Below are 54,614 nucleotides of genomic sequence, written 5' to 3' on the forward strand. Positions count from 1 at the left end.
TGAAGGCGGCCGAGGTCGCGGCACCCGCGAGCGCGAGCTTGAGCGGCGTCGCTCCGCCACGGCCGAGGGAGCCGACCGTGTAGACGAACACGGCGGCGCCGCCGGCGCCGATGATCGAGGCGGCGATGAAGGCGTAGGGGTCCGACATGCCGAAGAACGCGATGCCGATGACGACCGCGAGTGCGGCGCCGCCGGAGATCCCGAGGATGCCGGGGTCTGCCAGCGGGTTGCGGGTCACCGCCTGCATGGCCGCGCCCGACATCGCCAGCGCCGCGCCGACGAGGATCGCGAGCAGGGTGCGGGGAACCCGGGCCACCACGGCGGCCTGTGCGACCCCGCTGGTGTCGCCGCCGAGGCCGGCGAGGATGTCGCTCAGCGCGACGTCGCGGACGCCGAATGCCACGCTCGCGACGCAGAGCATCGCGAGCACCGCGAACGACACCGCGAGCCACGCCAGTCGCACCGCTGCCGGGCGCCGCAGGGTTGCGGCATCCGGCAGCGGCGTACGCGTCTCGGTGACAGTCACCCGATCGAGCTCCTGGCCTGTCAGTCGGCCGTGAGGGCGTCGTTGAGCAGCGCGAAGTACTCGTCGACGCCCCAGCCGATCGACAGCGGAGACGGGTTGGCCGAGGCGGCGAGCGGGGTCGCCTCCTCGAGGATCGCGATGCGGCCCTCGGCGATCGCCGGGATCTGCGACAGCAGCGGGTCCGCCTGCAGCTGCGCGATGATCGAGCCGCTCGCGTCGCCGTAGGTGACGAACACGTCGACGTCGGCGAAGCGGTCGGCCTGCTCGGCGCTCACGGCGGTGTAGAACTGCACGCCGTCCGACTCCTCCTCGACGACGGCCGGCAGCGGGAAGCCGAGGCCCTCGAGGAAGCCGGGGCGCGTGTCGAGGCTCGTGTAGAAGCCGATCTGGCTGAAGTCCGACGGGTCGATGTACGAGAAGAGCACGCGCGAGTCGGCGAGCTCGGGGTAGTTCGCGAGCGCCGCGTCGACCTCGCCGTGCAGCTCCTCGATGAGGGCGTCCCCCTCCGCCGCGAGGCCGAGCGCCTGCGAGTTGAGACGGATCATGTCCTCGTACGACGTGCCCCACGCGACTTCGGGGTACGCGACCACGGGCGCGATCTTCGAGAGGGTGTCGTACTCCTCCTGCGTGAGGCCGGAGTACGCGGCGAGGATGACGTCGGGCTGCGTGTCGGCGACCGCCTCGAAGTCGATGCCGTCGGTCTCGTCGAAGAGGACCGGCGTGTCGGCGCCGAGCTCTTCCAGCTTGTCCTCGACCCAGGGCAGCACGCCGTCGCCGTCATCGTCGCCCCACGTGACCTCGGCCATGCCGACGGGCACGACACCCAGCGCGATCGGCACCTCCTGGTTCGACCACGCGACGGTGGCGACGCGCTCGGGCTGGGACTCGATGACCGTCTCGCCGTACGCGTGCTCGATCGTGACCGGGAAGCCGGCTCCGGAAGCGGCGTCGGCGGTGTCGCCGGTGCTGTCGGCGGTCGCGCTCGCGCACCCGGCGAGGGCGATCGCGGCGGCGGCGAGCATCGCGGTGGCGGCTGCGGGGCGGTTGAGGCGCACGGAATCCTCCGATGAGTTGTTAGGTAAGGGTGCCCTTAGCGAGGGCTGGGTAAGGCCAACCTTACCCAGCCGTTTCCCAGATTGCGAATCCGTCGCGTCACGCTCCCGTGAACGCGAAAGCCCCCGGCCGTGCAGCCGGGGGCTTTCGAGAGACGGATGCCTCGGGTCGAGGCATCCGTCTCAGTTCTTGCTCTGGTCCGCCTTGCGGACGAGCGCCCACGCGCCGGGGATGATCGCGGCAGCGAGGGCCGCCTTGATGAGGCCGCCCAGGATGAACGGGAGGAGGCCGACGGCGAGCAGCTCGCCGAACGAGTAGTCCAGGCCCATCACGACGTTGAGGATGAAGGCCATGTACGGGATGCCGAACAGGAACGGCACGACGCTCGCGGCGGCGAAGCCGAGGAACGCGAGCCCGGGGCGGCGGTCCCACGCGCGCTCGGCGAACCAGCCGGCGACGAACGCCGAGAAGATGAAGCCGATCACGAACCCGAAGCTGGGCTTGCCGATCGCGGCGACGGTGCCGGTGAAGCCGGCGAAGACGGGGAGTCCCGCGAGGCCGACGAGCATGTAGGTCGTGAGGGCGGCCGCACCGCGCCACGCGCCGAGCGCGGCGCCGACGACGATGACACCCAGCGTCTGACCCGTGATCGGCACGGGCCACAGCGGGATCTCGACCTGGGCGAGGAGGGCGACGATGGTCGCGCCGGCGATGACGAGTCCGGCATCGAGGGCGAACGCGCGAGCGCGCGAGGACGGTCGGGCGATGACGTCGGCGAGGACGCGACGCGTACCGGCGGAGGCGGTCGGAGCGGCGGCGATGGATGACATGGGACTCAGCCTAGGGGGAGGTCGGAGCGGGTTCTTGGACGGGATCCACGAATGATCGGCCGATCCGCTGTCCGCCGGTGTTCCGGCGACGACCGAGCCGGGCCCGTATACTGGGAGGCTGGCCGTTCGGCCACCTCCCCATCTCCATCGACGGATCGGACTTCCGCTGTGCTCGCCGTGCACGACCTCGAGATCCGCGTGGGCGCCCGCGTGCTCATGTCGGACGTCTCCTTCCGCGTCTCGGACGGCGACAAGATCGGTCTCGTCGGCCGCAACGGCGCCGGCAAGACGACGCTGACCAAGGTCCTCGCGGGCGATCTCATCCCCGCGGACGGCAAGGTCGAGCGCTCCGGCGAACTGGGCTACCTGCCCCAGGACCCGCGCTCAGGCGACCCCGAGATGCTGGCGCGCACGCGCATCCTCGACGCACGCGGCCTCGGCTCGCTCGCGATCGGCATGCACGAGGCATCCCTTGCGATGGGTGACGACGACGAGGCGGTCGCCGCGAAGGCGATGCGCAGGTACGCGAATCTCACCGAGCGCTTCGAGGCGCTCGGCGGCTACGCGGCAGAGGCCGAGGCGGCGTCCATCGCCCACAACCTCTCGCTGCCCGACCGCATCCTCGATCAGCCGCTGAAGACCCTGTCGGGTGGCCAGCGTCGCCGCATCGAGCTTGCGCGCATCCTGTTCTCGGACGCGCAGACGATGATCCTCGACGAGCCGACGAACCACCTCGACGCCGACAGCGTCGTGTGGCTGCGCGAGTTCCTCAAGGGCTACAAGGGCGGGCTCATCGTGATCTCGCACGACGTGGAGCTCGTCGGCGAGACGGTCAACCGCGTCTTCTACCTCGACGCGAACCGCCAGGTCATCGACGTCTACAACATGAACTGGAAGAACTACCTGCGCCAGCGGGTGGCCGACGAGGAGCGCCGCAAGAAGGAGCGCGCCAACGTCGAGAAGAAGGCCACCGTCCTGCAGCAGCAGGCGGCCCGGTTCGGCGCCAAGGCGTCGAAGGCCGCCGCGGCCCACCAGATGGTGGCGCGCGCCGAGAAGATGCTCGCGGGCCTCGACGAGGTGCGCCAGGAGGAGCGGGTGGCGAAGCTGCGCTTCCCGAAGCCCGCTCCCTGCGGCAAGACGCCGCTCATGGCCTCGGGCCTGTCGAAGTCCTACGGCTCGCTCGAGATCTTCACGGATGTGGACCTCGCGATCGACCGCGGCTCGAAGGTCGTGATCCTCGGCCTCAACGGTGCCGGAAAGACGACGCTGCTGCGCATCCTCGCGGGCGTCGACCAGCCCGACACCGGACAGCTCGAGCCCGGTCACGGTCTCAAGATCGGCTACTACGCGCAGGAGCACGAGAACCTCGACGTGTCGCGCTCGGTGCTCGAGAACATGATGTCGGCGGCGCCCGACATCACCGCCACCGACGCGCGCAAGGTGCTGGGGTCCTTCCTGTTCACCGGGGATGACGTGCTGAAGCCCGCCGGCGTGCTCTCCGGCGGCGAGAAGACGCGGCTGTCGCTTGCGACCCTCGTCGTGTCGTCGGCGAACATGCTGCTGCTCGACGAGCCCACGAACAACCTCGACCCCGCGTCGCGCGAGGAGATCCTCGGTGCGCTCGCCCACTACGAGGGCGCGGTGGTGCTCGTGTCGCACGACGAAGGTGCCGTCGAGGCGCTCAACCCCGAGCGCGTTCTCATCCTCCCCGACGGCGTCGAAGACATCTGGGGTCGCGACTACGCGGACCTCGTGTCGCTCGCGTAGCGCGTCGGCAACGCGCACAGCGGCGGAGGCCTTGCGCGACACGCGGCAAACGGATGCCTCGACCCGGCGTGTCGCCGAAGAACTCCGATCCTGTGCTCGGGGTCAGCGGCCGGCGGCGTCGAGCAGCGCGTCCTCGTCCTCCGCGTCGCGGTCGCGGCGACGGCGCGGTGCCGGCGGCGCGGTGGCCGGGGCATCCGTTCCGCCTGCCTCCGACGGGGCGTCCTCCGCATCCTCGCGACGGTGGCGGCGCTCGGTGCGGATGACATAGCCGATGAAGACGAATCCCATCACCGCGAACAGGATCCACTGGATCGCGTACGAGAGATGGGGCCCGGGGTCCTCGGACGGGGGCTCGAGGGCGCTCGGCGCGGTCGCCGGGGCCGGGTCCTCCGACACCATGACGCCGTAGGCGCTCCGCTCGAAGGCCTCGCGCGCGGTGGGCGAGATCGTATCGGCGATGAGGCCGAGATTGATCGTGGGGACCTGTCCCTCGGGCGCCGAGCGACCCGACGAGGGCAGGGGCTCGCCCGGGCGCAGGCGCACGACCACGGTCGCCTCGCCGGACGGGGGAGCCGGGATCGCGTCGGGGACGGGCTGGTCCTGGCCCGGCGGCACCCAGCCGCGGTCGACCAGCAGCACGCGGCCGTCGTCGAGGCGGAAGGGCACGAGCACCTCGAAGGCCGAGGTTCCGCCGTGCGGGCGGTTGCGCACCAGGAGCTGTTCGTCGGTCAGGTACGTCCCGGTGAGGGTCACCGGGTGCCATTCGTCACCGGGCGAGAAATCGCCGCCGGCAGGGAGGAGCTCGGCCAACGGCACCGGGACGGCGTCGTAGTTCTCGGCGACGAGCGCGAGCTGTCCGGAGCGCTCCTGGTTGCGCGTGAACTGCCAGTTCGACAGGAAAGCGCACGCGATCGCGAACACGACCGCGAGGGCGATGTAGATCGCCCAGCGGCCCGCGCGGGGCAGGCTCTGCATGCTCACGGAGCGGGGGCTCATCGGGCGGCCTCCGTCGGGGTGAGCGGGGCGACCCCCACCGGGAAGTCGCGTGCGGCGAGGAACTCGCGGAGGTACCCTACGTGCTCGTCGCACGCCACCCAGGTCTTGTGGCGGTCCTCCCCGTGGATGCGGGGATTGCGCCAGTCGATGCGCCAGCGAGCGGCGGCGCGGCAACCTGCGCGCGAGCAGACCGCGTCGGCGACCTGGTCGGGTCCGGCGTCGCTCATGCGGTCGGGTCCGCCTCGTCGGTGGGCTTGTCGTCCGTGCGCTCGTCGTCCGCCGGGATCGCCCGGGTCTCCTCGATGCGGATCACCGGGGTTCCGGTCGCAGCCGTCGTGGGTGCGGCGGGCAGCGCGGGCTCGGGATCCTCGCGGCGGTTGCGCCGCGCCTCCTGACCGACGTTCGCGGAGACGACCGCGATGTACGGCAGGAAGATCGCCGCGGCGCCGAAGAGCCACGTGTACCAGCCGTACGGCGTGATGACCACCATGAGGATGAAGCACGCGACGCGGATGCCCATCGTGATCAGGTAGCGGGTCGAGCGCGCGTCGACGTCGTCGCGCGGGGAACGCGGCAGGGATGTCGCCGACGGGGCGTGGCTCGAACTCTTCACGGTACTTCCAGGGTACGCCGGTTGCACCGCGTGATCGCCCCGGGAACGGGTCCCGGGGCGAGCGGTTTCAGGAGTACGTGCCGTACTGCCCGTACATCCCCACGAGGAAGGAGAAGAACAGGATCGCCGCGATGGTCCCGAGGATCGCGAGCCCCAGTCCCACCCAGCCGACGATGGTGCCGGCCAAGGCCATTCCGCGCCCCTGCTCGCCGTTCGTCTTGAGCTGGTTGAGCGACATGTGGCCGGTGATCACGCCCACGACCGAGCCGATGAACGGCAGGATGACGAAGGCCGAGATCGACGCGATGAGCGACACGATCGCCAGCGTGTTCGTCTTCGCGGGCGCGCCGTAGCCGTACGCGGGGGCTGCGCCGTACGCGGGAGCGGAGCCGTATGCCGGAGTGGCGCCGTAGGCGGGCGCGCTGCCCGCGGGCGAGCCGTAGGCGGGCGGGGGATAGGCCCCCTGTGCGGGCGGAACCGGCGGGTACGAGCCCGGCTCCGGTGCGGGGTTCTGCGGGGTGTTGTCGCTCACGGGGCGGCCTTTCTTCGATGTCTGGGACCAGAGTCCCAGCGCCGCGGCGGGGGTGTCAAACACGCCGGCCGATCGGGGCGCCGCCGGTAGGCTGGTGCGGATCCGCCACAACCCCCGGGAGTGCCACCATGTCCACCGATCGCGTCGTCCTCGTCACCGGCGGAAACCGCGGCATCGGCCGCGCCATCGCGGAGCGCTTCGTCGCCGAGGGCTACAAGGTCGCCGTCACCGCGCGCTCCGGCGAGGGACCCGAGGGCACCCTCACCGTGCGGGCGGATGTGACGGATGCCGCCGCCGTCGACGCCGCCTTCACCGAGGTGGAGAACACGCTGGGCCCGGTCGAGATCGTCGTCGCGAACGCCGGCATCACGAAGGACACCCTCCTGCTGCGCATGACCGAGGACGACTTCGACAGCGTCGTCTCGACCAACCTCGGCGGCGCATTCCGCGTCGTCAAGCGCGCCTCCAAGGGGATGCTGCGCGCCCGCTGGGGCCGCGTCGTGCTGATCTCGAGCGTCGTCGGGCTGTACGGCTCGGCCGGTCAGATCAACTACGCCGCCTCGAAGAGCGCCCTCGTCGGGTTCGCGCGCTCGCTCACCCGTGAGCTCGGAGCCCGCGGCATCACGGCGAACGTCGTGGCCCCCGGCTTCATCGAGACCGACATGACGGCCGAGCTCTCGGACGACACGCAGGCCGAGTACAAGAAGAACATCCCCGCCGGGCGCTTCGCGTCCCCCGACGAGGTGGCCGGCGTCGTGACGTGGATCGCCTCGGACGACGCGGCCTACATCTCCGGCGCCGTGATCCCGGTCGACGGCGGCCTCGGCATGGGGCACTGACCGCAGCACTCCGCGCGACGTCGGCGTTCTCAGGCGATCGCCTGCAGGATCGCCTCGGCGACGGCGCCGGGCCGTGAGAACTGCGGCCAGTGGCCGGTCGCGTCTCCGGGGGAACCGAGCTCGATGATGTCGAGGTGCTCGAGGGCGGCGAGTTCGGCCGCCCAGGGCGGTGCTGCCGCGATGATCTCGCGGATCTGCGCCTCCGCCACCGTGCCGGTGATCATCGTCGCCGGAACGGCGCGCCGCCGCTCGTCGGTGAGCCGGATCGGATCGGTCGGCACCCGCTCAGGCACTGACTTCGCGCGTGCCGCGGCCTCCGCCCGCGCCTGCGGGTCGAGGTCGGCGATGTCGGGCTCGTCGAAGAAGTCCCAGCCGGGAAAAGGGATGACACCGTCGACGACGGGGAACTCGGAGATGGAGCCGCCGTCGCCGGGAGGGAACGTGTCGAGGAAGACGACCCGGGCGACCCGGTCGGGCCGCGCATCGACGGCGCCGTAGGCGACGTTGCCCCCGCCCGAATGACCGACGAGCACGACAGGGCCGTCGAGCCGATCGATCTGCGCGACCGTCGTGGCGATCCAGTCGGCGATGCCGATGCCCGCGGACTCCGTGGCGGAGGCGCCGACCCCCGGCATGGTGAGCGCGTGCGTGCGGTGGCCGGCGGCTTCGAGGGCGGGGTCGACGTCGCCCCACGACGACGCGTCGAGCCACAGCCCGGGAACGAGGATGATGTGCATGCTCCGACGCTACCGACGGCGCCCGACATCGGAACAGCCCCGCCTGGGGCGACGAGCGCGACTACGGCAGCAGCGGGATGACCTCGGCGAGGTCGACCGGACCGACGACCAGGTCGGCGCGTTCGCGTACCGCGGGCTTCGCATTGAAGGCGACGCCGAGCCCGGCGACGGCCATCATCTCGAGGTCGTTCGCGCCGTCGCCGATCGCCAGCGTGCGGCTGAGGGGCACGCCGCGCTCGTCGGCCCATTCGCGGAGGGCGGCGGCCTTGCCCGCAGCATCCACGATCCGGCCGTCCACAGCGCCGCTCAGCACGCCGTCCCGTGTGGCGAGCCGGTTGGCGCGCCACACGTCCACCCCGAGGTCGGGGGCGACCGTGTCGAGGATCTCGTGGAACCCGCCCGACACCACACCCACGGCGCCGCCGCGCTCGTGCACCGCCGCGATCAGCTCGCGGACGCCCGGCGTGGGCTCGATGCGCGCGAGCACGCGCGCGAACGCCGCGACGGGCACGCCCTCGAGGGCCTCGACGCGGGAGCGCAGGCTGGTCGCGAAATCGACCTCGCCGCGCATCGCGGCCTCGGTCGCCGCCGCGACCTCCGCGCCGCGTCCTGCCTCATCGGCGATCAGCTCGATGACCTCGTTGCGGATGAGCGTGGAGTCGGCGTCGAGCACGACGAGGAAGCGGGCGGGCGCGGCAGGCATGCTCCCACGCTAGCCGGACCGGATGCCGCCGCTCGCCGTGTGTCAGCGCTCGACGCGGAACCCCTTGCCGACGACGGTGATGCCGCTGTCGGTGATCGTGAAGCCGCGCGCGAGGTCCTTGTCGCGGTCGACGCCGACCGTGGCGCCGTCCTCGAGCACCACGTTCTTGTCGAGGATCGCGCGGTGCACCCGGGCGCCCGCACCGACGTGCACGTGATCGAAGAGCACCGAGTCGGTGATCGTCGACCCGCCGCCGGCGAGCGTCCACGGACCCACCACGCTGCGCTCGAGGTGCGTGCCCGACAGCACCGACCCGAGCGACACGATCGAGTCGATCGCGTTGCCGATGCGGCCGACCGAATCGCGCACGAACTTCGCGGGCGGGGAGTTGACCGCCTGCGAGTGGATCGGCCAGTCCATGTTGTACAGGTTGAACACCGGCAGCGTCGAGATGAGATCGCGGTGCGCGTCGAAGAACGAGTCGATGGTTCCCACGTCACGCCAGTAGTACCGGTCGCGATCGGTCGAACCCGGCACGTCGTTGCGGTTCATGTCGTACACGCCGGCCTCGCCGCGGTCCACGAAGTAAGGGATGATGTCGCCGCCCATGTCGTGGTTCGACGTGGGCAGCTCCCCGTCGGACTCGACGGCCTCGATGAGCGCGTCGGTGTCGAAGATGTAGTTGCCCATCGAGGCGAGCACCTGGTTGGGCGCGTCGGCCAGGCCCACGGCGTTCTGCGGCTTCTCGAGGAACTCGCGGATGCGCATCGGATCCTCGGGGTCGACGTCGATCACGCCGAACTGGTTCGCCAGCGAGATCGGCTGACGGATGCCGGCGACCGTTGCCCGCGCGCCCGATTCGATGTGGGCGGCGAGCATCTGCCGGAAGTCCATGCGGTAGACGTGGTCCGCGCCGATGACGACCACGATGTCGGGCTGCTCGTCGTTGATGAGGTTGAGGCTCTGCAGGATGGCGTCCGCCGATCCCGAGAACCAGCGCTTGCCCAGGCGCTGCTGCGCGGGCACCGACGTGACGTAGGAGTCCAGGAGCGCCGACATGCGCCACGTCTGCGAGATGTGGCGGTCGAGGCTGTGGGACTTGTACTGCGTCAGCACCACGATCTGCCTCAGGCCCGAGTTGATCAGGTTCGAGATCGCGAAGTCGATGAGCCGGTACTGGCCTCCGAACGGGACGGCGGGCTTGGCGCGATCCGCGGTCAACGGCATCAGCCGCTTCCCTTCGCCGCCGGCGAGGATGATTCCGAAGACCTTGGGTGCAGCTGGCATGCGACCCACACTATGACGCGTTCCGGCCCGTGTACTAGCGTTCGACACATGCGAGTCGACATCGTCACCAAGGAGTACCCGCCGGAGATCTACGGCGGCGCCGGTGTGCACGTGACGGAGCTCGTCAAGGCGCTCCGCTCGAGCATCGATGTCCGGGTGCGCGCGTTCGGCGCCGCCCGCGACGAGGAGGGCACCACGTCGTACGGCGTTCCGGCGGAGCTGGGCGCCGCCAACGCCGCGGTGCAGACGCTCGGCACGGATCTCGAGATCGTGACGGATGTCGCGGGCGCCGACGTCGTGCACAGCCATACCTGGTACGCGAACTTCGCCGGGCACCTCGCGTCGCTGCTGCACGGCATCCCGCACATCGTGACCGCCCACAGCCTCGAGCCGCTGCGCCCGTGGAAGGCCGAGCAGCTCGGCGGCGGCTACGCCGTCTCGAGCTGGATCGAGAAGTCGGCGTACGAGGGCGCCGCGGCCATCGTCGCGGTGAGCAACGGCATGCGCGAAGACATCCTGCGCAGCTACCCGGCGCTCGACCCCGGGCGCGTCCGCGTGATCTACAACGGCATCGACGTCGAGGCGTGGCACCCCGTCGAGGACCCCGCGCTGCTGGCCGAGCTGGGGATCGACCCGGCGAAGCCGTCGGTGGTCTTCGTCGGCCGCATCACGCGCCAGAAGGGCCTGCCGTACTTCCTCCGCGCCGCCGAGCGCCTGCCCGCCGACGTGCAGGTGATCCTCGCCGCCGGCGCGCCCGACACCCCGCAGATCATGGCGGAGGTCGAAGAGCTCGTCCGCGGGCTCCAGGAGACCCGCGAGGGCGTGGTGTGGCTCGATCGGATGCTCTCGCGCCACGAGCTGTGCACGATCCTGAGCGCGGCGACCACCTTCGTCTGCCCGTCGGTCTACGAGCCGCTCGGCATCGTGAACCTCGAGGCGATGGCCTGCGGCGCCGCCGTCGTCGGGACGGCGACCGGCGGCATCCCCGAGGTCGTCGTCGACGGTGTCACAGGGCGCCTCGTGCCCATCGAGCAGGTGCAGGACGGCACGGGCACCCCGACAGACCCCGAGCAGTACGTGTCGGATCTCGCGCGCGTGCTCACCGAGGTCGTGAGCGATCCGGAGCGCGCGCGCGAGTACGGCGCCGCCGGACGGAAGCGCGCGACCGATGATTTCAGCTGGCAGCGCATCGCCGACCAGACGGCCGCGCTGTACGCAGAGGTGGTCTCCGGCGGCCGATAGGCTGTCAGCATGCCCCAGGTGCTCGAGTTCTCCGACGTCGTCGTCCGCCGAAACGCCCGGAACATCGTCGACCACCTGAACTGGACGATCAACGACGACGAGCGCTGGGTGGTCCTCGGACCCAACGGCGCCGGCAAGACCACCGTGCTCCAGATGGCCGACACGCTGCTGCACCCCACGTCAGGCGTCGTGACCATCCTCGGCGAGCGTCTCGGCCGCACCGACGTCTTCGAACTGCGGCCCCGGATCGGGTTCGCGTCCTCCGCGATGGCGCGTCGCGTGCCGCCGGAGGAGACCGTGCTCAACGTCGTCCTGACGGCGGCGTATTCCGTGCTCGGCCGCTGGCGCGAGGACTACGAGGACATCGACGAGCGCCGCGCGCTGCGCGTGCTCGCGGAGTGGAAGCTCGACCACCTCGCCGACCGCACCTTCGGCACCCTCAGCGACGGCGAGCAGAAGCGCGTGCAGATCGCCCGTGCCGTCATGACCGACCCCGAGCTGCTGCTCCTCGACGAGCCGACCGCCAGCCTCGACCTGGGCGCGCGCGAAGAGCTGCTGATCCTGCTCGGCGGCTACGCCCAGGCGCCGACGACGCCGGCGATGATCATGGTCACGCACCACGTCGAGGAGATCCCCATCGGATTCACCCACGTGCTGTTGCTGCGCGACGGCCAGGCCGTGGCATCCGGTCCGATCCGCGAGACCCTCACCGCCGAGGCGCTCACCGACACGTTCGGCGTGCCGATCCGCCTCAGCGAGGAGGGCGGCCGCTTCGCGGCACGCGCCGCGCACTGAGCCCCGAGAGACTGCCGGTTCGGCGTCCGCGCGGGAGACTGGTAGAATCTTTCTTTGGTGCATTCGCACCCCAGACTTTGACCGCCCTGGCAAAATCCAGGGCACCATCCTCAAAGGACCATCATGAAGACTGACCTCCACCCGGACTACCAGGCCGTCGTGTTCCGTGACCTCGGCTCGGGCGAGACCTTCCTCACCCGCTCGACGGTGACCAGCGACAAGACGATCGAGCTCGACGGTGTCGAGTACCCCGTCATCGACGTCGAGATCTCGTCGGCCTCGCACCCGTTCTACACGGGCAAGCAGCGCATCATGGACTCGGCCGGTCGTGTCGAGAAGTTCAACCAGCGCTTCAAGAACTTCGGCGGCTCCAAGTAAGCCTCAGCTCTTCCGGAAGACCCCGCTTCGGCGGGGTCTTCTGCGTTTCCGGGGCGACGCCGGTCAGCGGATCGGCCAGCGACCGTCGAGACGGTCGTCGGGATCGATCCTCCCGATGCGGATGAAGTACTCGGTGAGGCTCTCCGCCTGGGCACGGGCCCAGCCGATCTGGCGGGTGTGCAGCTCATGCACCGTGTCGGGCAGCCACGGCGCGAATCGCTCCGCGAGCGCCTGCGCGACGCGGCCGGCAGCGACCGCGTCGGCCGATGCCTCGTGCGCGGCGTCCAGTCGCACGGCGTAGTGTGCGGCGACGACCTCCAGCGTGCGCTTGCCTTTGCGCCACCGGTCGTAGGCCTTGTCGACGACGAGGGGATCGATCACGGGCGACGGATCCTCGATCGGCGCGATGTCGTGGCGCAGCGACTCGTACTTCAGTAGTGAGAAGTCGAACGGCGCGTTGTAGGCGACGACGGGGATTCCGGTATCGAGCAGGGCGCGAACGGCCGTGACCACTTCGTCGACCACCTCGGCGGCCGGTCGGCCGTTCGCGCGGGCGTGCTCCGTGGAGATGCCGTGGATCGCGCTCGCGCCGTCGGGGATCTCGACGCCGGGATCGGCCAGCCAGTCGCGGGCGCGGATGACGCAGCCCGATGCATCCAGCAGACCCACGTGGGCCGTGACGATGCGATCGGCGGCGACAACGATGCCGGTGGTCTCGAGATCGAACACCCCGACCATGCTCACCCAGTCCGGCGCATCCCACAGCGGCAGCTGTTCGGGATGCGGGCGGCTCATGCCGTTCACGGTATGCGTCGCCTCCGACATCCGGCGGCAGGCACTCCGCGCACAGCCGGGACCCGGGGGAGTCCTCGTAGACTCGACGGGTGACAGCGCCCAACCCGTACGCCCCGCTCCTCGACGTGATCCCGGTCGAGCGGCGCGAGGCCGCCGTTCTCGGCGGCACGACGGCGTATTGGGTCTACGGTCCCGCCGACGCCGAAGCGACCATCGTCGCGGTGCACGGATTCCGCGGCGAGCACCACGGTCTCGAGCCGGTCGTCGCGCACCTCCCGAGCGTCCGCGTGATCTCACCCGACCTTCCCGGCTTCGGCGAGACGGCGCCCGTCCCCGGCCGCACCCACGACCTCGACCTCTACGCCGAGTGGCTCCGTGAGTTCGCCGCGGCGGTCGCACCGGGATCCGTGATCCTCGGGCACTCGTTCGGCTCGATCGTCGTCGCGGCGGCCGTCGCCGGCGGCCTCGGGACGCCGCGGGTGATCCTCGTGAACCCGATCGGCGCTCCGGCGCTGGAGGGCCCGAGAGGCATCCTCACGAGGCTGGCGGTCTTCTACTACTGGGCAGGCGCGAAGCTGCCGAAGCGGCTCGGCGAGGCCCTGCTGCGCAACGGGCTCATCGTGCGGGTGATGAGCGTGTCGATGGCGAAGACCAAGGACTCCGGCATCCGTCGATTCGTGCACGATCAGCACGACACCTACTTCTCACGATTCGCCGACCGCGACGTGCTGCACGACGCCTTCGTGGCGTCGGTGTCGAACGACGTGCGCGCGTTCGCACCGCGCATCGCCCAGCCGACGCTGCTGGTCGCCGCCGTGAGGGACGACATCACGCCCATCGAAGCCGAACGCAAGCTCGCGAGGATGTTCCCGGACGCGGAGCTGGTGGAGATCCCCGACGTCGGGCACCTCATCCACTACGAGACGCCGGCGGCAGCCGCCGACGCGATCACGCAGTTTCTCGCGCCTTCCGACGCCGGTACGCGTTGACGTTCATGCGGTTGCCGCAGTTGCCGGTGTCGCAGTAGCGCTTGGAGCCGTTCTTCGAGTAGTCGATGTAGACGGAGTCGCAGTCGTCCGCGGAGCAGATGCGCACGCGGTCGTACTCGTCGGAGCGGATGACGTCCACGAAGGCCATCGCCGCCTCGACGAGGATGCGGGTCGCGAGCGGTGCATCGTCGCTCGTGGCGTGCACGTGCCAGTCGAAGCCGTCATGGCGGACGAGTCGGGGCAGTGCGCTGCCGTCTGCGAGCATCTCGTTGACCAGCGGGACGGCGCCGTCGCGGTCGACCTCCCACAGCTGCCGCAGACGCGGGCGGATCGCACGGATCGCCGCGAGCTCCTGCTCCTCGCGCCGGATGAGCCCCGTGTACGGGTTCACCACCAGGTACTCGTCGAACTCTTCGAGGGTGGTGAGCGTGTCCTCGTCGTCGTAGCCGGGCAGCGTGTTGACCAGGTAGGCGGCCGCGCGGAGGCTCAGCTCCGTGTCACGAATGAAAACCACGTTGACTCCTGACATACAGTTCCACTACTGTCACCAGTGTAAGCAGTGTTCACCCCTGACAGCCGGATGCCGCCCATGACCGTCTCGACCGCGTCCCTTCCCGTCATCGCCCCGAGCGCGGCCTTTCGCGCGCACGCGCGAATGCGCACCAGCGGGCTCGTGATGGGCGTCGCCTCGGCGCTGGCGTTCTCGTCGAGCGGTCCCTTCGTGAAGCCCCTGCTCGAGGCCGGCTGGTCGCTCGGGGCGGCGCTGCTGGTTCGCATGGGAGTCGCCGGCCTCGTGCTCTCGCCGGCGCTGTTCCTCGCGATCATGCGGCAGCGCGGCTTCCTCAAGCGGCACTGGCGGCTCATCGTCGGCTTCGGCCTGATGCCGGTGCTGGGCTGTCAGCTCTTCTTCTTCTCGGCGATGCAGCGGATGCCGGTGGCCGTGGCGCTGCTGATCCAGTACCTCGCGCCGGTCATGCTCGTCGTCGCGATCTGGGTGCGCACGCGCACAGCGCCGTCGGCGCTCGTGCTGTGGGGCTCCGCGGTCGCGATGGTCGGTCTGGTGCTCGTCGTCGACATCTCGGGCGCCTCGTTCGACCTGATCGGAACGCTGCTCGCCCTCGCCGCCGCGGTGTGCGTGTGCGCGTACTTCGTGATCTCGGAGCGGGCCGGCGACGACCTGCCGCCGCTCGCGCTGGCCGCCAGCGGCCTGCTGACGGGTGCGATCGTGATGGGCGTGCTGTGCCTCACCGGCATCATGCCCTTCCAGGCGCCGGCGGTCGACGTGGTCCTCGCGGGTGTGGCGGTGCCGTGGTGGATGCCGCTCTTCTGGGTGGCTGCGATCGCGACGACGCTCGGCTACGCGCTGGGCGTGATGGCCGTCCCGCGCATCGGCTCGCGGGTCGCCTCGTTCGTCGGGCTCTCGGAGGTGCTGTTCGCCCTCATGTTCGCGTGGGTCTTCCTCGCCGAGGTGCCGGCGCCCATCCAGTTCGTCGGTGGGGCGCTGATCCTCGCCGGAGTGGTTCTCGTGCGCGCCGACGCGTCGTCGACCGGAAACCCCAAGGGCGCCGCGGCTACGACTCCCGTCGTGCCAGCTCCATGAGCGGCGTCACGCGGTGGGCGATGACCTCGCCCATCACGAGCGACGTCTCGGTGCGCTCGACCCCCTCGATCGCGAGGATCCGGGCATCGGTGTCGAAGAGGTGCTGGGTGTCGCGGCACGCGACCCGCACCAGCAGATCCACCTGACCCGACAACCCGTGCGCCTGCACGACCTCCGGGACGCGGGCGAGTTCGACGGCGATGCGGGGCAGGTCGGCCTGACGCACGATGACGCTGATGAACGCCTCGATCGGGAACCCGAGCGAAGCGGACGAGATGGCTCGCTCGTACGACAGGAAGACCCCCGCCTTCTCCAGGCGCGACATGCGCGCCTGGACGGTGTTGCGCGAGAGGCCGAGTCGTTCGGCGAGTGCGACGACGGTCGCGCGCGGGTCGGCGGAGAGCGCTGCCAGCAGCTCCAGGTCGACGTGATCGAGGGCACTCATAGTGCGAAACGTTAGCACGCCTGTGGTGGGCTTGAGTTGTCAACATGCTCAAGAAGTCTTCGAATGCTTGAGCGAGGTGCGATGCGGACGTACCGTTGAAGCAGCCGGCGACGTGGCCGGCGCACGCGAAGCGGCTCCTCACGAGGGGGCCCGCAACGAGGAGTGATGACGATGACGCACACCCTGACACCCACAGCGGATCTCGCCACCGATATCGAGGATGTCGCGCGACTGCTGACCCCTGACGGCGAGCGCATCGCCGACCCCGAGCTCGATCGCTGGGTGGCCGACGTCGACGCCGCGACACTGCGCGGCCTCTACCGCGACATGGTTCTCCTGCGGCGCATCGACACCGAGGGCGTCGCTCTGCAGCGGCAGGGCCAGCTGGGCCTGTGGCCGCCTTGTCAGGGCCAGGAGGCCACCCAGATCGGCACCGCACGCGCCCTCCGCGCCGATGACTTCGCCTTCCCGAGCTACCGCGAGACCGGCGTCGTCTACGCCCGTGGCGGCAAGCCCGCGGACTTCGTGCTCGCCTGGCGTGGCGAGGAGCACTCCACCTACAACCCCTACGACATCAACACCGCCACGCAGCAGATCATCATCGGCGCGCAGGCGCTGCACGCTGTCGGCTACGCGATGGGCGTGCAGCGCGACGGCACCGACCAGGTGTCGGTCGCCTACTTCGGCGACGGCGCGTCGAGCCAGGGCGACGTCAACGAGGCGATGGTGTTCGCCTCCTCCTTCCGTGCGCCCGTGGTGTTCGTGTGCACCAACAACCAGTGGGCGATCTCGGAGCCCGTCACGGTGCAGGCGAAGTTCCCGATCGCCGGGCGTGCCCCGGGCTTCGGCATCCCCAGCATGCGCGTCGACGGCAACGACGTGCTGGCGTGCTTCGCGGCGATGCGCTGGGCGCTCGACAACGCGCGCCGCGGCAACGGCCCCGCCTTCATCGAGGCGGTCACCTACCGCATGGGCCCGCACACCACGTCGGACGACCCGACCCGGTACCGCGACAAGGAAGAGGTCGACAAGTGGCGCCGCCGCGACCCGATCGCGCGCGTCGAGGCACTCCTGCGGTCGCGCGGCGAGTTCGACGAGGCGTTCGTGACGAGCGTCGAGCACGATGCCGATGCCCTCGCCGCGGCCGTGCGCGAGGCGGCGACGACCGCGAAGACCCGCGACCCGCTGACCGTGCTCGACAACGTCTACGCGGATCCCCACTCGGGCCTCGCGGAGCAGCGCGAATGGTTCGGCGCGTACCTCGACGGGTTCGCCCCGGCAGCCGAGGGGGTGCGACGATGACGCAGCTGACGATGGCGAAGGCCATCAACGAAGGACTCCGCCGCGCGATGGCGGAGGACGACAAGGTCCTCGTCATGGGCGAGGACATCGGAAAGCTCGGCGGCGTCTTCCGCATCACCGACGGCCTCCTCGACCAGTTCGGGGCGCAGCGCGTGGTCGACACGCCGCTCGCCGAGGCCGGCATCATGGGCACCGCCGTGGGGCTCGCGTTCCGCGGCTACCGGCCCGTCGTCGAGATCCAGTTCGACGGCTTCGTGTACCCGGCGTTCGACCAGATCGTGTGCCAGGTCGCGAAGCTGCACTACCGCACGCGCGGCAATGTGAAGATGCCGATCACGATCCGCATCCCGTGGGCAGGTGGCGTGGGTGCCGCGGAACACCACTCGGAGTCGCCCGAGGCCTACTTCGTGCACACGTCGGGCCTGCGTGTGATCGCCGTGTCGAACCCGCAGGACGCCTACGTCATGCTGCGGCAGGCGATCGCGTCCGACGACCCGGTGGTCTACTTCGAGCCCAAGCGGCTGTACCACACCAAGGGCGAGGTCGACCTCGACGTCCAGCTCGCGGACGCCCCGCCGATGGGCCTGGCCCGCGTCGCCCGCGAGGGCAGCGACGTCACGCTGCTGACCTACGGCTCACAGGTGCTCACGGCCCTGGACGCCGCCACGGCGGCCGAGGACGACGGCGTCTCGATCGAGGTCATCGATCTGCGCTCGATCTCGCCGGTGGACTACCGCACGGTGACCGCCTCCGTCCGCAAGACCGGGCGCGTCGTGGTCACCCACGAGGCCGCCCGCGAGGCGGGCGTCGGCGCCGAACTGGTCGCGAGCGTCACCGAGCGCTGCTTCAACTATCTCGAGGCGGCGCCGCAGCGCGTCACCGGGCATGACATCCCTTACCCGCCCGCGAAGCTCGAGAAGCACCACCTGCCCGACCTCGACCGGATCCTCGACGCCGTCGACCGCGTCATGGACCGGCCGAACAGCCTGAGCGGGGTGCTGGACTGATGGCGATGCAGGACTTCACGCTCCCCGACCTCGGGGAAGGACTCCCCGAAGCCGAGCTCGTGCAGTGGCTCGTCGCCGTCGGCGACACGGTCACCCTCAACCAGACCATCGCCGAGGTCGAGACCGCGAAGGCCGTCGTCGAATTGCCGTCCCCGTACGCCGGCACCATCACGGCACTGCACGCCGAAGCGGGCGATGTCGTCGCGGTCGGCTCGGTGCTGATCTCCTTCGACCTCGGCGGAACGGATGCTGCATCGCCGGCGCCCGCCTCGGAAACCCAGGCCTCCGCCCCGGAGCTCGCGGCGAGCGCGCCGGCCGAGGCGGCGAAATCCGAGCCCAACCTCGTGGGCTACGGCGCCACGCCCCAGGGGGCCGGGCGCCCGCAGCGCCGCGCGCGTGTCGCGGGCTCGGTGGCCGCGGCATCCGACACCGCCGTCCTCGAGGCGGCTCCGCACGACGCGATCCAGTTCGCCGACGTCGTGGAACGCCCGGTCGAGCGCCCGCGTTCGACACCGCCGGTGCGGCAGCTCGCCAAGCAGCTGGGCATCGACCTGGCCCTCGTCGAGGCGAGCGGCGCGTCCGGCGTCATCACGCGTGCCGACGTCGAGGCCTACGCGACCCGCGTGGGCGCCACGGCGACGGCGCCGGCTGCGGCCGAGCCCGTCGAGACCTTCGAGATGCCGATGCCGGCCGCCGCGGGGGAGCGCACGACGCGCACGCCGATCCGCGGGGTGCGGCGCATGACCGCGGACGCGATGGTGCGCAGCGCCTTCACCGCTCCGCACGTCACGACGTTCCTGACGGTCGACGTGACGGCGACGAGCGAGCTCATCGCCTCGCTGAAGGGCGACCGCGACCTGCAGGAGCATCGGATCGGGATCATGGCTGTGGCGGCGAAGGCCGTGTGCCTCGCGCTGGGCCGCCACCCCGGCCTCAACTCGAAGTGGGACGACGAGGCGGGCGAGATCGTCGAACACCACTATGTGAACCTCGGCATCGCCGCCGCGACCGGGCGCGGGCTCGTGGTGCCGAACATCCGCGATGCCCAGGAGCTGACGCTGGCCGAACTGGCCGACGCCATCCGCGGGCTCGCGGAGACCGCGCGCGCGGGCAAGACGTCGCCGGCCGACATGATGGGCGGCACGTTCTCGATCACGAACGTCGGTGTGTTCGGCGTCGACGCCGGGACGCCGATCATCAACCCCGGAGAGGCGGGCATCCTCGCGCTCGGCGCGGTGCGCCGCCAGCCCTGGGAGCATCGCCGCGAGATCGCGCTGCGCGATGTCATGACGCTCGCTCTGTCGTTCGATCACCGGCTGGTCGACGGCGAGCAGGGGTCGCGGTTCCTGGTCGATGTCGCGGGCATCCTCCGCGAGCCCGGGCGTGCGATGCTGTTGCGCTGACGAGCCGCTGACCGGCCGGCACCTTGGGGGCCGGCCGGTCAGTCCATCTTCGGGTAGAAGAGTCCGAGCCCGTGCTTGTGCAGCACGTCATATGCCTCGGCGTAGGTCTCGGGCTCCGCGGAGCCGGGAGCCGCATAGCGCGCGAGCAGCAGACCCAGCAGGCCGCGTCCGGGCGGGCTGAGCGGCTTGTGCCTGTGGGGGCCGTGCTCGAGGTCGCTCACCTCGTCCTCGGCCGGATTCGGCGGCACGTACATCGGGTGCACCACCGGCCAGGTGGCGGGGTCGCGGGGAGTGTCGAGGTTCACGATCGAGAACAGGTCGCGCGCCTCAGCGTCGCGCCTCGTCAGCGGGCGCAGCCCGTGCAGCCGGGCCAGCGTGGCGACCACCGCCGCGTGATGCATCTCGTCGTGCACGATCGTGCCGGCCCGCGTGTAGGCCGACACCGCGATCGCCGGCACGCGCACCCCGAGACGGTCGAACGCGAAGCCCATCTCGCCAGGTTCGTCGTCGGCGACGGGGGGCGTCGCCGGGGGAGGCGGCACGTGGTCGTACGTCCCGCCGTGCTCGTCGAAGGTGATCAGCAGCATCGTGTTCATCGCGTTCGATCCGTCCGCCGTCGCGCTCGCCTTGATCGCGTCGTAGACGTCGGCCACGAGCTTCTCGCCCGCGCGCACGTCGGACACGGCGGAGTCGACGACCGTGGAGCCGTCGACATCGCTCTCGCGGAGAGCGCCGAACGGCGGATGGAAGTCGTTGTGGTTGTAGACGAGCCGCGGCTCGATGAACGCGTACGCCGGCAGCTTCCCCGCCTTCGCGTCGTCGAAGAACTCCGACATGTGGCCGAATCGCCCGGTGCGCCAGTGCTTCTCCAGCACCGGGGCGTGCAGGATGCCGGTGAGCGAGACGAGCTGCATCTCGTCGAAGTACACCTTCCAGGGGATTCCGGCTTCCTCGAGCCGGTTGAAGATCGTCGGCGTCGTGGCGGCGTCGAGCCACTTGTCGTAGCCTCCGCCGTGCTTGTTGGTGACGAAGCCGTGCGACGTCGACGCGTGGAAGAACGAGCGGTTGCAGTACGTCTGCGACGGCACCGCCGCGAACCACGCGTCGAAGACCGCGAAACCCTTCGCGAGGGTCGACAGCACCGGGAGCTGCTCGGGGGAGAAGCCGCCCATGATGTGCGACGCCTCGTCGATCGTGGGCTCCTTGCCGTGGCGCAGCCGCGTCAGGTTGTTCCAGTAGTCGTGGAGGAAGCCCTCCATCGTCGGCGCGGTGCCGGACGGCGGCGCGTTGAACGGGGCGGCCATGTCGCCCACCTGGCTCGCGGCGTTGTCCCGCGGGTCGACCACGCCGAACAGCTGCGTGTTGACGTGCGGGAACTCCTCGCCGGGATCCGGGTCGGGCCGAGCCATCACGTCGTCGGTGGGTCCCGAATAGGCGTGCACGGCGACGCGCTCGCCGGAGGGCGCGGTGTTGGCGTAGTCGCCGAACGCGAGCCCGTCGAAGGTGGCGCCCTCTGGCAGGTTCTCGGGCGTGTAGAGCCATCCCAGGAGGTTGTCGAACGACCGGTTCTCGCCCATCAGGACGACGACGTGATCGAAGCCCGGCTCTGATCGCGGCGGCACGGCGCCGAAGTCGACCGCCCCCTCGCGATACCCGATCGTGTGGCCGATGGAGGCGCCGGCCGCGGCGCCCACGGCGCCGCCCACGACCAGGCCCGCCGCGGCGACACCGCCGAGCTTCAGGAAGTCCCGCCGCGAGCTGGCGTCGCCCGACGCCGGCGCACGTGACTCCGCGGGCGTGTCGGTGGCGTCGACGTGCCTCGCCCCGGCGTCGTCGTGCTGGCCATGCCCCGTCATGGTCCGTCCAGACTATGCCCCTCGGCGGCCTCAGGCGGTCAGTGAGGCGTGCGCCATCGTGCGCAGGATGCCGCGTACATCGCGCTCGCCGGGGCGCGACCGCGACGCGCGAACCGTGTGGGGCGTCGAGTTGATGAGGCCGAAGCAGGCGTGTGCGCGTACGCGCAGGTCGTCCTCGTCCCGGTCCGGGTGGACGGTGGAGAGGATGCCGATCCACACCTCCACATACTCCCGCTGCAGACGGCGCACGGTGTGGCGGTCGTCGTCGCTGAGGCTCGCGAGATCGCGGTCCTGCACGCGGATGACGTCGGCGTCGCGCAGCGCGAACTCCACGTGGAAGGCGATGATCGCGTCCAACTGGTCGGCGGCCTCGTGATGAGCCGAGATCACCGTGCGCCCGCCCGCCAGCAGCCGCTCGCTCACCTCGACGAGAATGGCGCCGAGCAGCGCCTGTTTGTTGGCGAAGTGGCGGTAGAGGGCGGGACCGCTGACGCCGACGGCTCCGCCGATGTCTTCGAGACTGACGCCGCTGAAGCCGCGTTCGGCGAAGAGGGCCGCCGCCTCGTGGAGGATCGCCGCGTGGCGGTCGGCCTTCGCGCGATCGCGATCGGTCACACCGTTCGTCATCTGCTGCTCCGCTTGTAAATCCAGTTAAGGCTCGCTAACCTGAACCTCAGTTAGTGAACACTAACCAATCCGATCGCGTCCCGACAACGGACGTGATCCGATCGTGACGTCGAGGAAGATGCGCGGGAGATCCGGATGAGCGTGCTGAGCACCACCGCGGTGCACGACGAGGCCTTCGCGCGGACGCGCGACGCCCAGCGGGACCTGGCCCAGAAGCTGCGGGAGCGGCTGGCCGCAGCATCCGTCGGCGGACCCGCCGCGTCGCGCGAGCGGCATGTCGCGCGCGGCAAGCTGCTGCCGCGCGACCGTGTGACACGCCTGCTCGACGAGGGGAGCCCGTTCATCGAGGTCGCGCCGCTCGCCGCGGAGGGCCTCTACGACGGCGAAGCCCCTGCCGCTGGCGTGATCGCGGGGATCGGGCTGGTGCACGGGCGGCATGTGATGGTGGTGTGCAACGACGCGACGGTCAAGGGCGGGACGTACTACCCGCTCACCGTCAAGAAGCACCTGCGGGCGCAGGAGATCGCCCTCGAGAACCGCCTGCCCTGCGTCTACCTCGTCGATTCCGGCGGCGCTTTCCTGCCGATGCAGGACGAGGTGTTCCCCGACCGCGATCATTTCGGCCGCATCTTCTTCAACCAGGCACGCCTGTCGGCGGCGGGGATCCCGCAGATCGCCGCCGTGCTCGGCTCGTGCACCGCCGGCGGCGCCTACGTGCCCGCGATGAGCGACGAGACGGTGATCGTGCGCGGCCAGGGCACGATCTTCCTCGGTGGCCCGCCCCTGGTGAAGGCCGCGATCGGCGAGATCGTGACCGCCGAGGAGCTCGGCGGGGGAGAGCTGCACGCCCGCCGCTCCGGGGTCGTCGACCACCTCGCCGAGGACGACGAGCACGCGCTCGAGATCGTGCGCGACATCGTCGCGACCCTGCCGGCGCCGGCGGAACCCGCGTGGGAGGTCGTTCCGGCGGTCGAGCCGGTGGCCGAGGCATCCGATCTGTACGGAGTCGTGCCGGTCGACGTGAACCTGCCCTACGACGTGCGCGAGGTGATCGCGCGGCTCGTCGACGGCAGTGAGCTGCACGAGTTCAAGCGCGAGTACGGCGACACGCTCGTCACCGGCTTCGCGCGCATCCACGGGCACCCCGTCGGCATCGTCGCCAACAACGGCGTGCTGTTCGGCGAGTCCGCTCAGAAGGGCGCCCACTTCATCGAGCTGTGCGATCAGCGCGGGGTGCCGCTGCTGTTCCTGCAGAACATCTCGGGCTTCATGGTGGGACGCGACGCCGAGGCGGGCGGCATCGCGAAGGACGGCGCCAAGATGGTCACTGCCGTCGCGACCACACGGGTGCCGAAGCTCACGGTCGTCATCGGCGGGTCGTTCGGCGCCGGCAACTACTCGATGTGCGGACGCGCGTACTCCCCCCGGTTCCTCTGGACGTGGCCGGCGAGCCGGATCTCCGTCATGGGCGGCCCCCAGGCCGCCTCCGTCCTCTCGACGGTCAAGCGCGACCAGCTCGAGGCGCGCGGCGAAGAGTGGTCCACGGCGGAGCAGGCGGACTTCGAGGCCCCGATCCGCGCCCGATACGAGGAGCAGGGCGACCCGTACTACGCGACCGCCCGGCTGTGGGACGACGGCGTGGTCGATCCGCTCGACACCCGGGACCTCCTGGGCCTCGCGCTCGACGTCGTCTCGCGCGCCCCGCTCCCCGAGCCGCGCTTCGGCGTCTTCCGGATGTGACTGTGATGCTCTTCTCTCTGCCTGAGCCCGCCGAAGGGTTCGACACCGTCCTGGTGGCCAACCGCGGTGAGATCGCCCGTCGGGTGATCCGCACGCTCCGGCGCCTCGGCATCCGCTCGGTCGCCGTCTACAGCGATGCGGACGCCGACGCGCCGCACGTGAGCGAGGCCGACGAGGCCGTCCGCATCGGGCCCGCCGCGGCCGCGCAGTCGTACCTCGACATCGGCGCCGTGGTCGCCGCGGCGGTCGCGAGCGGCGCGCAGGCCGTCCACCCGGGCTACGGCTTCCTGTCGGAGAACGTCGCTTTCGCACGCGCCTGCGCCGAGGCGGGAATCGTCTTCATCGGGCCCGGCGAGCGTGCGCTCGAGGTGATGGGCGACAAGATCCGTGCGAAGGAGCACGTGTCGTCGTACGGCGTGCCGACGGTGCCCGGGTTCAGTGCGGCGGGGATGACGGATGCTGAGATCACGGCGTCCGCCGAGCGTGCGGGCTTCCCCCTCCTGGTGAAGCCGTCGGCGGGCGGCGGCGGCAAGGGGATGCAGGTGGTGCGCTCGGCCGCGGAGCTGCCGGACGCGCTCGCGACCGCGCGCCGCGTCGCGGCCGCCGCGTTCGGCGACGACACCCTCCTGCTCGAACGCCTCATCGAGCGCCCGCGCCACATCGAGGTGCAGGTGCTGGCCGACGCGCACGGGAGCGTCGTCCACCTCGGCGAGCGCGAGTGCACGCTGCAGCGCCGCCACCAGAAGGTGATCGAGGAGGCGCCGTCCCCGGCGGTCGACGCCGACACCCGCGCCCGCCTGGGCGCGGCGGCCTGCGCGGCCGCGGCATCCGTCGACTATCGCGGGGCGGGCACGGTCGAGTTCCTCGTCGCAGCCTCCCGGCCCGACGAGTTCTTCTTCATCGAGATGAACACGCGCCTGCAGGTCGAGCACCCCGTCACCGAGCTCGTGACCGGCTTCGACCTGGTCGAGCAGCAGCTGCGGATCGCCGCGAGGGAGCCGCTCGCGTTCTCGCAGGACGACGTGCGCCTCGACGGCCATGCGATCGAGGCCCGTGTGTACGCGGAGACGCCGGAGCGCGGCTTCCTCCCGGCGACCGGCGATGTGCTGGTGTGGCGGCCCGCCGAGGGCGTCCGCACCGATTCGGCGGTCGAGACCGCGAGCACCGTGACGGCGGACTACGACCCGATGATCGCGAAGGTCATCGCGCACGGCGCCGACCGCGCGGAGGCGCTCCCGCGTCTGGACGCCGCGCTCGCCGAGACGATCGTGCTCGGGCTCGACACCAACATCGGCTTCCTCCGCGCCCTGCTCGCCGAGGAGGGCGTGCAGACCGGCGACATGGACACGGGCCTCATCGACCGCATGCCGACGTACACGGCGGGTGCGCCGGGCGCTGCAGCGCTGGATGTCGCGGCCGCCGCCGCCGAACCCACGGGCAGGACGGACTCCGGAGTGCAGCGGCGGGCGAGCCCGCTGTGGCGCGCGGGATCGGGCTGGCGCTCGGGCGAGACGCCTGCAGCGCGCACGGTGTCGGTGGAGACCGCGGGAGGGGACGTGCTCGCGGTCCCCGTCCCCGCTGCGCCGGGCCTCGGCGACGGTGCGATCGACGCCCGCGACGCCGACGGATGGGTCTGGGTTCACGCAGACGGCGCGACGCATCGCCTCCGCCCGCTCAGCCGCCGCGCCGCCATGGAGCGACGACTGGCGGCCCGCGAGCGTGCGGCCGCGGCATCCGATCCGCAACTGCGCGCGCCCATGCCGGGCGCGGTCGTCGCCGTGCACGTGGCAGACGGCGTGACCGTCGCCACCGGCGACCGGATCGTCACGATCGAGGCGATGAAGATGGAGCACCCCGTCCTCGCCCCGCACGACGGCGTCGTGCGCGTCGACGTCGCCGTCGGCGAACAGGTGCGCCGCGACCAGGTGCTCGCGCATGTCTCGCTCGCGGATGCGGCGGCCGCAGCATCCGATTCTCCCGACGACCCCACCGCGGACGCCCACGAGGCGCCCGCGCCGACCTCCTGACACCCGAGGAGCAGCAATGGACAGCTACGACACCTACGACCTCTCGGAGGACGAGCGCGAGCTCGCCGCGCTGGTGCGGCAGTTCGCCGACGAGGTCGTCGCGCCCGTCTCGTACGAGGCCGACCGCACGCACACCCTGCCGATGGACGTCGTCGCGCAGATGGGGGAGCTGGGGCTCTTCGGCCTGCCGTTCCCCGAGGAGTACGGCGGTCAGGGCGGCGACTACTTCGCGCTGTGCCTCGCGATCGAGGCGCTCGGCCGCGTCGACCAGTCGCTCGCGATCACGCTCGAGGCGGGCGTGAGCCTCGGTGCCATGCCGGTGTTCCGCTTCGGCAGCGAGGCGCAGAAGCAGCAGCTCCTGCCCGATCTGCTCGCCGGCCGCGCGCTCGCCGCGTTCGGGCTCACCGAGCCGGAGGCGGGATCGGACGCCGGGGCCACCCGCACCACCGCGCGCCGCGACGGCGACGAGTGGGTCATCAACGGCTCGAAGCAGTTCATCACCAACTCGGGCACCGACATCACACGGTTCGTCACGGTCACCGCGGTGACGGGCGAGACCGACGGCCGCAAGGAGATCTCGACCATCGTCGTGCCCCACGGCACGCCGGGGTTCACCGTCGAACCCGGCTACGACAAGGTCGGCTGGCGCGCGTCCGACACGCACCCGCTGACCTTCCAGGACGTGCGCGTGCCCGTGGCGAACCTGCTCGGCACCGAGGGGCGCGGCTTCGCGAACTTCCTCCACATCCTCGACGAGGGACGCATCGCGATCGCCGCGCTCGCCACGGGAGCGGCGGAGGGATGCCTCGACGCGGCCGTCGACTACGCCAAGAAGCGGACCGTGTTCGGCGACGCGCTCTCGACGCGGCAGGGGATCCAGTTCCTCCTGGCCCGCATGCAGCAGCGCGTGCACGTCGCGCGGCTCGCGTGGCACCACGCGGCGCGACTGCGGGACGCCGGCAAGCCCTTCAAGACGCAGGCGGCCATGGCGAAGCTCACCGCGAGCGACGCCGCCATGGACAACGCCCGCGACGCGACCCAGATCTTCGGCGGCAACGGCTTCATGAACGAGTATCCGGTCGCGCGGCACTACCGCGACTCGAAGATCCTCGAGATCGGCGAAGGCACGAACGAGGTGCAGCTGCTGGTGATCGCGCGGGCGCTCGGCGTGGCGTGAGGGTAGCGTGACAGACGTGACCCCCGACGCTTCCGACGACCACGCCCCGGCCGGGGCAGCGCGGGAGATCATCCAGCGCGGGCTCTACTACGACGAGCTCGAGGTCGGGGCGCGGTACCTGCATCGCCCCGGCCGCACGGCGACCGAGGCCGACAACGTGGTGTTCTCGTCGATCACGATGAACACGCAGGCGCTGCACCTGGACGCCGCGTTCTCCGAGACGCAGCCGTTCGGCCGGCGCCTCATGAACTCGATGTGGACGCTCGCGACGATGGTCGGGGCATCCGTCTCGCAGATCACGCAGGGCACGCTCGTCGCCCAGCTCGGCCTCACGGACGTATCGTTCCCGGCGCCGCTGTTCCACGGCGACACCCTGTACACCGAGACCGACGTGCTCGACAAGCGGCTGTCGGCGTCGCGACCGGGACAGGGCATCGTGACGCTGCGGCACACCGGCCGCAACCAGCGGGGCGAGGTCGTCGCCCTCGCCACCCGGACCGCGCTGATGTGGTGCGCACCCGAGACCCCGGAGGAGACCCGATGAGCTTCGACCTCGGCCCCGCGCTGCTGTTCTGCCCCGCCGACCGCCCCGAGCGGTACGAAAAGGCGTTCGACCGTGCCGATGCCGTGATCCTCGACCTCGAGGACGCGGTCGCGCCCGCCGACAAGACCGCGGCGCGCGGACACCTCATCGAATCCGAACTCGACCCGGCACGGGTGATCGTGCGCGTGAACCCGCCCGAGACCGACGCGTTCGTCGCCGATCTCGCGACGCTGTCGCAGACGGACTACCGGCGCATCATGGTCGCGAAGTCCGAGTCGCCCAAGCGCATCGGGCGCATCGACGCGCGCTTCGAGGTGATCGCGCTGTGCGAGACGGCGAAGGGCGTCGCCCAGGCCGACCGCATCGCCGCGCTCGACAACGTCGTGGCCATGATGTGGGGCGCCGAAGACCTCGTCGCGAGCATCGGCGGCACCTCCAGCCGCAAACCCAACGGCCGCTACCGCGACATCGCGCGCTACGCACGCTCCCGCGTGCTGCTCGCGGCCGCCGCGCGCGGCAAGGCGGCGATCGACGCCGTGCACCTGGACATCGAGGACGCGAAGCGCCTGGCCATCGAGGCGGCGGATGCTGCGGCATCCGGTTTCCGCGCCACCGCCTGCATCCACCCGAGCCAGGTGGCCGTCATCCGCGCCGCCTACCGCCCTGATGAGAAGACCGTGGCGTGGGCGCGCGCCGTCCTCACCGCCGCGGAGAGCGAGCGCGGTGTGTTCTCGTACGACGGGCGCATGGTCGACGAACCGGTGCTGCGCCACGCGCGCGGCGTGCTGGCTCGCGCGGACGCATGAGTACGCAGTCGGAGCTCACCACGCGGATCGGCACCGTCGCGCGGCGCGAACTCGCGGTGCACGGCATCACCCGCTACGACCAGCTGACCGAGCGCACGCGCAGCGATCTGCTGGCGATCCACGGCGTCGGGCCGAAGGCGGTCCGCATCCTCGACGAAGAGCTCGCCGCTCGAGGTCAGGCGTTCGGCGATTGACGGACGCGCTCGTCCGCGATCTCGCGCGCGACGCGTCCGACGAGCTCGTACGGCACGTCCTTCGAGTGCGGGAAGACGACCGAGTCCTTCTCGGCGCGATAGGGCCCGATCTCGGACTCCAGCGGCTCGGGAAGAGTCGGCACCGGGTAGAGGCCGATGTGCTTCTTCCAACCGGCGAAGTGGAGTGCGTAGCGCCCGCCGAGCATGACGGCCGCGATGCCGTATCGCACCTTCTGCTCGGGCGGCGTCCCGGATGCGGCCGTGACGGCATCCACGATCTCGGCGCGGACGCGCGTGAGTCGCTCGGCGACCTCGGGAGGGAATCCCGCGATGTACTCGTCGACGGTGGCAGGCGCGGGCATGGCGCCGAGCCTAGGCCACCAGTCCCGCGTACGTCACGAGCCGGAGGTGGTCGCGCTCGTAGACGAAGTCGTGGGTGGCGCCGTTGGCGAGCCGCTCGCCCTCCAGCGGCAGTTCGCCGGCGGTCGCGTGGCGCATCACCTCGCGGATGAGCGCGCCGTGGCTCACGACGATGAGCGAGGCCGCGGCGGGGGCGGTGGCGCGGCGGTGATCCCGCACGACACCGCCGAGCGCCGTGATGGCGCGCGCGCGCAGATCGGCCCACGGCTCCGCGCCGGGCACCTCTGCGGTGTACCAGTCGCCCCAGCGGGTGCGGAACTCGTCGATGCCGACGCCCTCCGCCTCGCCGTAGGCGCGCTCGCGCAGGCCGGCATACGTCCGCGGTGCCGCAAGGCCCAGCTCGGCCGCGATGATCTCCGCGGTCTCGCGGGCGCGGGCCAGGTCGCTCGACACGACGGTCACGGGAACAGCGCCGTCGAGGCGTTCGCGCAGCACCTGCGCGGTCGCGCGGGCCTGTGCGCGACCGGTGTCGTTGAGGGGGATGTCCGTCGATCCCTGGATGCGCCGGTCGCGGTTCCAATCGGTCTCGCCGTGGCGGATCAGGGTGAGCGCGGTCATGCTGTCGACCCTACCCGGGCCGCCTGGGCATCAGCCGCTCAGGCGAGCGAGGGCAGCCCGTCGGCGAGCGCGCGCAGTACCTCGCTGGTGCCGGCGTCGATCTTGACCGTCGCGCGGGCATCCGCGCGCGTCGCGCCGCGGTTCACGATGACGACGGGCAGGCGGCGGCGTCGCGCGCGCTCGAGCAGCCGGATGCCGGAGTTCACGACGAGTGAGGACCCCGCCACGATGAGCGCCTCGCTCGTGTGCACGAGCTGCTCCGCCTCGCGGAACTTCTCGGCGGGGATGAACTCGCCGAAGAAGACGACATCGGGCTTCAGCATCCCGCCGCACACACTGCATTCCGGGATGCGGAAGCCCTCGGTGCTCTCGGGGAGCACGTCGCCGTCGGGCCCGAGTGCGACGTTCTCGGGCACACGGATCCACGGGTTGTCGTCCTCGACGCGGCGGGCGAGGTCGCGCCGGTCGAAGACCTGGCCGCAGTGGGTGCAGAAGATGCGGCGCATCGTGCCGTGGAGCTCCACGACGCGGCGGCTGCCGGCGCGCACGTGGAGTCCGTCCACGTTCTGGGTGACGACGCCGGTCGCGAGTCCTCGAGCTTCGAGGTCGGCGAGCGCGCGGTGCCCGGGGTTCGGCTCGGCGGACGCGAACGCCTGCCAGCCGAGGTGGCTGCCGACCCAGTAGCGACGTCGCGACGCATCGCTGGAGAGGAACTGCTCGACGGTCATCGGGGTCCGCACCGGAGCTCCTGCCCCGCGGTAGTCCGGGATGCCGGAATCCGTCGAGACGCCTGCCCCGGTCAGCACGGCGATCCGCCGGCCCGAGAGCGTGGCGATGGCCTGAGCCACGGCATCCGTCGTCCGGGCGTCCATTCCGCTCGCGATCGTCGTCACGGCGCACCCCCTTCGCGTCGAGTGTAGGCCCCGCGGTTTTCGGGGATGTTACGCAGCGGCACAGCGTGCCAGGATGAGCGCGTGGGCAGCTTCGGGGGCGTCAGCGCCGAGGAGTACGCGCGTTTCATGGGCCGTTTCTCGACCCCGCTGGCGGTCGAGTTCGCGACCGTCGGGCTCGAAGGCGTCGACGCGGACGCCCGGCTGCTGGACGTCGGATGCGGGCCGGGGATGCTGACCCTCGAGCTCGTGAAGCGTCGCGGTCCTGAGGCGGTCAGCGCCGCCGACCCGGAACCCGCGTTCGTCGACGCGACCGAGGAACTGTGCCCCGGCGTGGACGTCCGTGTCGCCGAAGCGGAGCATCTGCCGTTCGCCGACGGGGAGTTCGGGGCGACCCTGGCTCAGCTCGTCGTCCACTTCATGTCGGACCCGGTGCGCGGTGTGACGCAGATGGGCCGCGTGACGGCGCCGGGCGGCCGGGTCTCGGCCTGCGTGTGGGACCACGCGGGCGATGGCGGACCGCTCTCGACGTTCTGGCGTGTGGCGCGCCGACTCGACGACGGCGTCCGCGGGGAGGCCGGTCTCAGCGGCGCCGCCCCTGGGCAGCTCGTCGACATCTTCCGGCGCGCGGGCCTCGCCGACGTCACCCAGACGGTGGTCGAGTGCACGGTGTCGTTCCCGGACTTCGCTGACTGGTGGGATCCGTTCCTCCTCGGTGTCGGGCCGGCCGGCCGGTACGTCGCCACCCTCGGCCGGGGCGAGGTCGCGCGACTGGAGCAGGCGCTGCGCGACGAGCTCGGCGACGGCGGGTTCACGGTGACGGCGCGAGCCTGGACGGCGGTCGGCACCCCGGCCTGAGCGCCGTGCGACGATGGGACGCGATGCACGCGATCCAGATCACCGACGCCTCCGACGAGCGCCTCGCGGACTACCGCGATCTCACCGATGTCGCGCTGAGGCGCGTGATCGAGCCCGAGGGCGGCTTGTACATCGCCGAGTCGGCGAAGGTGATCGGTCGCGCGATCGCGGCCGGCCATCGGCCGCGCTCGGTGCTCGTGCAGGAGAAGTGGCTCCCCGACGTGGAGGAGCTGGTGACGGATGCCTCGACCCCGGTGTACGTCGTCGCCCCCGAGATCGCCGAGTCCCTGACCGGGTATGCGGTGCACCGCGGCGCGCTGGCGTCGATGCACCGGCCCGAGCTCCCGTCGGTGGCCGACGTCGTCGCGGGCGCGCGGCTCGTCGTCGTGCTCGAGGACATCGTCGACCACACCAATGTGGGCGCGATCTTCCGCGCGGCCGCCGGCCTCGGCGCCGACGCGGTGCTCGTGAGTCCGAGATGCGCCGACCCGCTCTACCGGCGGAGCGTCCGGGTGAGCATGGGCACCGTCTTCCAGGTGCCGTGGACGCGGCTGCCCGAGTGGGATGAGGCACGCGCGGTGCTGCACGATTCGGGCTTCGAACTCGCCGCGCTCGCCTTGTCGGACGCCGCTGTCTCGCTCGACGCCTTCCGCGCGCGCCGGCCGGAACGGGTCGCGCTCATGCTCGGCGCGGAGGGCGACGGGCTGTCGCGCCGGGCGCTCGAGGCGGCCGACACCGTCGTCACGATCCCCATGGCGGGTGGCGTCGACTCCCTCAATGTCGCCGCGGCGAGCGCGGTGGCGCTGTGGGAGCTGCGGGCGCGCTGACCTGCGGCGGGCAGCGTCGCCGAGGTCAGGCGCCCGGTCGCACCATCAGCTCGGTGAGGTCGGCGTCGCGGGGCAGGTCGAGGGCCGCCAGGATCGCCGTCGCGACGGATGCCGGGTCGATCCACTGCGACGCGTCGTAGTCCGCGCCCTCCTGCTGGTGGACCTTCTCCTGCATGGGCGTCGCCGTGCGCCCGGGGTACACGGTGGTCACGCGCACGCCGTTCGCGCGCTCCTCCTCGCGGAGGGCATCCGCGACGGCGCGCACCGCGAACTTGCTCGCGCCGTACGAACCCCACTTGGGGCTGACACGCAGGCCGGCGCCGGAGTTCACGAACACGACGCGTCCGCGGGCCGTGCGGAGGGCGGGGAGCATGAGGCGGGTGAGCTCCGCAGGGGCCACGGCGTTGACGTTGAGCTGGTGCTGCCACGTCGCGACCGGCGTCTCGCCGATCGCCCCGAGCTCCACGACGCCGGCCACATGGATGAGCGAGTCGAGCTGCGGCGGCACGCTCTGGTGGCTGAACGCCCACGACAGGCGAGCGGGGTCGGCGAGGTCTCCGACGAGGGTCTGCGCGCCCGGGAAGCGCTGTCGCAGCTGCGCCGCACGGCCCGCGTCCCGTGCGAGCAGCCACAGGTCGTCGCCGCGGGCGGCGAGGCGCTCCGTCAGCGCGGCCCCGATGCCCGAACCGGCACCGGTGACGAGGTGCGTCGCCATGTCAGGCCTCCTCGCCGCGCGGCGCCGCGGGGTCCGGCCCCGGGACGATCGTGATCACCGGGAGCGGGTCGGGTCGCTTGGCCGTGACATGGTCGCCGGAAGACTGGTGGCGAAGGCGCCGCAGCACCCACGGCACGAGGTACTCGCGCGCCCACATGACGTCGACCGCCCGCGCTTCGCGCCACGTGCGCAGCGGAAGCGGGTCGGGCTGCATCGGCTGCAGGTCGTTCGGCACGTTCAGAGCGCGCAGCACCATGCGCGCGACCTCGTGGTGGCCGAGCGCGTTGTAATGCAGGCGGTCATCGTCGAAGAAGCGCATGTCCTGCACCTCTTTGAGCGCCCACTGGTCGGCGACGATGCAGTCGTACTTGTCGGCGATCGCGCGGATGTTCTCGTTGTAGATGGCGACCTTGCCGCGGATGCCGCGGAACACGGGCGTGAACGCCGTGTCGATGCCGGTGAAGACCACGACGGTGGCGCCGTCGCGGGAGAGGCGCACGACGGCGTCCTCGAAGCGCTGTGCGACGTGGTCGGGGTCGCCGTTGGGCCGGATGACGTCGTTGCCGCCGGCCGAGAAGGTCACGAGGTCGGGCTTGAGGGCGATCGCCGGCGCCACCTGTTCGTCGACGATCTGGCCGATGAGGCGCCCGCGGATCGCGAGATTGGCGTAGGCGAAGTCGTCGACCTGCTCCGAGAGCACCTCGGCGACGCGGTCCGCCCAGCCGCGGAACCCGTTCGGGGCCGACGGCTCGGGGTCGCCCACGCCCTCTGTGAACGAGTCGCCGATCGCGACGTAGCGGCGCCACGGGTGCGGCTGGACGTTTGCGACGTACGGGCTTCGGGGATCTTCTCTCGTGGACATCGCTCTTCCGTTCCTCGGCTTGTGACCGACAGTCAGGCTATCGCGGCGGGGTGACGCACCGGCCCGCGATGTCGTGCGGGTCGTCTATCGTGGTGACTCGTTGTCTACGGGGGAGGTGTGATCGGTGACGGACGAAACGACGATCGAATCGCCGCCCGCCCTCCCCGAGCACCCCCTCACGGAATCGGCATCCGACGGCCGTCTCACCACCGGCCCGCACGGCGCCGAAGCGCACATCGGCAGCTTCGCCGCGGAGCACCTCTCACCGACCTACCCGCAGCGCGCCCCCTGGGGAACCGCGCAGCGGCTGCGGGCGTGGCAGGCAGAGGCGCTCGACCTCTACTTCGGACTGGATGGCCCCGACGGCCCAGGCGGCGGACCCCGCGACTTCCTCGCGGCGGCCACCCCGGGCGCCGGCAAGACGACGTTCGCCCTCCGTCTCGCGAGCGAGCTGCTGCGGCGGCGTGTCGTCGACCGCATCATCGTCGTCGCTCCCACGGAGCACCTCAAGACGCAGTGGGCAGACGCGGCCGCGCGGGTGGGCATCCGCCTCGACCCCGCCTTCAGCAACCGCCATTTCGCGCCCGCCCGCCAGTACCACGGCGTCGCCGTGACGTACGCGCAGGTCGCGGTCAAGGCATCCGTCCATCAGCGGCTCACGATGGACGCGAAGACGCTCGTGATCCTCGACGAGGTGCACCACGGCGGCGACGCGCTGAGTTGGGGCGACGCCCTGCGCGAGGCCTACGCGCGGGCGACCCGCCGGCTGCTGCTCAGCGGAACCCCGTTCCGCAGCGACACCGCGCCCATCCCGTTCGTCGAGTACCACCCCGACGCCAAGGGCATCCGGGTCTCGCGCACCGACTACGCCTACGGCTACCGCCGTGCGCTCGAAGACGGCGTCGTGCGTCCCGTTCTGTTCATGGTCTACGCCGGGCAGATGCGCTGGCGCACCAAGACCGGCGAGGAGATGGAGGCGCAGCTCGGCCAGGACAACACCAAGGACATCACCTCGCAGGCCTGGCGCACCGCGCTCGACCCCGAAGGCGACTGGATCCCCGCCGTGCTGCGGTCGGCCGACCGCCGGCTCACCGAAGTGCGCGAGCACGTTCCGGATGCCGGCGGCCTGGTGATCGCGACGGATCAGACGGCCGCGCGCGCCTACGCCGCGATCCTGCACGACATCAGCGGCGAGGCGCCGACCGTCGTGCTGTCGGACGAGGCCGAGGCGTCGAGCCGCATCGAAGAGTTCTCGACCTCGACGAGCCGCTGGATGGTCGCCGTGCGCATGGTGTCGGAGGGCGTCGACGTGCCGCGCCTCGCCGTCGGCGTGTACGCGACGAGCGCCTCGACGCCGCTGTTCTTCGCGCAGGCCATCGGGCGCTTCGTGCGCGCGCGCCGTCGCGGTGAGACCGCGAGCGTGTTCCTGCCGAACGTGCCGCAGCTGCTCGCCCTCGCGAACGAGATGGAGCGGCAGCGCGACCACGCGCTGGACCGCGACTCCGACGGCGAGGACGAGTGGAACGCCGAAGAAGACCTGATGAACGCCGCCGAGCGCGAGGACAAGGCTTCCGACGCGCTCGAGGAGGAGTTCTCGTATCAGGCCCTGGGTTCGCTCGCGCACTTCGACCGCGTGCTCTTCGACGGCCAGGAGTTCGGCCAGCTCGCCGTTCCGGGCACCCCCGAGGAGGAGGAGTTCCTGGGCATCCCGGGCCTGCTGGAACCCGACCAGGTGCACGACGTCCTGATGTCGCGGGTCTCACGCCAGTCGCGGCACCGCACCGCGCGCGAGGCGCAGGAGGCGACGGAGCCTGCGGAGGAGCCCGCGCTGCCCCAGGCGCTGCACCGCACGCTCAAGGAGCAGCGCCAGCTCCTCAACAGCCTCGTCGGCCTCTACGCCCGCCAGACGGGCGAGGCCCACGGCCTCGTGCACGCCGAGCTGCGCCGGATCTGCGGCGGCCCCGCCGTGTCGCACGCGACGGTGACCCAGCTGCAGTCGCGCATCGACGTGCTGCGCAAGCGCGTCCGCTCCTGACTCCTGGCGCTCGAGCTCGGGCTGCGCGGCGCCCTCGAGGGCCGGTGAGGTTCGGAACCCCGAAATGCTGGCAATCCTCGGTTCTGGGCCGGCGGTGCCCCGGGCGGTGGCTAGCGTTGACGGGTCCCGCACCCCTGACTGGAGGACCGAGTGAGCACGCCCGCCGCACCGACCGACCGCGATCGACGCCGCTGGGCGCGGTACCTCGTCAACGAGCGGGCGGAGGCGCACGTCTACCGCGAGCTCGCGGGGCGCCGCACGGGGGAGGAGCGCGAGATCCTGCTCGCGCTCGCCGAGGCCGAGGGGCGCCATGAGGCGCACTGGCTGCAGCTGCTGGGCAGTGAGCCGGCACGACTGCCGCAGGCCGACGTCCGCACCCGCATGCTCGGCTGGATGGCCAAGCGGTTCGGCTCGATCTTCGTGCTGGCTCTCGCTCAGAACGCCGAGGCCCGCTCGCCCTACGACGACGAGCCGTTCGCGACCCCGACGATGGCGGCGGACGAGCGGATCCACCACGAGGTCGTGCGCGGGCTCGCCGCCCGCGGACGCCGTCGCCTGTCGGGCACGTTCCGCGCGGCGGTCTTCGGCGCGAACGACGGCCTCGTCTCGAACCTCGCGCTCGTCATGGGCATCGGCGCCACCGGGGTGTCGAGCCAGTTCGTGCTCTTCAGCGGCATCGCGGGCCTGCTCGCCGGCGCGCTGTCGATGGGTGCGGGGGAGTTCGTGTCGGTCCGCTCCCAGCGGGAGCTGCTGGCGGCCACCGAGCCGAGCGACTACGCCGACGGCGCGATCCCGCACCTCGACATCGACGCCAACGAGCTGGCGCTCGTCTACCGGACCCGCGGGATGCCGGAGGCCGAGGCGTCCGCGCGCGCCCGCCGCGTCGTCGAGGCCGCGCACGCGCTGGGTCAGGGACGCACCGACACCGGCCCGATCTCGGTCGCCGACCACGAAGAGGTCGTGGGAAGCGCCTGGGCCGCCGCGCTGTCGAGCTTCCTGTTCTTCGCGTCCGGCGCGATCATCCCGGTGCTGCCGTGGATCTTCGGCCTGTCCGGCCTCACCGCCGTCGTCGTGGCGCTCGTGCTCGTCGGGATCGCGCTGATGTCGACCGGTGCCGCGGTGGGCCTGCTGTCGGGCGCACCGCCGCTCAAGCGCGCGCTCCGTCAGCTCGCGATCGGCTTCGGCGCCGCCGCGGTGACGTACGTCCTCGGCCTGCTGTTCGGCGTTTCGATGGGATGACGCGCCCGGGCGTCCGCCGATTCGTTGAACCTCCGGCGACGTGGTAATGTCATTCCTCGGTTGCGAAACCGAAAACCACCTGCGCGGGTGGCGGAATAGGTAGACGCGCTAGCTTGAGGTGCTAGTGCCCGTATAGGGCGTGGGGGTTCAAGTCCCCCCTCGCGCACAGTGAAGAAGGCCCCCGAAAGGGGGCCTTCTTTCGTCGTTGCGGACCCTGAGTCCTTCGGTGTCGCGCGCTCCTCGCGGAAACGGACGGGAAACGAGTGACCGGTAGGTTTGAGCCCATGCCTTCATCCGATCCCGGACTTCCGGAGGTCGCCGCGCTCGCGCGGGATCTGATCCGCTTCGACACCACGAATCACGGCGGCGGCCGCGCCGCCGGTGAGCGGGAGGCCGCGGAGTACGTCGGCGCCTACCTCGAGACGCTGGGCCTGGAGCCGGAGTTCTACGAGCCCCTCCCGCGCCGCACCAACGTGATGGCGAGGGTTCCCGGCCGCAACCGCGACAAGCCCGCGCTCGTGCTGCACGGCCACCTGGACGTGGTTCCGGCGATCGCCGACGACTGGAGCGTCGACCCCTTCGCGGGCATCGTGAAGGACGGGATGCTGTGGGGCCGCGGCGCCGTCGACATGAAGGACATGGACGCCATGATCCTGACGTCGGTCGCCGACATCCTCCGCGCCGGCGAGCAGCCTGAGCGCGACCTCGTCCTGGCGTTCTTCGCCGACGAGGAGAACGGCGGCGTCGAGGGGTCCGCTCTCGTGGTCCGCGATCGCCCCGAGTGGTTCGCCGGCGCCACCGAGGCGATCAGCGAGGTCGGCGGCTACTCGATCCCGATCGGCGACCGCCATGCGTACCTCCTGCAGGTGGGGGAGAAGGCCCTCATCTGGATCCGCCTCGTCGCACGCGGCCGCGCCGCGCACGGGTCCAAGCTGCACGACGAGAACGCCGTGACGAGGCTCGCCGAGGCCGTCGCGGCGCTCGGGCGCACCGCGTGGCCCGTGACGCTCACCGACACCTCGCGCGAGATGAGCGAGCGACTCGCGGAGCTCACCGGCCACTCCGCGGGCGACCCCGACGCCGTCGCGGCAGCCACCGGCGCAGCATCCGGATTCCTCCGCTCGACGCTGCGCACCACCACCAACCCGACCGGTCTCGTGGCCGGCTACAAGCACAACGTGATCCCCGACCGGGCCGAGGCGCTCATCGACGTCCGGACGCTTCCCGGCACCGAGGACGCGACTCTCGCCGACATCCGCCGCATCGTCGGCGACGGCGTGGAGGTCGAGATCGTCCACCAGGACATCGGACTCGAGGTCCCGTTCTCGGGCGACCTCGTCGACGCCATGGTCGCGGCGCTCGGCCGTCACGATCCTGGCGCACCTGTCGTGCCGTACCTGATGGGCGGCGGGACCGACAACAAGGCGCTCGCGGCGCTCGGCATCGCCGGCTACGGCTTCGCGCCGCTGCGCCTGCCGTCGGACCTCGACTTCACGGGCATGTTCCACGGCGTCGACGAGCGCGTGCCCATCGACGCCCTGGTCTTCGGCCAGGCCGTCCTCACCGATCTGCTCCGCACCTACTGATTCGTCGGCGGATGCCTCGCCCCCCGGCATCCGTCACCGCACGGCTGAAAGGCGCCCATGCTTCTCGAAGCGATCATCCTCGGGTTCGTCCAGGGACTGACCGAATTCCTGCCGATCTCGTCGAGCGCGCACCTGCGCATCCTCGGCGAGTTCCTGCCGTCGGCAGAGGACCCGGGCGCCGCGTTCACCGCGATCACCCAGATCGGCACCGAGGCGGCCGTCGTGGTCTTCTTCTGGCGCGACATCGTGCGGATCATCGGGCACTGGTTCCGGGCGCTGTTCGGCCGCATCCCGCGCAACGACCCCGACGCGAAGCTCGGCTGGCTCATCATCGTCGGCTCGATCCCGATCGTGGTGCTCGGCCTGCTGTTCCAGGACCAGATCGAGACCGTGCTGCGATCGCTCTGGATCACGGCCGGCATGCTGATCTTCTTCGGCGTGCTGCTCGGCATCGCCGACCACGTCGGCGCCAAGAAGCGCAAGCTGCAGGACATCACGGTCGGCCACGGCGTGATCTACGGTTTCGCGCAGTCGCTCGCCCTGATCCCGGGCGTTTCGCGGTCCGGCGGAACCATCACCGCCGGCCTCTTCATGGGCTACGAGCGGGCGGCCGCGGCGCGCTACGCGTTCCTGCTCGCGATCCCGGCCGTCTTCGGCAGCGGGTTCTTCCAGCTGTTCAAGAGCCTCGGCGAGCCTGGCGTGTTCACCCTCGGCGAGACCGCGGTGGCGACGGCCGTCGCATTCGTCGTCGCGCTCGGCGTGATCGCGTTCTTCATGAGCTGGATCTCCAAGCACAGCTTCCTGCCGTTCGTGGTCTACCGCGTCGCGGTCGGCTCACTCCTGCTGGTGCTGCTGAGCATGGGCGTCATCAACCCCTGACGCGGGGGACGGATGCCGCTCAGCGGCGCGGGTCGTCGCGGCCGGGCTTGCTCGGCCCGTCGCCCGGCTTGCCGTCGGTGCGGCGCAGGTACCGCTCGAACTCCTGCGCGATCGCATCACCCGAGGCCTCGGGGGAGTCCCACGTGTCGCGCGTGCGCTCGAGCTGGTGGATGTACTCCGTCATCTCCTCGTCGTCGGCCGCGGCCGCGTCGATGGATGCCTCCCATGCCGCTGCCTCCGTGGCGAGGTCGCCGCGGGGGACGGAGGCGCCGGTGAGGTCCTCGAGCCGGTCGAGGAGCGCCAGGGTCGCCTTCGGCGACGGCGTGTGCCCTGCGACGTAGTGCGGCACGCTCGCCCACAGGCTCGCGGTCGGGATCCCGGCGCGCTCGGCGGCGTCGCCGAGGACGCTGAGGATGCCGACGGGACCCTCGTAGGTGCTGCGCTCGAGCTCGAGCGCCGTGCGCAGGTTCTCGTTGTCGCTGCCGGAGAAGACCGAGATGGGCCGGGTGTGCGGCACGTCCGACATCATCGAGCCGATCGCGACGAACCCCGTGATGTCCTCGCGGAGGGCGATGTCGACGAACTCCGACGAGAACGCCTGCCACGCGCGGGCGGGCTCCACGCCGGTCAGCAGCCACAGCTGGGTGCCGCGCGTCGCCTGCGCCGGGCGCAGCAGCGTGGCCTCGGGCCAGCGGAGCGTGCGACGGCCGTCGCCGTCCGCAGCGATGTGCGGACGCGTGTACTGGTAGTCGAAGTAGAGCTCGGGATCGACCGAGAACACCGTCTCGTAGGAGCCGCCCTCGCGCAGCTGCGTGATCGCGGAAGACGCGGCTTCGCCCGCGTCGTTCCAGCCGTCGAACGCTGCGACGAGAACACGACGACCCAATCCGTCCACGAGACCCCCTTCACCCGCATCCGCTGCGGGTTCCTTCCAGGATATGCCCCCGCCCCCACGGAGGGCCGGAGACCCCTCGGTAGGATTGCACGGTGAATGCGCCCCGACTCGCCGCCGTCCTGTGGGACATGGACGGCACCCTCGTCGACACCGAGCCCTACTGGATGGCGGCGGAGACGCCCCTCATCGAGAGCTACGGCGGGACGTGGTCCCACGAGCAGGCGCTCGGACTGGTCGGCCTCGGCCTCGAGGACTCCGCCCGGATCCTGCAGGGCACCGGCGTGCGCATGAGCACCGACGCGATCATCGACCACCTCACCGAGGACGTCATGCGTCAGCTGTCCGCCACGGGCGTCCCCTTCCGCCCCGGCGCCCGCGAGCTGCTCGCGAGCCTGCGAGAGGCCGGCGTCAAGACGGGACTCGTGACGATGTCGATGCGCCGCATGGCGCAGACGGTCGTCGACCTCATCGACTTCGACGCGTTCGACGTCGTCGTCGCGGGCGATGACGCCACGAGGCCGAAGCCCTTCCCCGACCCCTATCTGCAGGCGTGCGAGGCGCTCGGCGTCACGCCCGACGAGGTCGTCGCCATCGAGGACTCGCCCAACGGGCTTCGCTCCGCCGTCGCCTCGGGCGCATCGGTCATCGGCGTGCCGCTCATGGTGTCGCTCACCGGCGCCGGCGCGCACACGCTCTGGGAGAGCCTCGAAGGACGCACGGCCGTCGACGTCGCCGAGTTCCATGCCGCGCACCGCACCCGCGTCCACGCCCCGCACCCCGCCGAGGAGACCTCCCGATGACCGACGACCAGGAACTCGCCGGCGGGCGCCCGAGCGGCCCCTTCCGCCTCGGCGACCGCGTGCAGCTCACGGGGCCCAAGGGCCGCCTGCACACCATCACGCTGCGCGAGGGCGGCGAGCTGCACACCCACCACGGAGTGCTGCGCCACTCGCAGCTGGTGGGGCAGCCCGACGGGTCCGTCGTCGCGAACAGCGGCGGGCACGAGTACCTGGCGCTGCGCCCGCTGCTGCGGGACTTCGTGATGTCGATGCCGCGCGGCGCGGCCATCGTGTACCCGAAGGACGCCGCGCAGATCCTCGCCGAGGCCGACATCTTCCCCGGTGCCACGGTCGTCGAGGCCGGTGTTGGCTCGGGAGCGCTGTCGCTCTGGCTCCTCCGCGCGATCGGCAGCGAGGGGCGGCTCGTCTCCTTCGAGCGCCGCGACGACTTCGCCGCGGTCGCGCGGGCGAATGTCGAGACCTTCACCGGGCACGTGCCGGCGAACTGGGACGTGGTCGTGGGCGACCTCGCCGAGGAGCTCAACGACACGGTGGCCGAGGCATCCGTCGATCGTGTCGTGCTCGACATGCTCGCGCCCTGGGAGTGCATCGATGCCGTGGCCGAGGCGCTCACGCCGGGCGGCGTCGTGGTCTGCTACGTCGCGACGGCGACCCAGCTCAGCCGCGTCGCGGAGTACATCCGCGGGACCGGGCTGTTCACCGAGCCCGATGCGAACGAGACCATGGTGCGCGGTTGGCACGTCGAGGGCCTCGCTGTGCGCCCCGACCACCGCATGATCGCGCACACCGGCTTCCTCGTGTGGGCGCGACGGCTCGCGCCCGGAGCCGTACCGCCCGAGGTGAAGCGCCGGGCGTCGAAGTCGAGCTACGGCGACGAGGACGTGGAGCTGTGGACACCCGGCGCCGTCGGCGACCGTCAGATCACCGACAAGAACCTGCGCAAGCGCGTCCGGGAGGCCGAGCGCGCCGCCGAGGGCGCGCGCCAGGCGGCCGGACGGTCCGACGCGCCCGACGAGTCCGCCTAAACTAGCCCGGTGCGCAAGATCCCCGTTGCCCTGGTTGTCCTGGGACTCGTGACCGTCGGCCTGGCCGGATGCTCGCTGCCCGGCGCGTCCGCGTCAGACTGCTCGCGTCCCGAGGTGTCGAACCCCGACGTGATGGACCTCATCACCGTCACGGGCGACACCGAGGACGAGCCGACGGTCGACCTGTACACGCCCGTGAAGGCTCCGGAGCTCGCCTACGAGGACGTGGTGACGGGTGAGGGCACCGCCGTCACCTCCGTCAACCAGCCGCTCGTGCTCGATGTCGCACTGTTCAGCGGCACAACCGGTGAGAAGCTCGCCGCTACCCCGTACGACGGCGACATGTCGCGGGTGGGCTCGGTCGCGCAGTTCGCCAACTTCCCGGGCTTCGAGGACGCTCTGCACTGCGCCACCGAGGGGTCCCGCGTCGCTGTCGCGCTGTCGTCCGACGACCTCGCCGACGGCGTCGCCGAACAGGCCGGCCTCGACGACGGAGACGCCCTCGTCGCGGTCATCGACCTCCGCAAGGTGTACCTCGCGGCCGCCGACGGCCAGAACCAGTTCAACAGCGGATTCGGGCTGCCCAGCGTCGTTCGTGCGCCCGATGGGCGCCCGGGCCTCATCATCCCCGACGGCGCCGCGCCGGACGACGTGACGATCCAGACGCTCAAGAAGGGCGACGGTGAGAAGGTCACCGGGGACCAGCCGGTGCGCGTCCACTACACCGGCGTGGTGTGGGGCGAGAACGAGCCCTTCGACACGACGTGGGACGGCGAGCCGGCATCGCTCACCCTCGACGGCGTCGTGCCCGGGTTCGCGCAGGCGCTCGAGGGGCAGACCGTCGGCTCGCAGGTCATGGTCGTCGTGCCGCCCGACCAGGGCTACGGCGACCAGGCGCAGGGCGGCATCCCGGCCGGCTCGACGCTGGTCTTCGTGGTCGACATCCTCGGCCTCGACGCGGTGCCGGCGCAGTAGCGGGGGTTCGACGACCCCGACGCGGGCGGCCATAGGATAGGCGGGTGCCTGCCACTGCCGCCGCGAAGATCCCGCCCGAGGAGCGTCTCGTGAACCTCGTGGTGGCGCTCATCGCGACCGATCAGGGTCTCACGAAGGACACCATCCTGACCTCGGTCGCAGGCTACCGCGAGCAGAGCGAGGCCGGCGCGTCGAAGGATGCGCTCGAGAAGATGTTCGAGCGCGACAAGGAGTCGCTGCGGGGCCTCGGGGTTCCGATCGAGACGATCGGCGACTGGGCAGACCCCGACGACCTCCGCGAGGCGCGGTACCGCGTGCCGAGCGCCGAGTACGAGCTGCCGGAGGACATCGAGTTCACGCCGGCCGAGCTGGCGCTGCTGACCCTCGCCGGCGGGGTGTGGAGCGAGAGCTCCCTGTCGGACGACGCCCGCAGCGGCCTGCGCAAGATCCGCGCCCTCGGCGACCTGGTCGACGAGCCGATCATCGGGTTCTCGCCGCGCCTGAGCCTGCGCGACCCCGCGTTCCCGGCGCTGCAGCAGGCGATCGAGTCGAGCCGCGTCGTCACCTTCCCCTATCTCAAGCCGGGGGAGGCCGCACCGCGCACCCGGCGGGTGCAGCCGCTCGCCCTCGTCGAGTACGAGGGCCGGTGGCACGTGTTCGGCATCGACCTCGACGTCCGCGAGGACCGCACGTTCCTCCTCGCCCGCATCGTCGGGCAGGTCGCCGTCACCCGGGCATCCTTCGACCCGGCGTTGCGCGAAGGTGCAGGCGACCGGGCGCTCGCGGGCCTCGACGAGGTCGCCGCGCGCAACTCGGCGCTGCTGGAGGTCAACCCCGGCACCGAGGCGGCGCTTCGCCTCGCACGCCGCGCGCAGCCGGCCGAGCAGGGGATCCGCGTGCCGTACGTCGACGTGCACATCTTCGCCGACGAGCTCGCCTCCTACGGCCCCGAAGTGCGGGTCGTCGAGCCTGCGGACCTGCGCGATCGCGTCATCGACCGGCTCGCCGCGACCCGCGACCTCCACGGAGGGAACTCATGAGCGTCCGCCGCCAGCTCGTCGCGACCGATCGCGCGGCCCTCATGCTTCAGCTCGTGCCGTACCTGATCGGCAAGGGCGAGGTCTCGCTCGCCGAGGCGGCCGACGAGTTCGACGTCTCGGCCGAGCAGATGCGCTCGATGGTCGAGAAGCTCACCGTGATCGGGCTGCCCGGCGACCGCGGGTACTGGCAGATGGCGAACGACCTGTTCGACATCGACTGGGACCTGCTCGACGAGCGCGACCTCATCGTCATCACGAACTCCGTCGGGCTCGAGCGGGCGCCCAAGCTCACGGCGCGCGAGGCGGCCGCCCTCCTCGCGGGTCTGCAGCTGGCGCGGTCGATCCCCGGAGTGGGCGACACCGCCCTGTACGCCGGGCTGCTCGCGAAGCTCGCGCGGGGGGCCTCGGGGATCCCGGCCGAGGTGATCCTCGCGACGGAGCCCGTCGACGCCGTGCGCGACCTCGTGTCCGACGCGCTGCGGCGCGGAGTGGCCGTCTCGTTCACCTACAAGGCGCCGGACGCTGCGCCCACGACGCGTACCGTCGACCCGGTGAAGGTGCACATCGCGAGCGGGCAATGGTATCTGCAGGGCTGGTGCCACCTCCGTGAGGCGATGCGCACGTTCCACCTCGACCGCGTCAGCGACCTCGAGCTGACCGGCATCCCGAGCACGCACGCGGGCGAACAGGCCCCTGACTGGTTCGACACCGACGCGGGCGACGTGGTCGCGCGCATCCGCTTCGCCGAAGACGTCGCGCCGCTCGTCGGCGACTACCTCGACCGCGCGGCGCTCGAGACCGCCGACGGCGTCACGGTCGCGACCATGCGCGTCGCCGACGAGCTCAGCCTCCGACGCCTGGCGGCGCGCCGTGGCGGCCTCGTGGAGGTGTTCGAGCCCGCGGCAGCACGCCGCGCCGTCGCCGATTGGGCCGACGCGGGCTTGGCGCAATACCGGTGACGACGGGCGACGGCCTCGCAGGCATATTAGACTTGCGGCATCCCCGCTGAAGCGAACGACGGAGCACCTCATGTTCGGCAATCTGAACGGCTGGCACCTGATCATCCTGCTCGTCGTCATCCTTCTGCTGTTCGGCGCGGCGAAGCTGCCGGCACTCGCCAAGAGCATGGGCCAGTCGGCTCGCGTGTTCAAGGGCGAGATGAAGGCGATGAAGGACGACGACAAGGCCGCGGAGGCATCGACCACCGCGAACGTGGCGGACGCACCCACCGCCGATACGACGACCCCCGCTGCCCCCGGCACCCCTGACGGCTCCCGCGATCAAAAGTCGTAGCGGATGGTGGCCGCAACCGGCTCCGCTTCCGTTGACGGACCGGAGCTGCCGAAGCGCGACAAACGAATGTCGCTCGGCGCGCATCTCCTCGAGCTGCGCAGGCGTCTCGTCATCGCGGCGATCGGGCTGCTCGCAGGTATGGTGGTGGCTTTCTTCATCACCGACCCGATCATCCACTGGATCACCGAACCGATCCGCGTCATCGCCGAACAGCGAGGCGATGATTTCTCGGCGCTGAACTTCGGCACCGTCACCTCCGCCTTCGACCTGCGCATGCGGATCGCGTTCTCGATCGGCTTGTTCCTGTCGGCGCCGGTCTGGCTGTGGCAGGTCTGGGCTTTCATCATGCCGGGGCTGACCCGCAAGGAGATCAAGTACACGGTCGGCTTCGTCGCCGCCGCGGTGCCGCTGTTCTTCATCGGCTGCTATGTCGGGCTGCTGATCGTGCCGCACGTCATCGAGCTGATGTGGGGATTCACCCCCGATGGCGCCGTGAACTTCTACGCGGCCGCGGAGTACTACGACTTCGTGTTCAAGTTGATGATCGTCATCGGCGTCTCGTTCGTGCTGCCCGTCTTCCTGGTCGCCCTCAACCTGGCGGGGATCATCTCGGGCCGGGCGATCCTCAAGGGCTGGAGAGTCGCGGTCATCGTCGCGACGGCGTTCGCCGCTCTCGCCACGCCGGCCGCCGATGTCGTGAGCATGCTGATGCTGGCGGGCATCCTGATCGTGCTCTTCATCGGGGCAGCCGGGCTGTCGATGCTGTTCGACCGCAGCAGGGCCAAGCGAGACCGCGCAGCCGGCCTGCTGCCGCCCGAGGTCCCGTGAGCGAGCCCGCTCCCGCCGATCGCTACGCGCGAGCGAGCGCGTCGGCGCGCCTGGATCGGACGCACCCGATCACGGCCGCCTTCGCCGCGTCTCAGAGATTCACGCTCGACCCCTTCCAGATCGAAGGATGCCGCGCCCTCGAAGAAGGCCGCAGCGTCCTGGTGGCCGCGCCCACCGGCGCCGGCAAGACGATCGTCGGCGAGTTCGCGGTGCATCTGGCGATGCGCGAGCCCGGCGACAAGGCGTTCTACACCACGCCGATGAAGGCGCTGTCGAACCAGAAGTTCCGCGAGCTTCAGGAGGTCTACGGCGAGGGCGAGGTCGGACTCCTCACCGGAGACACCAACATCAACGGCAACGCGCGCATCGTCGTCATGACGACCGAGGTGCTGCGCAACATGCTGTACGCCGACTCCCCGGCGCTGCGGGGGCTGCGCTACGTGGTCATGGACGAGGTGCACTACCTCGCCGACCGCTTCCGCGGCGCGGTGTGGGAGGAGGTCATCATCCACCTCGCGCCCAGCGTGCGGCTGATCTCGCTGTCGGCCACCGTCTCGAACGCCGAGGAGTTCGGCGACTGGCTCGACACCGTGCGCGGGGACACCGAAGTCATCGTCTCCGAGACCCGGCCCGTACCCCTCGAGCAGCACGTGCTCGTGCGCGGCGACCTGCTGCCGCTCTTCGACGACCGCGCCGGCATCGCGACGGCCCAGGTCAACCAGGAGCTCATGCGCATCCGCTCCTTCAAGGGCCAGAACTTCGAGCGCAATCATCGGGTGCAGGCGGCGAACAGTGCCCGGCAGGCGGGGTACGAGGCATCCCGTCGCCGTCCGAACCGCGGGGGCAAGCGACCCGTGCGGTCCGCGAACGTGCAGCGGATCGAGCGCCTCGACCGCCCCGACGTCGTCGAGCTGCTCTCGCGCGCCAATCTGCTGCCCGCGATCTTCTTCATCTTCAGCCGGGCGGGCTGCGACGCCGCCGTGCAGCAGGTGCGCCGCGCCGGTGTGCGGCTGACCTCCCAGGACGAGCGTCGCGAGATCCGCGCGGTGATCGAGGAGCGCACGCGCACCCTGCTCGAAGAGGACCTTGCCGTACTGGGGTTCTGGGAGTGGCGCGACAACCTCGAACGCGGCGTCGCCTCGCACCACGCGGGGCTCCTGCCGGCGTTCAAGGAGGTCGTCGAGGAGCTCTTCCAGCGCAAGCTCGTGAAGGTGGTGTTCGCCACCGAGACGCTCGCACTCGGCATCAACATGCCTGCGCGCACCGTCGTGCTCGAGAAGCTCGAGAAGTTCAACGGCGAGGCCCGCGTCGCCATCACGTCGGGGGAGTACACACAGCTCACCGGCCGTGCCGGCCGTCGCGGCATCGACGTCGAGGGCCACGCGGTCATCCAATGGACCGAGGGCCTCGACCCGCAGGCTGTGGCCGCCCTCGCCTCGCGTCGCACGTACCCGCTCAACTCGAGCTTCCGGCCGACGTACAACATGGCGGTCAACCTCATCGACCAGTTCGGCCGGGCCAAGGCGCGCGAGATCCTCGAGTCGTCGTTCGCCCAGTTCCAGGCCGACCGTGCCGTCGTCGGGCTCGCACGGCAGGTCAAGGAGCAGGAGGAGTCGCTCGCCGGCTACGCGAAGGCGATGACGTGCGATCGTGGCGACTTCGCCGAGTATTCGCGCATCCGCCGTGAGCTGAGCGACGTCGAGAAGCTCAACCGCAAGGACGCCAACGCGTCGCGGCGCACCCGCGACGAGCGGCTGCGCCACATCGCGACGCTGCGCAAGCAGATGCAGCGGCATCCGTGTCATCAGTGCCCCGACCGCGAGCACCACGCGCGGTGGGCCGAGCGGTACTGGAAGCTCAAGCGCGAGATCGACAGGCTGCGTCGCCAGATCGAGACCCGCACCGGCACCGTCGCGCGCATCTTCGACCGCGTCGTCGACGTGCTCGGCGCGCTCGAGTACGTGTCGATCGACGAAGACGGCGCGACGGCGCTGACTCCCGCCGGCCGCACGATGCGCCGCATCTACGGCGAGCGGGACCTCCTCGTCGCGGAGTCGCTGCGGCGCGGCATCTGGAAGGACCTCGATGCCGCCTCCCTCGCGGCCCTGGCGTGCTCGCTCGTGTACGAGCCGAGGCGCGACGACGGCGGCCCGGGGGAGCGGGGGCTGCCACGCGGCGCGTTCCGTCCGGCGTTCGAGGCGACGCTGTCGCTGTGGCAGGAGCTCGACGACCTCGAGCAGGAGCACCGGCTGCCCGGCACCGAGCCGGTCTCGGCCGGGCTCGCGCAGGCCATGCACACGTGGGCGCGCGGCGGCATGCTCGACCGCGTGCTGATCGAAGCCGACATGGCCGCCGGCGACTTCGTGCGCTGGTCGAAGCAGACCATCGACCTGCTCGACCAGCTGTCGATCGTCGCCGATCAGCCGATCGCGGGGACGGCTCGCAAGGCGCTGGATGCCGTGCGCCGCGGCATCGTCGCGTACTCGGGCGTCTAGCGGCGCCGACGCGGCGAAGGATCGCCGTTCCGCTCGCTTAGGCTGATCCCGTGCCACCTCGCCCGATCTTCCCGCTGTGGGCGGCGGTCCCCCTCTCGGTGCTGGCCGGAGTGCTGTTCGACGTGGCTTTCCCCTCGGTCGCATGGTGGCCGATGGCCTTCGTGTCGGTCGCGCTGGCGCTCGTGACGCTCATCGGGCGCCGGGCGGGCGGAGCGTTCCTGACGGGGCTCGCCTACGGTCTCGCGTTCTATCTGCTCAATGTCGACTTCACCGCAGAGTGGGTGGGGCCGCTTCCGTGGCTCGCACTCTCGGTCCTCGAATCGCTGTTCGTCGCGGGCGGAGCGGTGCTCATCTCGCTGGCCTATCGCTGGGTGCCGCAAGTCGGTCCCCGCCGCGGGCGGATTCTGCTGACTGCGGTGCTCGTCGCGGGGCTGTGGACCGCGAAAGAGGCGGTCATCGGCGGTTTCCCGTACGGCGGATTCCCGTGGGGGCGCGTCGGCACCTCCCAGGTGAACGGCCCGTTCGCCGAGGTCGTCTCGTGGACCGGCACCGCCGGGCTCACCTTCCTCATCGTCGCGCTCGTCGCCGCCGCGGTGGAACTCGTCCGGTCTCCGCGGCGGGCGCGGGGTGGCGGCATCCGTCCCCTCCTCCCGGTCGGGGTGCTCGCCCTCGTCGCGACCGCGCTCGTGGTCGTCCCCGCGTGGGCGACGACCCCCGCGGGCTCGATGCGCGTCGCGAGCGTGCAGGGCAACGGCCCCGCCGGCTACTTCGACGAGCGGGAGGCCGGAGACATCCTCGAATCCCAGTACGAGGCCACGAGGCCGCTGTTCGGCGCCGAGGACGTCGACGTCGTGCTGTGGCCGGAGGGGAGCGTCGACGTCGATCCCGACGCGTCACCCGTCGTCGCGGCCGCCCTCGACCGCGTGGCCAGGCAGGTGGGCGCGCCGCTGATCGCGAACCGCATCGACAAGCGCGGCGAGGAGTACTTCAACATGTCGTTCCTCTGGCGCGAGGGCACCGGCATCGAGCAGACGTACGACAAGCGCAACCCTGTGCCGTTCGGGGAGTACGTGCCAGACCGGGAGTTCTACGCGTCGATCGCCCCCGACCTCATCGGGATGATCGGCCGTGACTACACACCCGGCACGACGCCTCCGGTGTTCGACGTCGACGGCACCGCCGTCGGGCTCGCCATCTGCTTCGACGTGATCTACGACGCGCTCGTGTGGGAGGGCGCCCGCGACGGCGCGCGCGTCTACCTCTTCCAGACCAACAACGCCGACTTCCGTGGCACCGACGAGAACCTGCAGCAGCTCGCGGTCGCGCGGCTGCGCGCGATCGAGACCGGGCGCTCCGTCGTCAACCTGTCGACGGTCGGCACGAGTCAGGTGATCGCGCCCGACGGATCCACCATCGACGGGCTCCCGGCCGATGAACCGGGACACATGCTCACCGACGTGCCCCTGCGGACGGGTCTCACGCCCGCGGTCGTCATCGGGTCGTGGCTGAACGCGCTCGTGTCATGGGGCAGCGTCATCGTGCTCGCCGGACTCGGCATCGTGGTGCGACGCCGCTCCGGCGGGCACGCGAAAACGCCGGCCCCGTAGGGCCGGCGTCGCGCGGAGCGCGGGTCAGGCGCTGAGCTTGTCCACCGTCACGGCCTCGCCGGCGCCGCGGCGGGCACGGACGTAAGCGAGGCGCTCCTCGAGCAGCTCTTCGAGCTCGGGGATGGTACGGCGCTCCAGGAGCATGTCCCAGTGGCTGCGAGGCGTCTTGTCGCCGGAGTGGTCGACGGTCGCGGTGCCGTCACCCACCCGCAGCAGCGCCTCGGCACCGCACGTGCGGCACTCCCAAGCGGGCGGAACCTCGGCGTCGGCCGCGAAGGTCAAAGTCGTGTCACGTCCACACGACGTGCACGAGTAGATGTGCTGTGCGCGCTCATGGAACACGACGCCCTCTTCGCTCTGTAGGCTCTGGGCGCCGAGTCGGATGCCGCGCAGACTGCGGTCTGCCATTTTGTGGTCCTCTCGTCGCTGTACAGGTATAACGAAGTGACCTGAGCGGATCATCCGAAGGAGCCCTGTTCATCGACCTTTCACGGTGAATGCACAGGGGGAGATGCGGACCGTTACCACCCCATGTTAGGCGAGAGCGGCGAGTGCGACGTCCGCGCGGTCGGTGACGATGCCGTCGACACCCATCTCGACCAACCGCACCATGTCATCGGGGGTGTTCACCGTCCACACGTGCACCTCGACGCCATGCCGGTGCGCCGCCGCGATGAGCCGCGGTGTGACGATCCGCAGGCGGCCCTGCCGCTCGGGCAGCTGGAGCGCGTCCACACCGGCCAGAGCTCGCGCGACCAGCCGATCAGAGCGCGCCGACACGGCGGCCAGCACGCGTCCGATGGTGCCGCGACCACCGGAGGTGGCGGGACGGATGCTGCGCCCCGACGCCTCGCCCACGGCCCGAGCCGCGCCCAGCGCGGCGCGCCGCCGCTCGTCGGAGAAGCTCGTCACCAGCACGCGGTCGGCGAACGGCGCGATCGTGGTGCCGACGGCGGTCGCGGCATCCGCCGCCTTCACGTCGAGGTTGAACCTCACAGTCGGGAACGAGTGCAGGGCCTGTGCGAGCGTGATGAGCCCACCCCGCGCGGCCATCAGATGCTCGAGCTCGCGCACCGTCACGTCGGCGATCTTGCGCGGGTCGCCGGTCACGCGCGACAGGTCGTCGTCGTGGAACAGGACGACGACACCGTCGGCGGTGCGGTGGCAGTCCGACTCGACGTAGTCCGCCCCGGCCGAGTGCGCCGCGGCGATCGCGGCGAAGGAGTTCTCGACGATGCCGCCGCGCTCGGCATCGGGCGTCACAAGGCCCCGGTGGGCGAGGACGCGCGGCGTCGCGACTCCCTCGAACCAGGGGTGGGTCACGGGGTGGGCGGGGTGACCGCGGGCGGCGTACCGCCGATCGCGGGACCGCCGGTGGCCGGGCCGCCCGTGGCGGGCGCACGACCCTTGGCCGCAGCATCCGTCATCACACCGGCGAAGGAGCCCGTGAGACCCTTCAGCGCCTCCGTGAACTCGCTCGGGATGATCCAGAGCTTGCTCGATGCGCTGTCGGCGATCTTCGGGAGCGTCTGCAGATACTGGTAGGCCAGCAGCTTGTCGTCGGGGTTGCCGGTGTGGATCGCGTCGAAGACGGTCTGGATCGCCTCGGCCTCGCCCTGTGCGCGCAGCACCGCCGCCTGCTTGTCGCCTTCGGCCTTGAGGATCTCGGCCTGCCGCCGGCCCTCGGCCTCGAGGATCTGCGACTGCTTCGAGCCCTCGGCGGTGAGGATCGTCGCTCGGCGCTCGCGCTCGGCGCGCATCTGCTTCTCCATCGAATCCTGGATCGAGTGAGGCGGATCGATGGCCTTCAGCTCGACGCGAGACACGCGGATGCCCCACTTGCCGGTCGCCTCGTCGAGGACCACACGGAGCTGGCCGTTGATGTTGTCGCGGCTCGTGAGCGCCTCTTCGAGGTTGAGGCCGCCGACGACGTTGCGGAGGGTGGTCGTCGTCAGCTGCTCCACGGCGCCCAGGTAGTTCGCGATCTCGTACGTGGCGGCGCGAGCGTCGGTCACCTGGAAGTACACGACCGTGTCGATGGAGACGACGAGGTTGTCCTCGGTGATCACCGGCTGCGGCGGGAACGACACGACCTGCTCGCGCATGTCGAGCAGCGGCCGCAGGCGGTCGATGAACGGGACGAGCAGATTCAGCCCGGGAGTCAGTGTCTTGTGATAGCGGCCCAGCCGCTCGACGATCCCCGCGCTGGCCTGCGGGATGATCCGGATGGAGCGGAAGATCACGACCAGCACGAAGATGAAGACGGCGATCGCGAGGATCCACCCGATCGCCGCCGGGATGGCCGAGGTGAAGTCGTTCATGCGAGCGGGTCCTCCGGTGCGGGGGCGAGGGGGTCGGGGGAGTCGGAGCGCACGATCGCGGTCGCGCCGTCGATGCGGCTGACCCGCACCCGCATGCCCGGCTGCAGGTCGCCGGCTTCTGTGCGCGCGGTCCAGATGTCGCCGTTGGCGAGCTTGACCTGACCGCCGTGCGCGCCGACCGACGAGACGACGGTGCCGCCCAAGCCGATGAGGGCGTCGACGTTCGACGGCGTCGGGTCCTCTCCACGGCGCAATCGCCGCAGCAGGGGCGGACGCAGCAGGAGCACGAGGGCGGCGGCGACGCCGGCGGCGATGATCACCTGCAGCCAGATCGGAGCGCCGAGCAGATCAGTGACGAGGCCCGCGAGGCCGCCGATGCTCAGCATCAGGAACGTGAAGTCGAGCGTCAGCATCTCGATCACGAGGAACACGAGAATCAGCACGAGCCAGCCGATCCATGCCCACTGTTCGACGACCTCGATGAGCTCCACGGTGCGCCTCCTCAGCTCGAACCTAGCAGGTAGGGTCTACACGTGACTCAGACTCTGACCCCGCTTCCCGAGAGCTCGCTGAGCGGCAAGACCGCCCTCGTGACGGGCTCGTCCCGCGGCATCGGCGCCGACACGGCCCGCTACCTCGCACAGGCCGGGGCGAACGTCGTCATCAACTTCCGCAACAAGGCTCCGCGCGCCGAGAAGCTCGCCGGCGAGCTGCGCGGATTGGGTGTCCAGGTGCTCGTCGTCGGCGCCGACCTCACCGACCCCGCATCCGTCCAGGCGATGTTCGACGAGGTCGCCAACACGTTCGGCTCGCTCGACATCCTCGTGCTCAACGCGTCGGGCGGCATGGAGTCGGGCATGGCCGAGGACTACGCGCTCCTGCTCAACCGTGACGCCCAGGTGAACGTGCTCGAGACCGCGCTGCCCCTCCTCGGCGACGGCTCGCGCGTCGTCTTCGTCACGAGCCACCAGGCGCACTTCATCCGCACCACCCCGACGATGCCCGAGTACGAGCCGGTCGCGCTCTCCAAGCGCGCTGGCGAGGACGCCCTGCGCGAGCGCATCCCCGCCCTCACCGAGCGCGGCGTCGAGTTCGTCGTCGTCTCGGGCGACATGATCGAGGGCACCATCACGGCGACGCTGCTCGAGCGGGCCAACCCGGGCGCGATCGCCGCCCGCCGCGACGACGCGGGCAAGCTCTACAACGTGTCGGAGTTCGCCGCCGAGGTCGCGCAGGCCGCGCTCGACCCGGTGCCTGCGGACAACACCCGTCTCGTCGGCGACGTCTCGTCGTTCGGGACGGAGTGACCCGATGAAGGCGAACGACATCGAGACCCTCGTCTCGGTCGGGCGTCCTGAGATCGCCGCCGACGGCTCGTTCGCCGTCTTCGCGACCTCTCGCCCCGACATCGCCGCCAACCGCAATGTCGGACAGGTGTGGCGCGTCGATCTGCCCGATGGCACGCCGCGCCGCCTCACACGCGGCACCGCCGACGGCGCCCCCCAGCTCTCTCCCGACGCCACGCGCATCGCGTTCGTGCGCGGCGACGCCAAGGGCAAGCCGCAGGTGCACGTGGCCGCCGCTGCCGGCGGCGAGCCGGTGCAGGCGACCGACGCGGTGCTGGGCGTCGAGGACTTCGCCTGGTCTCCGGACGGC

The 54,614-nt window shown here is 71.0% G+C and carries 58 protein-coding genes and 1 tRNA gene (2 of these 59 running past the window's edge); 34 read left to right on the forward strand and 25 right to left on the reverse strand.

Annotation, left to right across the window (positions count from 1 at the left end):
• The 3 genes from ASF40_RS05225 to ASF40_RS05235 form a co-directional block, all read right to left on the reverse strand.
• Positions 1–526, reverse strand: partial view of a FecCD family ABC transporter permease gene (locus tag ASF40_RS05225; RefSeq protein ID WP_056367172.1) — the 5' portion only. Its footprint begins 521 nt before the window's first position; 526 of the gene's 1,047 nt are visible here — the first part of the coding sequence; the start codon lies at positions 524–526; its stop codon lies beyond the left edge, outside the window.
• A gap of 20 nt (positions 527–546) precedes the next feature.
• The gene (locus ASF40_RS05230) at positions 547–1,581 is read right to left on the reverse strand and encodes an iron-siderophore ABC transporter substrate-binding protein (RefSeq protein WP_056367173.1); all 1,035 of its coding nucleotides are present in this window, start codon (positions 1,579–1,581) and stop codon (positions 547–549) included.
• 180 nt (positions 1,582–1,761) lie between these two features.
• Positions 1,762–2,409 (reverse strand): biotin transporter BioY, encoded by a 648-nt coding sequence (locus tag ASF40_RS05235; RefSeq protein WP_056367174.1) that lies wholly within the window; start codon positions 2,407–2,409, stop codon positions 1,762–1,764.
• A gap of 168 nt (positions 2,410–2,577) precedes the next feature.
• On the opposite strand from ASF40_RS05235, the gene ASF40_RS05240 reads away from it, so the two are divergent.
• The gene (locus ASF40_RS05240) at positions 2,578–4,176 is read left to right on the forward strand and encodes an ABC-F family ATP-binding cassette domain-containing protein (RefSeq protein ID WP_056367175.1); all 1,599 of its coding nucleotides are present in this window, start codon (positions 2,578–2,580) and stop codon (positions 4,174–4,176) included.
• A 102-nt stretch (positions 4,177–4,278) separates the two neighbouring features.
• Here ASF40_RS05240 and ASF40_RS05245 read toward each other — a convergent pair whose 3' ends face one another.
• The 4 genes from ASF40_RS05245 to ASF40_RS05260 form a co-directional block, all read right to left on the reverse strand.
• Positions 4,279–5,172, reverse strand: coding sequence for an SURF1 family cytochrome oxidase biogenesis protein (locus ASF40_RS05245; protein WP_056367176.1), 894 nt, complete (start codon positions 5,170–5,172; stop codon positions 4,279–4,281).
• Entirely contained in the window at positions 5,169–5,399 is a 231-nt protein-coding gene (locus ASF40_RS05250) for a hypothetical protein (RefSeq protein ID WP_056367177.1), read from the reverse strand. The genes ASF40_RS05245 and ASF40_RS05250 overlap by 4 nt, the downstream gene beginning before the upstream one ends.
• Positions 5,396–5,785: a DUF3099 domain-containing protein gene (locus ASF40_RS05255; protein ID WP_056367178.1), complete on the reverse strand. Its 390-nt coding sequence runs from the start codon at positions 5,783–5,785 to the stop codon at positions 5,396–5,398. The genes ASF40_RS05250 and ASF40_RS05255 overlap by 4 nt, the downstream gene beginning before the upstream one ends.
• A gap of 67 nt (positions 5,786–5,852) precedes the next feature.
• Positions 5,853–6,317: a DUF4190 domain-containing protein gene (locus ASF40_RS05260; protein WP_056367179.1), complete on the reverse strand. Its 465-nt coding sequence runs from the start codon at positions 6,315–6,317 to the stop codon at positions 5,853–5,855.
• A gap of 128 nt (positions 6,318–6,445) precedes the next feature.
• Here ASF40_RS05260 and fabG point away from each other — a divergent pair, with 128 nt between their 5' ends.
• The gene (fabG, locus tag ASF40_RS05265; protein WP_056367180.1) at positions 6,446–7,156 is read left to right on the forward strand and encodes a 3-oxoacyl-ACP reductase FabG; all 711 of its coding nucleotides are present in this window, start codon (positions 6,446–6,448) and stop codon (positions 7,154–7,156) included.
• A 29-nt stretch (positions 7,157–7,185) separates the two neighbouring features.
• On the opposite strand, the gene ASF40_RS05270 is transcribed toward fabG, so the two are convergent.
• From ASF40_RS05270 to ASF40_RS05280, 3 genes are all read right to left on the reverse strand, one after another.
• Positions 7,186–7,893 carry an alpha/beta fold hydrolase gene (locus tag ASF40_RS05270; RefSeq protein ID WP_056367181.1) on the reverse strand — a complete coding sequence of 236 codons (708 nt, stop codon included), beginning with the start codon at positions 7,891–7,893 and terminating at the stop codon, positions 7,186–7,188.
• Positions 7,894–7,954: 61 nt separating this feature from the next.
• A complete protein-coding gene (gene serB / locus ASF40_RS05275) occupies positions 7,955–8,596 on the reverse strand; it encodes a phosphoserine phosphatase SerB (protein ID WP_056367182.1) in 642 nt (213 codons plus the stop codon).
• Between the two features lie 42 nt (positions 8,597–8,638).
• A complete protein-coding gene (locus ASF40_RS05280) occupies positions 8,639–9,883 on the reverse strand; it encodes a glucose-1-phosphate adenylyltransferase (RefSeq protein ID WP_056368223.1) in 1,245 nt (414 codons plus the stop codon).
• Between the two features lie 48 nt (positions 9,884–9,931).
• On the opposite strand from ASF40_RS05280, the gene glgA reads away from it, so the two are divergent.
• The 3 genes from glgA (at position 9,932) to ASF40_RS05295 (ending at position 12,298) form a co-directional block, all read left to right on the forward strand.
• Positions 9,932–11,125: a glycogen synthase gene (glgA, locus tag ASF40_RS05285; protein WP_056367183.1), complete on the forward strand. Its 1,194-nt coding sequence runs from the start codon at positions 9,932–9,934 to the stop codon at positions 11,123–11,125.
• Between the two features lie 9 nt (positions 11,126–11,134).
• A complete protein-coding gene (locus ASF40_RS05290; RefSeq protein ID WP_056367184.1) occupies positions 11,135–11,920 on the forward strand; it encodes an ABC transporter ATP-binding protein in 786 nt (261 codons plus the stop codon).
• A 123-nt stretch (positions 11,921–12,043) separates the two neighbouring features.
• Positions 12,044–12,298 (forward strand): type B 50S ribosomal protein L31, encoded by a 255-nt coding sequence (locus ASF40_RS05295; RefSeq protein ID WP_045302322.1) that lies wholly within the window; start codon positions 12,044–12,046, stop codon positions 12,296–12,298.
• A 63-nt stretch (positions 12,299–12,361) separates the two neighbouring features.
• On the opposite strand, the gene ASF40_RS05300 is transcribed toward ASF40_RS05295, so the two are convergent.
• Positions 12,362–13,093: an exonuclease domain-containing protein gene (locus ASF40_RS05300; RefSeq protein ID WP_056368225.1), complete on the reverse strand. Its 732-nt coding sequence runs from the start codon at positions 13,091–13,093 to the stop codon at positions 12,362–12,364.
• Between the two features lie 89 nt (positions 13,094–13,182).
• On the opposite strand from ASF40_RS05300, the gene ASF40_RS05305 reads away from it, so the two are divergent.
• Complete coding sequence (locus ASF40_RS05305) at positions 13,183–14,082, forward strand: alpha/beta fold hydrolase (RefSeq protein WP_056367185.1); 900 nt, start codon at positions 13,183–13,185, stop codon at positions 14,080–14,082.
• Here the strand turns inward: ASF40_RS05305 and ASF40_RS05310 are convergent.
• Complete coding sequence (locus ASF40_RS05310; RefSeq protein WP_200919437.1) at positions 14,042–14,596, reverse strand: CGNR zinc finger domain-containing protein; 555 nt, start codon at positions 14,594–14,596, stop codon at positions 14,042–14,044. The two genes, ASF40_RS05305 and ASF40_RS05310, sit on opposite strands and share 41 nt — an antisense overlap.
• A gap of 75 nt (positions 14,597–14,671) precedes the next feature.
• On the opposite strand from ASF40_RS05310, the gene ASF40_RS05315 reads away from it, so the two are divergent.
• Positions 14,672–15,682: an EamA family transporter gene (locus tag ASF40_RS05315; RefSeq protein WP_056367187.1), complete on the forward strand. Its 1,011-nt coding sequence runs from the start codon at positions 14,672–14,674 to the stop codon at positions 15,680–15,682.
• Here ASF40_RS05315 and ASF40_RS05320 read toward each other — a convergent pair.
• Complete coding sequence (locus ASF40_RS05320; protein WP_045302332.1) at positions 15,654–16,127, reverse strand: Lrp/AsnC family transcriptional regulator; 474 nt, start codon at positions 16,125–16,127, stop codon at positions 15,654–15,656. The genes ASF40_RS05315 and ASF40_RS05320 overlap by 29 nt on opposite strands.
• 165 nt (positions 16,128–16,292) lie before the next feature.
• Here ASF40_RS05320 and pdhA point away from each other — a divergent pair, with 165 nt between their 5' ends.
• The 3 genes from pdhA to ASF40_RS05335 are packed head-to-tail and all read left to right on the forward strand — an operon-like array spanning position 16,293 to position 19,839.
• Positions 16,293–17,429, forward strand: coding sequence for a pyruvate dehydrogenase (acetyl-transferring) E1 component subunit alpha (pdhA, locus tag ASF40_RS05325; RefSeq protein ID WP_082496888.1), 1,137 nt, complete (start codon positions 16,293–16,295; stop codon positions 17,427–17,429).
• On the forward strand, positions 17,426–18,436 hold the full coding sequence (locus ASF40_RS05330) for an alpha-ketoacid dehydrogenase subunit beta (protein ID WP_056367188.1): 1,011 nt from the start codon (positions 17,426–17,428) through the stop codon (positions 18,434–18,436). The genes pdhA and ASF40_RS05330 overlap by 4 nt, the downstream gene beginning before the upstream one ends.
• Positions 18,436–19,839, forward strand: a complete 1,404-nt coding sequence (locus ASF40_RS05335; RefSeq protein WP_056367189.1) for a dihydrolipoamide acetyltransferase family protein — start codon at positions 18,436–18,438, stop codon at positions 19,837–19,839. The genes ASF40_RS05330 and ASF40_RS05335 overlap by 1 nt, the downstream gene beginning before the upstream one ends.
• 38 nt (positions 19,840–19,877) lie before the next feature.
• Here the strand turns inward: ASF40_RS05335 and ASF40_RS05340 are convergent, their stop codons facing one another.
• A complete protein-coding gene (locus ASF40_RS05340; protein ID WP_082496889.1) occupies positions 19,878–21,695 on the reverse strand; it encodes an alkaline phosphatase family protein in 1,818 nt (605 codons plus the stop codon).
• 30 nt (positions 21,696–21,725) lie between these two features.
• Positions 21,726–22,322: an SACE_7040 family transcriptional regulator gene (locus tag ASF40_RS05345; RefSeq protein ID WP_056367190.1), complete on the reverse strand. Its 597-nt coding sequence runs from the start codon at positions 22,320–22,322 to the stop codon at positions 21,726–21,728.
• A gap of 135 nt (positions 22,323–22,457) precedes the next feature.
• Between ASF40_RS05345 and ASF40_RS05350 the strand changes: the two genes are divergently transcribed.
• Genes ASF40_RS05350 through ASF40_RS05375 form a run of 6 tightly spaced genes read left to right on the forward strand, consistent with a single transcriptional unit; the run spans position 22,458 to position 28,810 of the window.
• On the forward strand, positions 22,458–24,062 hold the full coding sequence (locus tag ASF40_RS05350) for a carboxyl transferase domain-containing protein (RefSeq protein WP_056367191.1): 1,605 nt from the start codon (positions 22,458–22,460) through the stop codon (positions 24,060–24,062).
• Between the two features lie 5 nt (positions 24,063–24,067).
• Positions 24,068–26,089, forward strand: coding sequence for an acetyl/propionyl/methylcrotonyl-CoA carboxylase subunit alpha (locus ASF40_RS05355; protein ID WP_056368229.1), 2,022 nt, complete (start codon positions 24,068–24,070; stop codon positions 26,087–26,089).
• Between the two features lie 16 nt (positions 26,090–26,105).
• Complete coding sequence (locus tag ASF40_RS05360; RefSeq protein WP_056367192.1) at positions 26,106–27,266, forward strand: acyl-CoA dehydrogenase family protein; 1,161 nt, start codon at positions 26,106–26,108, stop codon at positions 27,264–27,266.
• Between the two features lie 16 nt (positions 27,267–27,282).
• Complete coding sequence (locus ASF40_RS05365; protein ID WP_056367193.1) at positions 27,283–27,810, forward strand: MaoC family dehydratase; 528 nt, start codon at positions 27,283–27,285, stop codon at positions 27,808–27,810.
• Positions 27,807–28,616, forward strand: coding sequence for an HpcH/HpaI aldolase/citrate lyase family protein (locus ASF40_RS05370; RefSeq protein ID WP_056367194.1), 810 nt, complete (start codon positions 27,807–27,809; stop codon positions 28,614–28,616). Before ASF40_RS05365 ends, ASF40_RS05370 begins: the two co-directional genes overlap by 4 nt.
• Positions 28,613–28,810, forward strand: a complete 198-nt coding sequence (locus ASF40_RS05375) for a hypothetical protein (RefSeq protein WP_056367195.1) — start codon at positions 28,613–28,615, stop codon at positions 28,808–28,810. The genes ASF40_RS05370 and ASF40_RS05375 overlap by 4 nt, the downstream gene beginning before the upstream one ends.
• On the opposite strand, the gene ASF40_RS05380 is transcribed toward ASF40_RS05375, so the two are convergent.
• Genes ASF40_RS05380 through ASF40_RS05390 form a run of 3 tightly spaced genes read right to left on the reverse strand, consistent with a single transcriptional unit; the run spans position 28,792 to position 30,660 of the window.
• Positions 28,792–29,172, reverse strand: a complete 381-nt coding sequence (locus tag ASF40_RS05380; RefSeq protein ID WP_056367196.1) for an iron chaperone — start codon at positions 29,170–29,172, stop codon at positions 28,792–28,794. The two genes, ASF40_RS05375 and ASF40_RS05380, sit on opposite strands and share 19 nt — an antisense overlap.
• A gap of 10 nt (positions 29,173–29,182) precedes the next feature.
• Positions 29,183–29,788 carry a histidine phosphatase family protein gene (locus ASF40_RS05385; RefSeq protein WP_056367197.1) on the reverse strand — a complete coding sequence of 202 codons (606 nt, stop codon included), beginning with the start codon at positions 29,786–29,788 and terminating at the stop codon, positions 29,183–29,185.
• A 38-nt stretch (positions 29,789–29,826) separates the two neighbouring features.
• A complete protein-coding gene (locus tag ASF40_RS05390) occupies positions 29,827–30,660 on the reverse strand; it encodes a Sir2 family NAD-dependent protein deacetylase (protein ID WP_056367198.1) in 834 nt (277 codons plus the stop codon).
• A gap of 102 nt (positions 30,661–30,762) precedes the next feature.
• Here ASF40_RS05390 and ASF40_RS05395 point away from each other — a divergent pair, with 102 nt between their 5' ends.
• Positions 30,763–31,536 (forward strand): methyltransferase domain-containing protein, encoded by a 774-nt coding sequence (locus ASF40_RS05395; RefSeq protein WP_235560142.1) that lies wholly within the window; start codon positions 30,763–30,765, stop codon positions 31,534–31,536.
• Positions 31,537–31,559: 23 nt separating this feature from the next.
• On the forward strand, positions 31,560–32,363 hold the full coding sequence (locus ASF40_RS05400; RefSeq protein WP_056367199.1) for a TrmH family RNA methyltransferase: 804 nt from the start codon (positions 31,560–31,562) through the stop codon (positions 32,361–32,363).
• A 25-nt stretch (positions 32,364–32,388) separates the two neighbouring features.
• Here ASF40_RS05400 and ASF40_RS05405 read toward each other — a convergent pair whose 3' ends face one another.
• Both ASF40_RS05405 and ASF40_RS05410 read right to left on the reverse strand, forming a co-directional pair.
• Positions 32,389–33,078, reverse strand: a complete 690-nt coding sequence (locus tag ASF40_RS05405; protein ID WP_056367200.1) for an SDR family oxidoreductase — start codon at positions 33,076–33,078, stop codon at positions 32,389–32,391.
• Position 33,079: 1 nt separating this feature from the next.
• Positions 33,080–33,940: an SGNH/GDSL hydrolase family protein gene (locus ASF40_RS05410; RefSeq protein ID WP_056367201.1), complete on the reverse strand. Its 861-nt coding sequence runs from the start codon at positions 33,938–33,940 to the stop codon at positions 33,080–33,082.
• 235 nt (positions 33,941–34,175) lie between these two features.
• Between ASF40_RS05410 and ASF40_RS05415 the strand changes: the two genes are divergently transcribed.
• The 5 genes from ASF40_RS05415 (at position 34,176) to ASF40_RS05435 (ending at position 39,679) form a co-directional block, all read left to right on the forward strand.
• Entirely contained in the window at positions 34,176–35,975 is a 1,800-nt protein-coding gene (locus tag ASF40_RS05415) for a DEAD/DEAH box helicase (protein WP_056368233.1), read from the forward strand.
• A 150-nt stretch (positions 35,976–36,125) separates the two neighbouring features.
• A complete protein-coding gene (locus ASF40_RS05420) occupies positions 36,126–37,214 on the forward strand; it encodes a VIT1/CCC1 transporter family protein (protein WP_056367202.1) in 1,089 nt (362 codons plus the stop codon).
• Positions 37,215–37,295: 81 nt separating this feature from the next.
• A tRNA-Leu gene (locus tag ASF40_RS05425) sits at positions 37,296–37,380 on the forward strand.
• 118 nt (positions 37,381–37,498) lie between these two features.
• Positions 37,499–38,800, forward strand: a complete 1,302-nt coding sequence (locus tag ASF40_RS05430) for a M20/M25/M40 family metallo-hydrolase (RefSeq protein ID WP_056367203.1) — start codon at positions 37,499–37,501, stop codon at positions 38,798–38,800.
• A 57-nt stretch (positions 38,801–38,857) separates the two neighbouring features.
• On the forward strand, positions 38,858–39,679 hold the full coding sequence (locus ASF40_RS05435; protein WP_056367204.1) for an undecaprenyl-diphosphate phosphatase: 822 nt from the start codon (positions 38,858–38,860) through the stop codon (positions 39,677–39,679).
• A gap of 19 nt (positions 39,680–39,698) precedes the next feature.
• Here the strand turns inward: ASF40_RS05435 and ASF40_RS05440 are convergent, their stop codons facing one another.
• On the reverse strand, positions 39,699–40,574 hold the full coding sequence (locus ASF40_RS05440; protein ID WP_056367205.1) for a PAC2 family protein: 876 nt from the start codon (positions 40,572–40,574) through the stop codon (positions 39,699–39,701).
• 92 nt (positions 40,575–40,666) lie between these two features.
• Between ASF40_RS05440 and ASF40_RS05445 the strand changes: the two genes are divergently transcribed.
• The 9 genes from ASF40_RS05445 (at position 40,667) to lnt (ending at position 50,637) form a co-directional block, all read left to right on the forward strand.
• Complete coding sequence (locus ASF40_RS05445; protein WP_082496891.1) at positions 40,667–41,374, forward strand: HAD family hydrolase; 708 nt, start codon at positions 40,667–40,669, stop codon at positions 41,372–41,374.
• Complete coding sequence (locus tag ASF40_RS05450; RefSeq protein WP_056367206.1) at positions 41,371–42,399, forward strand: tRNA (adenine-N1)-methyltransferase; 1,029 nt, start codon at positions 41,371–41,373, stop codon at positions 42,397–42,399. The genes ASF40_RS05445 and ASF40_RS05450 overlap by 4 nt, the downstream gene beginning before the upstream one ends.
• Before the next feature lie 9 nt (positions 42,400–42,408).
• Positions 42,409–43,374: an FKBP-type peptidyl-prolyl cis-trans isomerase gene (locus ASF40_RS05455; RefSeq protein WP_056367207.1), complete on the forward strand. Its 966-nt coding sequence runs from the start codon at positions 42,409–42,411 to the stop codon at positions 43,372–43,374.
• 44 nt (positions 43,375–43,418) lie between these two features.
• Complete coding sequence (locus ASF40_RS05460) at positions 43,419–44,414, forward strand: helix-turn-helix transcriptional regulator (protein ID WP_056367208.1); 996 nt, start codon at positions 43,419–43,421, stop codon at positions 44,412–44,414.
• Positions 44,411–45,373, forward strand: a complete 963-nt coding sequence (locus ASF40_RS05465; protein WP_056367209.1) for a helix-turn-helix transcriptional regulator — start codon at positions 44,411–44,413, stop codon at positions 45,371–45,373. Before ASF40_RS05460 ends, ASF40_RS05465 begins: the two co-directional genes overlap by 4 nt.
• Positions 45,374–45,443: 70 nt before the next feature.
• Positions 45,444–45,707, forward strand: a complete 264-nt coding sequence (gene tatA, locus ASF40_RS05470) for a Sec-independent protein translocase subunit TatA (protein ID WP_056367210.1) — start codon at positions 45,444–45,446, stop codon at positions 45,705–45,707.
• Between the two features lie 66 nt (positions 45,708–45,773).
• Entirely contained in the window at positions 45,774–46,535 is a 762-nt protein-coding gene (gene tatC / locus ASF40_RS05475; protein WP_056367211.1) for a twin-arginine translocase subunit TatC, read from the forward strand.
• Positions 46,532–49,030, forward strand: coding sequence for a DEAD/DEAH box helicase (locus ASF40_RS05480; RefSeq protein WP_056367212.1), 2,499 nt, complete (start codon positions 46,532–46,534; stop codon positions 49,028–49,030). Before tatC ends, ASF40_RS05480 begins: the two co-directional genes overlap by 4 nt.
• 50 nt (positions 49,031–49,080) lie before the next feature.
• Positions 49,081–50,637: an apolipoprotein N-acyltransferase gene (lnt, locus tag ASF40_RS05485; RefSeq protein ID WP_056367213.1), complete on the forward strand. Its 1,557-nt coding sequence runs from the start codon at positions 49,081–49,083 to the stop codon at positions 50,635–50,637.
• 24 nt (positions 50,638–50,661) lie between these two features.
• On the opposite strand, the gene ASF40_RS05490 is transcribed toward lnt, so the two are convergent.
• The 4 genes from ASF40_RS05490 to ASF40_RS05505 all read right to left on the reverse strand — a co-directional run bounded on the left by ASF40_RS05490 (position 50,662) and on the right by ASF40_RS05505 (position 53,449).
• Complete coding sequence (locus tag ASF40_RS05490) at positions 50,662–51,045, reverse strand: RNA polymerase-binding protein RbpA (RefSeq protein ID WP_045302382.1); 384 nt, start codon at positions 51,043–51,045, stop codon at positions 50,662–50,664.
• A gap of 126 nt (positions 51,046–51,171) precedes the next feature.
• Positions 51,172–51,960 carry a glycerophosphodiester phosphodiesterase family protein gene (locus ASF40_RS05495; protein WP_056367214.1) on the reverse strand — a complete coding sequence of 263 codons (789 nt, stop codon included), beginning with the start codon at positions 51,958–51,960 and terminating at the stop codon, positions 51,172–51,174.
• Entirely contained in the window at positions 51,957–52,958 is a 1,002-nt protein-coding gene (locus ASF40_RS05500; RefSeq protein ID WP_082496892.1) for an SPFH domain-containing protein, read from the reverse strand. Before ASF40_RS05500 ends, ASF40_RS05495 begins: the two co-directional genes overlap by 4 nt.
• Positions 52,955–53,449, reverse strand: a complete 495-nt coding sequence (locus ASF40_RS05505) for an NfeD family protein (RefSeq protein ID WP_056367215.1) — start codon at positions 53,447–53,449, stop codon at positions 52,955–52,957. Before ASF40_RS05505 ends, ASF40_RS05500 begins: the two co-directional genes overlap by 4 nt.
• Before the next feature lie 42 nt (positions 53,450–53,491).
• Between ASF40_RS05505 and ASF40_RS05510 the strand changes: the two genes are divergently transcribed.
• Both ASF40_RS05510 and ASF40_RS05515 read left to right on the forward strand, forming a co-directional pair.
• Positions 53,492–54,265 carry an SDR family oxidoreductase gene (locus ASF40_RS05510; protein WP_056367216.1) on the forward strand — a complete coding sequence of 258 codons (774 nt, stop codon included), beginning with the start codon at positions 53,492–53,494 and terminating at the stop codon, positions 54,263–54,265.
• A 4-nt stretch (positions 54,266–54,269) separates the two neighbouring features.
• Positions 54,270–54,614 carry the 5' end (the start) of a S9 family peptidase gene (locus ASF40_RS05515; RefSeq protein WP_056367217.1) on the forward strand. It continues 1,635 nt past the right edge of the window, so only the first 345 of its 1,980 coding nucleotides appear in the window; it begins with the start codon at positions 54,270–54,272; its stop codon lies off the right edge, out of view.

Origin of the sequence: Microbacterium sp. Leaf288, from assembly GCF_001422925.1 — a bacterium.
Taxonomy (GTDB): Bacteria; Actinomycetota; Actinomycetes; order Actinomycetales; family Microbacteriaceae; genus Microbacterium.

Excerpts from the sequence above, each read along its gene's own strand:
- ASF40_RS05375 (WP_056367195.1), top strand. The coding sequence starts at position 28,613 with ATGAGTACGCAGTCGGAGCTCACCACGCGGATCGGCACCGTCGCGCGG.
- ASF40_RS05270 (WP_056367181.1), bottom strand. The coding sequence starts at position 7,893 with ATGCACATCATCCTCGTTCCCGGGCTGTGGCTCGACGCGTCGTCGTGG.
- ASF40_RS05235 (WP_056367174.1), bottom strand. The coding sequence starts at position 2,409 with ATGTCATCCATCGCCGCCGCTCCGACCGCCTCCGCCGGTACGCGTCGC.
- ASF40_RS05435 (WP_056367204.1), top strand. The coding sequence starts at position 38,858 with ATGCTTCTCGAAGCGATCATCCTCGGGTTCGTCCAGGGACTGACCGAA.
- ASF40_RS05385 (WP_056367197.1), bottom strand. The coding sequence starts at position 29,788 with ATGACCGCGCTCACCCTGATCCGCCACGGCGAGACCGATTGGAACCGC.
- ASF40_RS05360 (WP_056367192.1), top strand. The coding sequence starts at position 26,106 with ATGGACAGCTACGACACCTACGACCTCTCGGAGGACGAGCGCGAGCTC.
- pdhA (WP_082496888.1), top strand. The coding sequence starts at position 16,293 with ATGACGATGACGCACACCCTGACACCCACAGCGGATCTCGCCACCGAT.
- ASF40_RS05320 (WP_045302332.1), bottom strand. The coding sequence starts at position 16,127 with ATGAGTGCCCTCGATCACGTCGACCTGGAGCTGCTGGCAGCGCTCTCC.
- ASF40_RS05335 (WP_056367189.1), top strand. The coding sequence starts at position 18,436 with ATGGCGATGCAGGACTTCACGCTCCCCGACCTCGGGGAAGGACTCCCC.
- ASF40_RS05500 (WP_082496892.1), bottom strand. The coding sequence starts at position 52,958 with ATGAACGACTTCACCTCGGCCATCCCGGCGGCGATCGGGTGGATCCTC.
- serB (WP_056367182.1), bottom strand. The coding sequence starts at position 8,596 with ATGCCTGCCGCGCCCGCCCGCTTCCTCGTCGTGCTCGACGCCGACTCC.
- ASF40_RS05465 (WP_056367209.1), top strand. The coding sequence starts at position 44,411 with ATGAGCGTCCGCCGCCAGCTCGTCGCGACCGATCGCGCGGCCCTCATG.
- fabG (WP_056367180.1), top strand. The coding sequence starts at position 6,446 with ATGTCCACCGATCGCGTCGTCCTCGTCACCGGCGGAAACCGCGGCATC.
- ASF40_RS05345 (WP_056367190.1), bottom strand. The coding sequence starts at position 22,322 with ATGACGAACGGTGTGACCGATCGCGATCGCGCGAAGGCCGACCGCCAC.
- ASF40_RS05245 (WP_056367176.1), bottom strand. The coding sequence starts at position 5,172 with ATGAGCCCCCGCTCCGTGAGCATGCAGAGCCTGCCCCGCGCGGGCCGC.
- ASF40_RS05355 (WP_056368229.1), top strand. The coding sequence starts at position 24,068 with ATGCTCTTCTCTCTGCCTGAGCCCGCCGAAGGGTTCGACACCGTCCTG.
- tatC (WP_056367211.1), top strand. The coding sequence starts at position 45,774 with ATGTCGCTCGGCGCGCATCTCCTCGAGCTGCGCAGGCGTCTCGTCATC.
- ASF40_RS05340 (WP_082496889.1), bottom strand. The coding sequence starts at position 21,695 with ATGACGGGGCATGGCCAGCACGACGACGCCGGGGCGAGGCACGTCGAC.
- ASF40_RS05430 (WP_056367203.1), top strand. The coding sequence starts at position 37,499 with ATGCCTTCATCCGATCCCGGACTTCCGGAGGTCGCCGCGCTCGCGCGG.
- ASF40_RS05280 (WP_056368223.1), bottom strand. The coding sequence starts at position 9,883 with ATGCCAGCTGCACCCAAGGTCTTCGGAATCATCCTCGCCGGCGGCGAA.
- ASF40_RS05400 (WP_056367199.1), top strand. The coding sequence starts at position 31,560 with ATGCACGCGATCCAGATCACCGACGCCTCCGACGAGCGCCTCGCGGAC.
- ASF40_RS05490 (WP_045302382.1), bottom strand. The coding sequence starts at position 51,045 with ATGGCAGACCGCAGTCTGCGCGGCATCCGACTCGGCGCCCAGAGCCTA.
- ASF40_RS05390 (WP_056367198.1), bottom strand. The coding sequence starts at position 30,660 with ATGGACGCCCGGACGACGGATGCCGTGGCTCAGGCCATCGCCACGCTC.
- ASF40_RS05250 (WP_056367177.1), bottom strand. The coding sequence starts at position 5,399 with ATGAGCGACGCCGGACCCGACCAGGTCGCCGACGCGGTCTGCTCGCGC.
- ASF40_RS05295 (WP_045302322.1), top strand. The coding sequence starts at position 12,044 with ATGAAGACTGACCTCCACCCGGACTACCAGGCCGTCGTGTTCCGTGAC.
- glgA (WP_056367183.1), top strand. The coding sequence starts at position 9,932 with ATGCGAGTCGACATCGTCACCAAGGAGTACCCGCCGGAGATCTACGGC.
- ASF40_RS05370 (WP_056367194.1), top strand. The coding sequence starts at position 27,807 with ATGAGCTTCGACCTCGGCCCCGCGCTGCTGTTCTGCCCCGCCGACCGC.
- ASF40_RS05290 (WP_056367184.1), top strand. The coding sequence starts at position 11,135 with ATGCCCCAGGTGCTCGAGTTCTCCGACGTCGTCGTCCGCCGAAACGCC.
- ASF40_RS05315 (WP_056367187.1), top strand. The coding sequence starts at position 14,672 with ATGACCGTCTCGACCGCGTCCCTTCCCGTCATCGCCCCGAGCGCGGCC.
- ASF40_RS05450 (WP_056367206.1), top strand. The coding sequence starts at position 41,371 with ATGACCGACGACCAGGAACTCGCCGGCGGGCGCCCGAGCGGCCCCTTC.
- ASF40_RS05380 (WP_056367196.1), bottom strand. The coding sequence starts at position 29,172 with ATGCCCGCGCCTGCCACCGTCGACGAGTACATCGCGGGATTCCCTCCC.
- ASF40_RS05405 (WP_056367200.1), bottom strand. The coding sequence starts at position 33,078 with ATGGCGACGCACCTCGTCACCGGTGCCGGTTCGGGCATCGGGGCCGCG.
- ASF40_RS05410 (WP_056367201.1), bottom strand. The coding sequence starts at position 33,940 with ATGTCCACGAGAGAAGATCCCCGAAGCCCGTACGTCGCAAACGTCCAG.
- ASF40_RS05330 (WP_056367188.1), top strand. The coding sequence starts at position 17,426 with ATGACGCAGCTGACGATGGCGAAGGCCATCAACGAAGGACTCCGCCGC.
- tatA (WP_056367210.1), top strand. The coding sequence starts at position 45,444 with ATGTTCGGCAATCTGAACGGCTGGCACCTGATCATCCTGCTCGTCGTC.
- ASF40_RS05350 (WP_056367191.1), top strand. The coding sequence starts at position 22,458 with ATGAGCGTGCTGAGCACCACCGCGGTGCACGACGAGGCCTTCGCGCGG.
- ASF40_RS05300 (WP_056368225.1), bottom strand. The coding sequence starts at position 13,093 with ATGAGCCGCCCGCATCCCGAACAGCTGCCGCTGTGGGATGCGCCGGAC.